The 41,980-nt window shown below is 53.5% G+C and carries 39 protein-coding genes (1 of these 39 running past the window's edge); 28 read left to right on the top strand and 11 right to left on the bottom strand.

The window, feature by feature from the left end:
• Nucleotides 1–452: 452 nt before the first annotated feature.
• The 3 genes from HQN87_RS28365 to HQN87_RS28355 are packed head-to-tail and all read right to left on the bottom strand — an operon-like array spanning nt 453 to nt 4,825.
• The gene (locus HQN87_RS28365; protein WP_367272832.1) at nt 453–1,415 is read right to left on the bottom strand and encodes a sugar ABC transporter substrate-binding protein; all 963 of its coding nucleotides are present in this window, start codon (nt 1,413–1,415) and stop codon (nt 453–455) included.
• Entirely contained in the window at nt 1,412–3,016 is a 1,605-nt protein-coding gene (locus HQN87_RS28360) for a response regulator (protein ID WP_173140139.1), read from the bottom strand. Before HQN87_RS28360 ends, HQN87_RS28365 begins: the two co-directional genes overlap by 4 nt.
• A gap of 3 nt (nt 3,017–3,019) precedes the next feature.
• Complete coding sequence (locus HQN87_RS28355; protein ID WP_254075707.1) at nt 3,020–4,825, bottom strand: cache domain-containing sensor histidine kinase; 1,806 nt, start codon at nt 4,823–4,825, stop codon at nt 3,020–3,022.
• 268 nt (nt 4,826–5,093) lie between these two features.
• On the opposite strand from HQN87_RS28355, the gene HQN87_RS28350 reads away from it, so the two are divergent.
• The 8 genes from HQN87_RS28350 (at nt 5,094) to HQN87_RS28315 (ending at nt 16,294) form a co-directional block, all read left to right on the top strand.
• The gene (locus tag HQN87_RS28350) at nt 5,094–6,113 is read left to right on the top strand and encodes an ABC transporter substrate-binding protein (RefSeq protein ID WP_173140137.1); all 1,020 of its coding nucleotides are present in this window, start codon (nt 5,094–5,096) and stop codon (nt 6,111–6,113) included.
• Between the two features lie 83 nt (nt 6,114–6,196).
• The gene (locus HQN87_RS28345; protein WP_173140135.1) at nt 6,197–7,708 is read left to right on the top strand and encodes a sugar ABC transporter ATP-binding protein; all 1,512 of its coding nucleotides are present in this window, start codon (nt 6,197–6,199) and stop codon (nt 7,706–7,708) included.
• An 18-nt stretch (nt 7,709–7,726) separates the two neighbouring features.
• Entirely contained in the window at nt 7,727–8,755 is a 1,029-nt protein-coding gene (locus HQN87_RS28340) for an ABC transporter permease (RefSeq protein ID WP_173140155.1), read from the top strand.
• Complete coding sequence (yjfF, locus tag HQN87_RS28335; RefSeq protein WP_173140133.1) at nt 8,745–9,713, top strand: galactofuranose ABC transporter, permease protein YjfF; 969 nt, start codon at nt 8,745–8,747, stop codon at nt 9,711–9,713. The genes HQN87_RS28340 and yjfF overlap by 11 nt, the downstream gene beginning before the upstream one ends.
• 89 nt (nt 9,714–9,802) lie before the next feature.
• Entirely contained in the window at nt 9,803–10,852 is a 1,050-nt protein-coding gene (locus HQN87_RS28330) for an ABC transporter substrate-binding protein (protein ID WP_254075706.1), read from the top strand.
• Between the two features lie 325 nt (nt 10,853–11,177).
• Nucleotides 11,178–13,097, top strand: a complete 1,920-nt coding sequence (locus HQN87_RS28325) for a carbohydrate-binding protein (RefSeq protein ID WP_173140129.1) — start codon at nt 11,178–11,180, stop codon at nt 13,095–13,097.
• Nucleotides 13,098–13,126: 29 nt separating this feature from the next.
• Nucleotides 13,127–15,172, top strand: a complete 2,046-nt coding sequence (locus HQN87_RS28320; RefSeq protein ID WP_173140127.1) for a beta-xylosidase family glycoside hydrolase — start codon at nt 13,127–13,129, stop codon at nt 15,170–15,172.
• A 39-nt stretch (nt 15,173–15,211) separates the two neighbouring features.
• Nucleotides 15,212–16,294 carry an endo-1,4-beta-xylanase gene (locus HQN87_RS28315; RefSeq protein ID WP_254075705.1) on the top strand — a complete coding sequence of 361 codons (1,083 nt, stop codon included), beginning with the start codon at nt 15,212–15,214 and terminating at the stop codon, nt 16,292–16,294.
• Nucleotides 16,295–16,502: 208 nt separating this feature from the next.
• On the opposite strand, the gene HQN87_RS28310 is transcribed toward HQN87_RS28315, so the two are convergent.
• Nucleotides 16,503–17,345 carry a helix-turn-helix domain-containing protein gene (locus HQN87_RS28310; protein WP_173140125.1) on the bottom strand — a complete coding sequence of 281 codons (843 nt, stop codon included), beginning with the start codon at nt 17,343–17,345 and terminating at the stop codon, nt 16,503–16,505.
• Between the two features lie 212 nt (nt 17,346–17,557).
• Between HQN87_RS28310 and HQN87_RS28305 the strand changes: the two genes are divergently transcribed.
• From HQN87_RS28305 to HQN87_RS28255, 11 genes are all read left to right on the top strand, one after another.
• Nucleotides 17,558–18,541, top strand: a complete 984-nt coding sequence (locus HQN87_RS28305; RefSeq protein ID WP_173140123.1) for an ABC transporter permease — start codon at nt 17,558–17,560, stop codon at nt 18,539–18,541.
• 17 nt (nt 18,542–18,558) lie between these two features.
• Nucleotides 18,559–19,440 (top strand): carbohydrate ABC transporter permease, encoded by an 882-nt coding sequence (locus HQN87_RS28300; RefSeq protein WP_173140121.1) that lies wholly within the window; start codon nt 18,559–18,561, stop codon nt 19,438–19,440.
• Nucleotides 19,441–19,472: 32 nt separating this feature from the next.
• The gene (locus tag HQN87_RS28295; protein WP_254075704.1) at nt 19,473–21,044 is read left to right on the top strand and encodes an extracellular solute-binding protein; all 1,572 of its coding nucleotides are present in this window, start codon (nt 19,473–19,475) and stop codon (nt 21,042–21,044) included.
• A 97-nt stretch (nt 21,045–21,141) separates the two neighbouring features.
• Nucleotides 21,142–22,908 carry a sensor histidine kinase gene (locus HQN87_RS28290; RefSeq protein WP_173140119.1) on the top strand — a complete coding sequence of 589 codons (1,767 nt, stop codon included), beginning with the start codon at nt 21,142–21,144 and terminating at the stop codon, nt 22,906–22,908.
• On the top strand, nt 22,883–23,590 hold the full coding sequence (locus HQN87_RS28285; protein WP_173140117.1) for a response regulator transcription factor: 708 nt from the start codon (nt 22,883–22,885) through the stop codon (nt 23,588–23,590). Before HQN87_RS28290 ends, HQN87_RS28285 begins: the two co-directional genes overlap by 26 nt.
• Before the next feature lie 117 nt (nt 23,591–23,707).
• A complete protein-coding gene (locus HQN87_RS28280; protein WP_281425115.1) occupies nt 23,708–24,016 on the top strand; it encodes a PadR family transcriptional regulator in 309 nt (102 codons plus the stop codon).
• The gene (locus HQN87_RS28275; protein ID WP_173140113.1) at nt 24,013–24,360 is read left to right on the top strand and encodes a DUF1048 domain-containing protein; all 348 of its coding nucleotides are present in this window, start codon (nt 24,013–24,015) and stop codon (nt 24,358–24,360) included. The genes HQN87_RS28280 and HQN87_RS28275 overlap by 4 nt, the downstream gene beginning before the upstream one ends.
• Before the next feature lie 12 nt (nt 24,361–24,372).
• Complete coding sequence (locus HQN87_RS28270; protein ID WP_173140111.1) at nt 24,373–24,723, top strand: DUF1048 domain-containing protein; 351 nt, start codon at nt 24,373–24,375, stop codon at nt 24,721–24,723.
• 14 nt (nt 24,724–24,737) lie between these two features.
• On the top strand, nt 24,738–25,496 hold the full coding sequence (locus HQN87_RS28265) for an ABC transporter ATP-binding protein (protein ID WP_173140109.1): 759 nt from the start codon (nt 24,738–24,740) through the stop codon (nt 25,494–25,496).
• Nucleotides 25,497–26,267 (top strand): ABC transporter permease, encoded by a 771-nt coding sequence (locus tag HQN87_RS28260; RefSeq protein WP_173140107.1) that lies wholly within the window; start codon nt 25,497–25,499, stop codon nt 26,265–26,267.
• Between the two features lie 421 nt (nt 26,268–26,688).
• The gene (locus tag HQN87_RS28255; RefSeq protein ID WP_173140105.1) at nt 26,689–27,915 is read left to right on the top strand and encodes an MFS transporter; all 1,227 of its coding nucleotides are present in this window, start codon (nt 26,689–26,691) and stop codon (nt 27,913–27,915) included.
• 112 nt (nt 27,916–28,027) lie between these two features.
• Here HQN87_RS28255 and HQN87_RS28250 read toward each other — a convergent pair whose 3' ends face one another.
• Entirely contained in the window at nt 28,028–29,158 is a 1,131-nt protein-coding gene (locus tag HQN87_RS28250; protein ID WP_173140103.1) for an alpha/beta hydrolase, read from the bottom strand.
• 27 nt (nt 29,159–29,185) lie between these two features.
• Nucleotides 29,186–29,845, bottom strand: coding sequence for a TetR/AcrR family transcriptional regulator (locus HQN87_RS28245; RefSeq protein WP_173140101.1), 660 nt, complete (start codon nt 29,843–29,845; stop codon nt 29,186–29,188).
• 220 nt (nt 29,846–30,065) lie between these two features.
• Here HQN87_RS28245 and HQN87_RS28240 point away from each other — a divergent pair, with 220 nt between their 5' ends.
• From HQN87_RS28240 to HQN87_RS28230, 3 genes are read left to right on the top strand one after another with little or no spacing between them, the layout of a single operon-like run.
• Entirely contained in the window at nt 30,066–30,809 is a 744-nt protein-coding gene (locus HQN87_RS28240) for a metal ABC transporter ATP-binding protein (protein ID WP_211724021.1), read from the top strand.
• Nucleotides 30,802–31,644 carry a metal ABC transporter permease gene (locus tag HQN87_RS28235; protein ID WP_173140097.1) on the top strand — a complete coding sequence of 281 codons (843 nt, stop codon included), beginning with the start codon at nt 30,802–30,804 and terminating at the stop codon, nt 31,642–31,644. The genes HQN87_RS28240 and HQN87_RS28235 overlap by 8 nt, the downstream gene beginning before the upstream one ends.
• A complete protein-coding gene (locus HQN87_RS28230; protein WP_173140095.1) occupies nt 31,641–32,561 on the top strand; it encodes a metal ABC transporter substrate-binding protein in 921 nt (306 codons plus the stop codon). The genes HQN87_RS28235 and HQN87_RS28230 overlap by 4 nt, the downstream gene beginning before the upstream one ends.
• Before the next feature lie 84 nt (nt 32,562–32,645).
• On the opposite strand, the gene HQN87_RS28225 is transcribed toward HQN87_RS28230, so the two are convergent.
• Nucleotides 32,646–33,317 (bottom strand): O-methyltransferase, encoded by a 672-nt coding sequence (locus HQN87_RS28225; RefSeq protein ID WP_173140092.1) that lies wholly within the window; start codon nt 33,315–33,317, stop codon nt 32,646–32,648.
• A gap of 125 nt (nt 33,318–33,442) precedes the next feature.
• Between HQN87_RS28225 and HQN87_RS28220 the strand changes: the two genes are divergently transcribed.
• From HQN87_RS28220 to HQN87_RS28205, 4 genes are all read left to right on the top strand, one after another.
• On the top strand, nt 33,443–34,339 hold the full coding sequence (locus HQN87_RS28220) for a LysR family transcriptional regulator (RefSeq protein WP_173140090.1): 897 nt from the start codon (nt 33,443–33,445) through the stop codon (nt 34,337–34,339).
• An 87-nt stretch (nt 34,340–34,426) separates the two neighbouring features.
• Complete coding sequence (locus HQN87_RS28215) at nt 34,427–34,915, top strand: DUF2975 domain-containing protein (RefSeq protein ID WP_173140088.1); 489 nt, start codon at nt 34,427–34,429, stop codon at nt 34,913–34,915.
• A 10-nt stretch (nt 34,916–34,925) separates the two neighbouring features.
• Complete coding sequence (locus tag HQN87_RS28210) at nt 34,926–35,141, top strand: helix-turn-helix domain-containing protein (protein WP_173140086.1); 216 nt, start codon at nt 34,926–34,928, stop codon at nt 35,139–35,141.
• A gap of 29 nt (nt 35,142–35,170) precedes the next feature.
• Nucleotides 35,171–35,968, top strand: coding sequence for a DUF817 domain-containing protein (locus HQN87_RS28205; RefSeq protein WP_173140149.1), 798 nt, complete (start codon nt 35,171–35,173; stop codon nt 35,966–35,968).
• Here the strand turns inward: HQN87_RS28205 and HQN87_RS28200 are convergent.
• Nucleotides 35,916–37,043, bottom strand: coding sequence for a saccharopine dehydrogenase family protein (locus HQN87_RS28200; RefSeq protein WP_254075703.1), 1,128 nt, complete (start codon nt 37,041–37,043; stop codon nt 35,916–35,918). The genes HQN87_RS28205 and HQN87_RS28200 overlap by 53 nt on opposite strands.
• Before the next feature lie 125 nt (nt 37,044–37,168).
• Here HQN87_RS28200 and HQN87_RS28195 point away from each other — a divergent pair, with 125 nt between their 5' ends.
• A complete protein-coding gene (locus tag HQN87_RS28195; protein WP_173140084.1) occupies nt 37,169–38,230 on the top strand; it encodes a helix-turn-helix transcriptional regulator in 1,062 nt (353 codons plus the stop codon).
• 143 nt (nt 38,231–38,373) lie between these two features.
• Here HQN87_RS28195 and HQN87_RS28190 read toward each other — a convergent pair whose 3' ends face one another.
• A complete protein-coding gene (locus HQN87_RS28190) occupies nt 38,374–38,916 on the bottom strand; it encodes an NADPH-dependent FMN reductase (RefSeq protein WP_173140081.1) in 543 nt (180 codons plus the stop codon).
• Between the two features lie 366 nt (nt 38,917–39,282).
• On the opposite strand from HQN87_RS28190, the gene HQN87_RS28185 reads away from it, so the two are divergent.
• Nucleotides 39,283–40,329 carry a Rieske 2Fe-2S domain-containing protein gene (locus tag HQN87_RS28185; RefSeq protein WP_173140079.1) on the top strand — a complete coding sequence of 349 codons (1,047 nt, stop codon included), beginning with the start codon at nt 39,283–39,285 and terminating at the stop codon, nt 40,327–40,329.
• Between the two features lie 53 nt (nt 40,330–40,382).
• On the opposite strand, the gene HQN87_RS28180 is transcribed toward HQN87_RS28185, so the two are convergent.
• Both HQN87_RS28180 and HQN87_RS28175 read right to left on the bottom strand, forming a co-directional pair.
• Entirely contained in the window at nt 40,383–40,988 is a 606-nt protein-coding gene (locus HQN87_RS28180) for a histidine phosphatase family protein (protein WP_173140077.1), read from the bottom strand.
• Between the two features lie 166 nt (nt 40,989–41,154).
• Nucleotides 41,155–41,980 carry the 3' portion of a quinone oxidoreductase family protein gene (locus HQN87_RS28175; RefSeq protein WP_173140075.1) on the bottom strand. It continues 143 nt past the right edge of the window, so 826 of the gene's 969 nt are visible here — the last part of the coding sequence; its start codon lies beyond the right edge, outside the window; its stop codon occupies nt 41,155–41,157.

The raw sequence follows: 41,980 nt of genomic DNA, 5'->3' as shown, positions 1-41,980 counted from the left end.
TCGGGTAAAATAGGCATTGGTAGGGTTCCTCCTTAGTGGTTTCGCAATCCTGAGGATACCCTACTTTTTTGTTGCCTGACTAGGCTCCAAATACTGGTACACAACTTATTTTACGCCATCCGACAGGCAGGAAGGAGGAGCAAAAGTGCACCCCAATCCGCCAAAGCGGGCTGGCAGGCGGGAAGGAGGAGCAAAAGTGCACCTCAATACGCCCAAAGTGGGCGGCAGGCGGGAAGGAGGAGTAAAAGTGCACCTGAATTCGCCGAAAGCGGTTTCATGAGGGGGTACTTTAAAAGTACTCTAAGAGCAGGATTAGTAACCTAAAAGTTACGTAAGTTACCTAAGTTACGTAGTCTATCTAAGCTACGTAAGCTACACAATCAACGTAACCTAAATAACCTACACAGGCGTCACACACTGCATCAACTGTATGAACTCCTTAACAAACAGGCCTATTCCCCGATAATCGTAATTTCCGTGTTGATCCATTCCGCTGCATCCAGGCCCTGGGCTCTTAACAGCAGGGCGTTGATGATATCCTCGCCCCAGTTCTGCTCGTTCTGTGAAATGACCCGGGTAATCTGTCCGTTATCCACCGCCTGCTTCAAGGCCGGGGTGAGGCCCAGGGCGATGTTGTACCGCTTCAGCCCCTTGGCCTTCCAGACCAGGACAGAGCTTGAACTGGAGACGAAATCCAGGTTGACCAGCGCGCTGAAATGGGGATGGTCCGAGATCATCTGCTCCAGCTGCAAGGCAGCGAGCTCCTCGCTGCCGTCATTGTGGCGGATGTCCAGTACATCAATCTCCGTATGCTGAGTCAAATATGCCTGCAGACCAAGCAGGCGTTCCCGGGTACTCTGCATACGGGACATCCCGGACTCCACCAGAATCATTCCTTTGCCGTCCAGCAGACGTTCTACAGTCTGTCCAATCACTGCGCCGGTTGCTCTATTATCAGCCCCGATATAAGCTTCTCGCTTGCTGCCGGGTGAATCCGACTCGAAGCACACCACGGGAATCCCCTGGGACACTGCTTTGTTAATCACACCGGCGAGCGCCTGTGAATCCACCGGAGCAATAGCTATTCCGTCTACACCCCGCTTGATCATCATCTCCATAATCCGGATCTGCTGCTCCAGATTGGCCTCATCGGGCGCTTGAACCAGCAGTGATACGTTATGCTTGCTCGCGGCAGCTTCCGCTTTGGCGGTGATCATCTCGTAAGTGGCATTCACCATAGGGTAGATGATGCCGAAGGTCAGAGCGGGTTCCCCGCCCGGACTTGACGGGGAATCTCCGGCTGCCCGTTGAGCGGAGTCCGCAGCTCCGGAGGATTGGAAGCAGCCGCTAAGCATCAAGCCTGCCGCCAGCAGCAGGAGGAAGATCATCCGCTCCCGAACCCTGGATACCGTCACATCTTCTCCGCCCCTCTGCGGATGGCTTGCAGCTGATCCTCCGAATTCCCCTGCTTGCGGAATTCCATAGGCGTCATCCCCGTTACTTTTTTGAACAGATTAGAGAAGTAATGCTGATCGTTGTAGCCGACCAGATAGGCAATCTCAAACGTTTTGTGTCCCGTTGATTTCAGCAGCTCTTTGGCTCTGTCCATTCGTGTGGCGGTCAGGAATTCCGTGATCGTCTGTCCGGTAGCCTGGCTGAAGGTTTTGCTTAGATGGCTGGGACTGACCCGGACCACTTTGGAGATATCGTTCAGGGAGAGCTGCTCTTTGTCATATTGCTCACGGATATACTGCTTCACTTTGTCAATCAGCTCCCGGTGTTTGTCCGCCCCTTCGGACCGCCACTCCCATAACCGCTCGTATAACCGTTTCAAATATTGCAGGCCTTCGTCTGTACTGGAAATGGGCTTCAGCCGGGTCTGCAATTCTTTGAGGATCTCCGCGTGGTTGGCTGCTGCACGGAACCCATTCTTGGCCGTCTGCACCAGCTCCAGCGTGATGTCGTTCATCAGATAGCAGGCGTACCCCGAATCCCAGTTCATCCCTTCCAGCGCAGCGGAGAGCTCAAGCAGAAATTCGGGCATCTGCGTGTGATCCCCCAGCTTCAGGAACTGGATCATCCGGCTCCGGTCGAGCAGAATACCCTGGGCAGACGGGTCAAAATAAGCATCCAGCATAGCTGCGGAATGCACCCTTGCCATTCTTTTGAACATCCGGTCATTCTCAGCTTCCAGATAGGAGAGATGAATGCCCTGAAGACGCTCGCAGACCTTGCCCCGGCTGACCGACAGCTCCAGGCCGCAGGCGGCTCTCAGCCGCTGCTTTGCACTCGCGCATAGCTCATCCAGGATACTGTTCATTTGGGCCGGATCGCTGCCTTTGTAGATCAGAATTGTCTCAGTGCGGCTGCGCTTGTAGATGAAGCTATCGGCTACCTCCTTCAGCAAGCCCGCTAACAGCTCCTCTGAATTCTGCGGAGGATGGGGAGGTTCCGTGGATTCGGGTTCCTCATGCTCCTGAGGATTCAGAGTGAAGATAGCGGTTGCATAGTAAGGAGCCGTTAACAGCAGATCAAGCTGTGCCGCCGCCTCGATCGCCGCAGCAGTATGAATCAGGCCCCCGCACAGATCCGCGAACAGATTCTCGGGCGTATAGGCATACTTGTGTCTGATGCGCAGTTCTTCGTCAATTCTGGTGCTGACACTGCGTAGCAGCTGCAGCAGATCGGCAGAGCTGAACGGCTTCAGGCAATAATCCTCCACGCCAAGCCGCAGCGCCTTCTGGGCATACTGGAAGTCATCGTGGCCGCTCAGAATGATGATTTTGATCTGCGGGAATTTTTGGCGGACGACCGAGGTTAATTCCAGCCCGTTCATGAAAGGCATCTTGATATCTGTAATCAGAATATCGGGAAGCTGCTCTTCGATAATGGGGAGCGCCAGCTCCCCGTCGGGGGCGTCTCCGCAATAGAGGAAACCTTCCTTCTCCCAATCCACGCATTCCCGGATATTCTCCCGGATCAGGATCTCATCATCTACCAGCATAATCTTCTTCATCCCTTAGATCCCCCTGTTCTTGGGTATGCGAACCGTAATCTGAGTACCATAGCCTTCCGAGCTGTCCAGGCGGATGCCATATTGAGCGCCAAAATACAGCTGAAGCCGCTGATGCACATTTTGCAGGCCGAATCCGCCCTGGCTGGTGTCGTCTGTATCCTCTGACTGGATGGGACGCTCGATAGATTCCCTCAGGAACGCCAGCCGTTCCCCGGGAATGCCAATCCCGTTGTCCGATACCGTGAGCATAATGGCATTGGCATCCGTATAGCCGCCGATGCGGATAAGCCCTTTGCCTCTTTTGTTCTTGATTCCGTGATACAGGGCATTCTCTACGAGCGGCTGCAGCGTCATATTCAGAATCGGATACTCCTGCAGCTCCTCAGCCACCTCAACCTTGAACTCCAGAATGTCATGGTAGCGCATCTGCTGGATGATCAGGTAGCTCTGCACATGGGCAAGCTCGGAGCGGATCTGTATCCAGTCGCGCCCTTTGTTCAGACTAAGCCGGAAGAATCCGGATAACGCTTTCACCAGCCGGATCACGCCGTCGTGATTGCCCGCTTCCGCCATCCATACAATCGAATCGAGGGTGTTGTACAGAAAATGCGGGTTAATCTGCGCCTGCAGCGTCCGCAGCTCCGCCTTCTGCAGCTGCTGCTGCTTGCGGATACTCTGCTCCAGCAGCTCCTTGATCTGCTCGACCATGATATTGAAGCTGATTCCGAGATCGGCAATCTCATCGTTGCCGTCCGGCTTCACTTTGGCTTCCAGATAGCCACTTGCGGTCAGGCGCATCTTGTGCTGCAGCAGCTGGATCGGCCGGGTTAGCCGCCGGGTCAGCAGATAATGGAGCGTAATCGCAAAAATAATGCTTAACCCTACGCTGATGATAATCAGCTGCCTGATCCGGTTAGCCTCGGCAACGATCTCCTGCAGCGGGGCTATGCCGATAATCGTCCAGCCTGTCGACAGGGAGGAAGTGTGGACGATGAACCGGGGCGGGCCGGTGGTCTGAAGCACGAAGCTGCCGCTCCCCTTCCGTTCCTGCTCGGGTATTTCGGTATCCTGAACCAGAGCCAGATCGCTTGCCTGGACGGGCGGCACATAGATGGGATTGTGCTGCTCGTCCAGCAGGTAGAAGAATCCGGTGGTGCCTATGGTCACCTTGTCGCAGAACTCTTTAATGAAGGAATCGCTCAGATCCACAATGATAAATCCGATTACTTCATGGGTAATCCGCTGCTTGACCGCCGTCATGATTGAGATGACGCCCTGATTCCCGTAGGTGAACCCGTCCACCCGGTCAGTCCCGATAATGAGCGGCGGGGGAATCCGGAGAATCAGCCCGGGATTCTGCGACAGGGTCTGGAAATGCGGATTACGCAGCGGATTGCTGCCCGATTGGAAGATGCCCCGGCGCTCGCTGATGCCTTTGCCGTACAGGTTAATCAGGCTGATATTCAGTACATTCTCGTATTTATAAGTGTCCCGGTAGAGAGTGAAGGTCTGCAGGATCTCCTTGGCCTCCTGATAGGTTTCCGACTGTGAGAAAAGAAAGTGAATCACCTGCGGGTTATTGCTAAGCTCCAGCAGCCGTTCGGTATCCTTGAACAGGTTATCCATGTTCGTGCCCAGCATATCGGCCTGAAGCATGCTTGAAGCTTTGCTGTGAGTGGAGATGGACTGATAGGATTTCTGGTATGAAATGAGGCCGACAGCAATCAGCGGTATCGTGGACAGCACTATGAACAAAGCCAGCAGTTTGGCTCTAAGACTGGAGGAGATCCAGCGTGTGATCCGCATCATCGGGTGTTCCCTTTCATAGATAGAGTAGAGGTCGTTTCAATCTCTAGTTTATAACAAATACTGGAATGTCGAAACAAAAAAGAAAGCGCAAACAAAATCCGCACCTTTTGAATAAAAAATTACACCAAAACAATCCGCCCGGGGCGATAAACCCAAAATTAGAAAGCAAACGCGAAAGGCTGCCCGTATAATGCCATTTCCTTAGCGTTCTATAATGGGCACAACACCGGAACACAAGGTGATCACCAAGGGGGAGGAAAAACTACGTATGAAAACGTTCGGAAAAATGGGGGCTGTGCTTGCACTCACCCTGTCCATGGCCATGCTTGGAGCATGCGGCAACAGTAATGGCGGGAACACGGCGGCTACGAAAGCACCAGCGGCGAATGGCGGAACCAAGACGGAGGCCAAGGAGATTACGCTGGGATTCTCGCAGGTAGGTGCCGAGAGCGGCTGGCGCAGCGCGAATACGAAGTCCATTCAGGATTCAGCCAAGGAAGCAGGCTACACGCTGAAATTCTCGGATGCGCAGCAGAAGCAGGAGAATCAGATCAAGGCACTCCGTTCTTTTATCCAGCAAAAGGTTGATGTGATCTCCTTCTCTCCGGTGGTGGAATCGGGGTGGGATACGGTACTGAAAGAAGCGAAGGCTGCAGGCATCCCGGTCGTTCTGACGGACCGTGCCGTGGATTCGAAGGACACCTCGCTGTATGTCACCTTCCTGGGCTCCGATTTCGTGGAGGAAGGCCGCAAAGCGGGCGAGTGGCTGTCCGAGCAGTACAAAGACGCGTCGGAGGACGTTAACATTGTGGAGCTGCAGGGAACTACAGGCTCTGCTCCGGCCAATGACCGGATGTCAGGCTTCGCCGAAGTGATCAAGGGCAATCCGCATCTCAAGGTCATTGCTTCCCAGACCGGTGACTTCACCCGGGCCAAAGGCAAGGAAGTGATGCAGGCATTCCTGAAGGCGAATAAGGATATTGATGTGCTGTACGCCCATAACGACGATATGGCGCTGGGGGCGATTCAGGCGATTGAAGCAGCGGGTCTGAAGCCGGGCGAGGATATCAAGATTATCTCTGTCGATGCGGTGAAGGACGGAATGCAGGCGGCCAGTGAAGGCAAAATCAACTTCATCGTCGAGTGCAATCCGCTGCTTGGACCTCAGCTGATGCAGGTGGTACAGGATGTGGTAGACGGCAAGCCGGTAGAAGCGCGGATCGTGACTGAGGAATCAACGTTCACTTCCGAGCAGGCCAAGGAAGCTTTGCCTAGCCGCCAGTATTAATCAGCAAGCTTATAGCATAGCTGCTCTGGTGGTGTTACAGCCGCCGGAGTAGTTGTCTATGGAGATAAGGAGTGGATGCAACCATGAGCACACAGATGCCCATACTGCAAATGACCGGGATTCATAAACGGTTTCCGGGTGTGAAAGCGTTGACGGATGTGAAGCTCCGCCTGTATCCTGGCGAGGTTCATGCCCTGATGGGAGAGAATGGCGCCGGCAAGTCCACACTGATCAAAGTGTTGACCGGCGTCTATTCCATTGATGAAGGACTCGTGGAGATGGACGGTACGCCGGTCTCCATACACAGCCCGCAGGATTCGCAGGCTGCGGGGATCAGCACCGTGTATCAGGAGGTGAATCTGTGCCCCAATCTGAGCGTGGCGGAGAATATCTTCATTGGAAGAGAGCCGCGGCGGTTCGGATGTATACAGTGGAAGGAGATGAACCTGCGGGCCGCGGAGCTGCTTACGGAACGGATGAATCTGCATATTGACGTCACCCTTCCGCTGCATAGTTACTCTGTAGCGGTTCAGCAGCTGGTCGCCATTGCCAGGGCGCTGAATATATCGGCCAAGGTGCTGATTCTGGATGAACCGACCTCAAGTCTGGATCAGAATGAGGTGGATCAGCTGTTCCGCATTATGAGGAAGCTCCAGCAGGAGGGGCTGTCGATCCTGTTCGTCACGCATTTTCTGGACCAGATGTATGAAATCTCCGACCGGGTAACGATACTGCGGGGCGGTGAGCTGGTCGGTGAATACATGGCGAAGGAGTTAAGCCGTCTGGATCTGGTACTCAAAATGATCGGCAAAGAGCTTCATCTGCTGGAGGAGCTGCCGGTTCTGGCGGCAGAGGATCAGCACAGCTTGGGTGATGAACTGATCAGAGCCGAAGGGCTGGGCCGCAAAGGCGGAATCGAGCCGTTCGATCTGTCGATCCGCAAGGGAGAGGTCGTCGGGCTGGCGGGGCTGCTGGGTTCAGGGCGGACGGAGGCGGCCCGGCTGTTCTTCGGTGCCGACAAGCCGGACTTCGGACAAGTGACGCTGCCGGCATCCGGCGGCGGGGTCCATTCGCCCCGGGAAGCCATTGGACGGCGGATTGCCTTCTGCTCGGAGAACCGCAAGACAGAGGGGATTATTGGCGATCTGACAGTCAGAGAGAACATTATTCTGGCGCTCCAGGCCAAAGACGGGATGTTCAGGACGATCTCGCGCAAGCGGCAGGAGGAGCTGGCCGGGGAATATATCCGTATGCTGAATATCAACCCGCCAAGCCCGGACCAGCTCATCAAGAATTTGAGCGGCGGCAATCAGCAGAAGGTGCTGCTGGCACGCTGGCTGCTGACGGAGCCTCAGCTATTCATCCTGGATGAGCCGACACGGGGGATCGACATTGGGGCGAAGGCAGAGATTCAGAAGCTGGTGCTGACGCTCTCCCGGCAGGGCATGTCGTTCCTGTTCATCTCCTCGGAGCTGGAGGAAGTGCTGCGGGTCAGCGACCGGATCGCCATCCTGCGCGACCGCCGCAAGGTGAAGGAAATTTCGGAGAAGGATATGAGCCAGCAGCAGATTATGCAGGCCATTGCGGGAGGCTGAACAATCATGAGCCCATTCATGAAACATCATTTATTCTGGCCGCTGTGTGTGCTGGCTGCACTGCTGCTGTTCAACCTGTGTTATTCGCCGGATTTCTTCTCCATTACCATCCATGACGGACACTTGTACGGAAGTCTGATTGATATTCTTAACTTCGGGGCACCGCTTATCCTGGTGGCTATCGGGATGACGCTGGTAGTGGCTACCAAGGGGATTGACCTGTCTGTGGGTTCCATTGTAGCGATCTCAGGAGCGATTGCCTGTCTGAGAATCAGCAGTGGAGCCGATCAGAACAGCATGGGTCTGATTCTTGGCTCCGTGCTGCTGGCTGTATTGCTGTCGCTTGTGCTGGGAGCCTGGAACGGGCTGCTGGTCTCCGGGGCCGGGATTCAGCCGATTATCGCCACGCTGATTCTGATGGTTGCGGGACGGGGGATTGCCCAGCTGATTACCGGCGGACAGATTATTACGGTAACCAGCAGCAACTATGCCTATATCGGGTCCGGTTCACTTGCCGCGCTGCCTTTTTCAATCTTCGTCGTAGCGCTGGTTCTGATGATCGCCTTGCTGCTTACCCGGCGAACCGCGCTCGGCCTGTTCATTGAATCGGTGGGCTGCAATCCGGCAGCCAGCTCCATGTCCGGTATCCGCGCCCACTGGGTCATCCTGTCGGTCTATGTATTCTGCGGCGTGTGCGCCGGCATCGCCGGGCTGCTGCTCAGCTCGAATGTCTCCAGCGCCGATGGCAATAATGCCGGTCTCTGGTATGAGCTGGATGCTATTCTGGCTGTAGTCATCGGAGGAACGTCGCTGAACGGCGGCCGCTTCTATCTGACCGGTACCGTGATCGGGGCGCTGATCATCCAGACGCTGACCACTACCATCTACATGATCGGTGTACCGCCGGAAATTACACTGGTCGTCAAAGCCTTTGTCGTGCTGGCCGTCTGCCTGATCCAGTCGGATGCCTTCCGGGCCGCTATTGCCGCCCGCTGGAAGTCGCGGCATTATCCCGCAGAGAAGGAGATGGGCCGTCATGTCTCTTAACCGTAAGTATATTCCGATTGTGGTCACGATTCTGTTGTTCATAGTCATGTTCACCGCCGGCTCCTTCCGGTATACCGGATTCTTCTCGCTTCAGGTGCTGATGAATCTGCTGATCGACAATGCTTTTCTGCTGATTACGGCGGTAGGCATGTCCTTTGTCATCCTGTCAGGCGGGATTGATCTGTCGGTCGGCTCGGTCATTGCCTTATCAACCATGGTCTCCGCGGGTCTGGTGCAGCAGCAGGGCTGGCCGCCCGCCGTGGTCATTCCGCTGGTGCTCCTGATGGGTGCCGTGTTCGGCACGCTCATGGGCGCGATGATTCATTATTTCGCCATCCAGCCGTTCATTGTCACCCTGGCCGGAATGTTCCTGGCCCGGGGCTTATGCTATGTCATCAGCATTGATACCATTACCATCGACCATTCCTTCTATACGGCGATGGCCCAGACGAGAATCCCGCTGCCGGGAGGCAGCTTTCTCTCCATCAGTGCCGTTATCGCTTTGCTGGCCGTAGCCGCCGCCATCTTCACCGCCCACTATACCCGGTTCGGGCGCAATGTATACGCACTGGGAGGCAATGAACAATCGTCGCTGCTGATGGGGCTGCCGGTGGCAAGAACCAAGGTGCTGGTCTATACGCTTAGCGGATTTTGCTCGGCGCTTGCGGGTGTGGTCTTCACCTTTTATATGCTGTCTGGGTATGGGCTTCATGCTGTCGGCTTCGAGCTGGATACCATCGCGGCTGTCGTCATAGGCGGCACACTGCTGACCGGAGGGGTCGGTTATGTACTGGGCACCTTCTTCGGCGTCCTTATCCAAGGTGTGATTCAGACCATTATCAGCTTCGAGGGCACGCTCAGCTCCTGGTGGACCAAAATTGTCATCGGCCTGCTGCTGTTCATCTTCATCCTGCTGCAGCGGGTGTTAAGCTCCAGGCGACTGACAGTGAAAGAATAAATCATAGGAACGGGGAGACAGATTATACTTGTCTCTCCATTTTTTTGCTATATAATTGTAATCGCTATCATATGAAGGAGGGATTCCGCTTGCGAACGGTAAAATGGTGCCTGATCCTGCTACTCTTCTTCCTGCCGCTGCTGGGCGGCTGCTCCGGCAGCGGAGACCCCGGCGGGCAGCAGGCGTTGCCGAAGCCGCACACTTCTCCTGCGGCCAAGCCCGGCTTGCTGCCTTCCGCAGACATTGCCGCAGTCCAGCAGGTGGTGCTGGGGTTCTCCCAGCTTGGGTCGGAGAGCACCTGGCGGGAGGCCAATACCGCTTCGATCCGGGAAGCCGCCGGGGAGGCGGGGATTACGCTGCTGCTGAAGAATGCCGAGCAGGATCAGCAGCAGCAGTTCGATGCTATCCGCTCTTTTATCCGCAGCAATGTCGATGTTATAGCGATTGCCCCGGTGGTGCAGACCGGCTGGGAGCCGATTCTCCTGGAGATCAAGCAGGCCGGGATTCCTGTGATTATTCTGGACCGCTCCGTTAATGTACAGGACAGTTCACTCTACGTTACCTTTATCGGTTCCGACTTCTATGAAGAAGGGGTGAAGGCGGCTAAGTATGTGGTGGATAAGATGCGCCATCACAGTGAAGTGATCCGCATTGCTGAATTGCAGGGAACCGTTGGCTCCACGCCCTCCATCGACCGTGGACGCGGGTTCCGCAAGCTGATCGGGGACAAGCCGAACCTGCGGATTACTATGACCGCCCCGGCGGATTTCACCCGAAGCGGCGGTCATGCGGTGATGAAGACTTTTTTGCAGCAGCCGAAGGAGCAGTGGCCCCGGGTCCTCTATTCCCACAATGACGATATGGCCATCGGTGCGGTGGAGGCCATTAAGGAGGCGGGTCTGGTGCCGGGCGAAGATATTATTATAGTGTCGGTGGACGGTACGCGGCGGGCGTTCGAACAGATGGTTGCGGGCAGCATCAATGCGGTGGTGGAATGTAATCCGCTGCTCGGGCCGCTGCTGATGCAGGCTGTGAAGGAGATCCTGGCAGGCCGGACCCTGCCCAAGCGGATGGTGACGCCGGAGGATATCTATACCCAAGAGCTGGCCGCTATGGAGATTGATAACCGCAAATATTAGATTAAGGGATCTTGTCCGGCGCTTTAGCACCGGACTTTTTTTGTACCATCCCCTGGAATGAAGAGCACTTCTGCACCTCCTCCCATCATCCTCCCCCATCCGTCTCCGCCCAGTGCTGATTTCGAGCAAAAAACAAAAAAATTTCAACTTTTCAAACAAAAATCTACATTGTTCATGGGTGCTAAGTATATTAAGATGAACTCGAATAACAAATATTAGTAGATTCATTCAAAGAATACAATAGGAGGGGAGGTTTGAGAGTTAACGGCATAAGTAACGCATCCGATTGAAAGGGTTTACAAATTTGGAATAGAGGAGAATGTCGATGTTCAAAAAGATCTCTGTGCTTGCCATGACCTTTGTTCTGCTGCTGGGCTGTCTGCCTATGCTGTCTGCACATGCGGCTAATAATGCCACGGCCAAACAGCCGGGGAATTCCAATCCGCTGATGGATCACAAGCTGGGTGCCGATCCCTTCGCACTGACGTACAACGGAAGAGTCTATATCTATATGTCGAGCGATGCCTACGTCTACAACAGCAACGGAACCGTGAAGGACAATGATTTCAGCGCGCTTAACAAAATCAACGTGATCTCCTCGGCGGATATGGTGAACTGGACGGATCACGGCGCAATCCCGGTGGCTGGAGCCAATAATGTGAACGGCAGCGCCGGTATTGCTAAGTGGGCCTCTCTCTCCTGGGCGCCTTCGGCCGCAGTCAAAAAAATCAACGGACAGGATAAATTCTTCCTGTACTTTGCCAATGGGGCTTCCGGGATCGGGGTATTAACGGCTAACTCACCGATTGGTCCCTGGTCGGACCCGCTGGGCAAAGCGCTGGTGACAGGCGGCACACCGGGAATGTCCGGCGTAACCTGGTTGTTCGACCCGGCTGTGCTGGTGGACGATGACGGCAGCGGATACCTGTATGCCGGAGGGGGAATCCCCAATACTTCCGACCCGGCGTCTATTGCTAATCCCCGGACAGCCCGTGTGCTGAGGCTGGGTGCGGATATGACGAGTATTGTTGGAAGCGCATCCACAATTGACGCTCCGTATATGTTCGAGGATTCGGGGATTCACAAATACGGCGGCAAATATTATTACTCGTATTGCTTCAATTTCTCCGGCACACACCCGGCTGCCTATCCGGCAGGTGAAATCGGGTATATGGTCAGCAATAGTCCGATGGGACCGTTTACGTATACCGGACATTTTCTGAAGAATCCTTATACCTTCTTCGGTGTAGGCGGCAACAACCACCATGCGGTATTTAACTTCAATAATCAGTGGTATGTAGTGTATCACGCCCAGACCGTGGCGAAGGCTGTACTCGGGGACGGCAAAGGCTACCGCTCTCCGCATATCAACAAGCTGGTCCATAATGCGAACGGAACGATTCAAGAGGTTCAGGGAAATTTGGCGGGCATTGCCCAGACGGCCAATCTGAATCCGTTCACCAGAGTCGAAGCCGAGACTATCGGCTGGAATGCGGGCATTGCCACGGAACGTACTCAGGCTGCGGGCGGTCCTGTAAGCAACATGAATGTTACCAACATTAACAATGGAGACTGGGTTGCCGTCGGGAATGCCGATTTCGGTTCCGGTGCTGCCAGCTTCAAGGCTAACGTAGCTTCTACCACCACAGGCGGCAAAATCGAACTCCGGCTCGACAGCGCAACCGGACCGCTAGTGGGTACGCTTAATGTCCCTTCTACAGGAGGAGCGCAAGCCTGGCAGGAGGTAACGACCACTGTCACCAATGCGACAGGCGTTCACAGACTCTATCTGGTATTCACCGGATCAGGCTCCGGCAACCTGTTCAATCTGGATTACTGGCAGTTCTCAACGGGTGGCGATGGCGGCACGACCCCTCCTCCGGTGAGCAAGGTGGAAGCGGAGGACATGACGCTCAGCGGGACCTATGCGGGCAAGATCACTTCCCCTTTTAACGGAGTGGTGCTTTACGGAAATGATGACGCGGCTGCGTTCAATCAGTATTATGCCTACGGCACGCATAACTTCTCCGTCCGGGGGGCTTCCAGCAATTCAGCTACGGCCAAAGTGGATCTGCTAATCGGCGGTGTGAACGTTGGCTCCTTCAATTTCAGCGGGACCACACCTTCCGTACAGACGTTGTCCAATGTGGCGCATGGCACCGGCAATCAGGAGGTCAAGCTGGTCGTAACCACGGACAATGGAACCTGGGATGTCCTTGTGGACTATATTGAATGGAGCCAATGACCGTACAAGCAGGCAGGAGGCCAGGTACTATGCTGACAAAAGCCGGGCTGTATTTATTGGCAATTCCGTTGCTCATCGGCCTGCTATTCAATCCTTCAGCGGTAGCCGCTTCGACTTTTACTAATCCGTTCATCTATGCCGATGCTCCGGACAATGATGTAATCAGGGTAGGCAATGTGTATTACATGACCAGCACCACCATGCACATGACCCCCGGCGTTCCCATCATGAAGTCCTATGATCTGGTGAACTGGGAGATTGTGAACTACGTCTACGACACATATGCTAACGGGGATGCTCAGAATCTGAATAACGGCCAGAGTGAGTACGGCAAGGGCTCCTGGGCCAGCAGCCTCAGATACCATAACGGTATCTACTATGTGTCCTTCGGGTCCAATTCTACCGGCAGAACCTATATCTATCAGACGGCGGATATTGAAAATGGTCCATGGACCTCATCTGTCCTCGGCAGCTATTATCATGACGCTTCGCTGCTGTTCGATAACGGCCGGGTCTTCCTGGTATACGGTGTCGATAACATCAGCCTGATTGAGCTGACGGCGGACGCCAAAGCCATCAAGTCAGGAGGGATTAATCAGGTTATTATCCCCGGCTCCAGCAATATTGCCGGTTCAAGCTTCATTGTGAAGGCGGAAGGTGCGCATATCCAGAAGATCAACGGCTATTATTATGTCTTTCTGATCTGCTGGCCTTCGGGAAGCGGACGCACACAATTGACCTACCGCTCCACCAGCTTAACCGGTGGCTATACCGGCCAGGTGTCCCTTAACGATTCAGGCATTGCCCAGGGCGGGATCGTGGACACGCCATCCGGCTCCTGGTATGCCATGCTCTTCAGGGACAGCGGAGCGGTTGGACGGATGCCATATCTGGTTCCGGTATCCTGGTCCGGCAACTGGCCGGTGTTCGGAAGCGGAGGCAAAGCGCCGCGGACACTGAATATGCCCGCTGAAGGCCATCCCGTGATGAAGGTGTACGCATCCGATGAGTTCTCAGCGGCTTCCGCTTCTGCGGAGCTTATTGTGAACGGCGGCTTCGAAGAGGCAGGCATCAGCCCGTGGATGAATAATAATACGGCAGCGGTGGCCGTTACTTCTGCGGAACGTTATAGCGGTTCGAGCAGCATGCTGGTCAGCGGAAGACAGCAGACGGGCGCAGGACTGAAGCAGGATCTCACCGGGAAGGTGAGCGCAGGCACAGTCTATACGTTCTCGGCCAAGGTTAAATACACCACAGGCCCGGCTACCAAGTCCTTTAACCTGGATATCCAGAACGGGCCAAGCTATACCGGTATTACGATTCTGGGGTCTGCCACCCTGACCCGGGGAGAGTGGGGCACCATTCAGGGAACCTATACACTTCCTGCCGGTGCCGATCTGTCCCAGAGCTTCATTTTTGTTGAAACCCCTTACAATGCTGCGCCGGATGCCGCCAACGACCTGATGAACTTTTATGTGGACGATGTGTCGTTCGCAGGCACAGCTTCGTCAGGAGGGGGGCTGGCCAAGGTATGGCAGTGGAACCACAATCCCGACAACACCAAGTGGTCCCTGACACAGCGTCCCGGCTTCATGAGGCTGACCACTGGTAAGGTAAGCACAAGTATTCTGGATGCCCGGAACACGCTGACCCAGCGGACGTTCGGACCGAAGAGCACAGGCGTGACAGCCCTGGAGACGGGCGGGATGAAGGACGGGGATTACGCCGGTCTCGCTGCATTCCAGGCCAAATACAGCTTCGTCGGCGTCAAAAAATTCGGCAATTCCAAGTCCATTGTGATGGTCAATGCCGGGTCCGGGTCCATGACTGAAGTGGCAAATGTGCCGCTCAGCCAGAACAGAGTCTATCTGAAGGTAGTCTGTGATTTCACCAACCAGACCGATAAAGCGTACTTCTCCTATAGTCTGGACGGAAACAACTGGACGTCGGTAGGTAATACGCTGCAGATGTCTTATACGCTGCCTCACTTCATGGGTTACCGGTTTGCACTGTTCAATTATGCAACGAAGGCTGCGGGCGGTTATGTGGATTTTGATTATTTACGTGTGGAATAGCTGCATTTGAATCTAATAATCCAAAGGAGATGTATTCAATTGAAGAACAGCATCAAAAAGCTTGTAGGCGGGCTGGCTTTAGCCAGTGTCCTGCTCACCTCTGTCATGGCAGGCAATGCCAGCGCAGCAATTACCAATGGATCGAAGTTCCTGGGGAATATCATTGCCGGCAGTGCTCCCGGCAACTTCACCACCTATTGGAATCAGGTCACCCCTGAGAACGGCACCAAATGGGGATCGATTGAAGGCAACCGCAACCAGATGAACTGGGGCAATGCGGATATGATCTATAACTATGCGATTAGCAAGAACATCCCGTTCAAGTTCCATACCCTAGTGTGGGGAAGCCAGGAGCCTAACTGGGTTGCCGGCTTATCGGCAGCGGAGCAGAAGGCGGAGATCAGCTCATTCATTACTCAGGCAGGCCAGCGTTATTCCGCAAAGTCGGCCTTCGTGGATGTCGTCAATGAACCGCTGCATGCCAAGCCTTCGTACCGCAATGCCATCGGCGGTGACGGAAGCACCGGCTGGGATTGGGTCATCTGGTCCTTCCAGCAAGCACGAGCGGCGTTCCCGAATTCCAAGCTGCTCATCAATGAATATGGCATTATCGGTGACCCCAGCTTGACGGATAAGTATGTGACCATTATCAATCACCTGAAGTCCAGAGGACTGATCGACGGCATCGGCATTCAGTGCCATCACTTCAATATGGATAATGTCAGTGTGAATACTATGAATACGGTGCTGAACAAGCTGGCGGCGACTGGTCTGCCAATCTATGTCTCTGAGCTGGACATCACCGGCGACGACAACACACAGCTTGCCAGATACCAAGCGAAATTCCCTGTTCTCTGGAACCATCCTTCGGTCAAAGGCGTAACCCTCTGGGGTTACATCCAGAATCAGACCTGGGCAGCGAACACCCATCTGGTGAATTCCAACGGCACAGAGCGCCCTGCGATGAAATGGCTGAAGCAATACCTGGGCGGATCATCCGCTCTTATGGAATCGACCGACGCTCAGGATATCACGGATAGTGTGATCCAGCCGGACAGTGTGGCCGAGCCACAGCTTCAACTGGATCTCCAACCAGTGCTGGAATCCGTTCCGGCTGAGTAAGCTGAAGCAGGCCTTCAGCATAAGGACTTTTGCCAAAGTGTGAACAAGGCTGCTCCCCATGCGTGGTAAGGCGCGCCGGGAGCAGCCTTTTTTTGTGAGGTGGGCAGTGCGGAGGCGCGCGAGCCAAATGTAAGCGAAAAACCTAGCACCCGCACCAACATCGCTCACCCGCACAGGTAAGTTATTCCCGCGCCCACCAAGGCATCCGTCAATCTCGCCCCCCACCCCTATCCGCCGGAGGAAGGGGTACATTCCCCTCCCTATACACCTTTCTGTACTGTGACGGCGTGTAAGAAGTAACCTTCTTGAAGATCTTGGAGAAATACAGCGGGTCGTGGTAGCCGACCGAATAAGCCAAGGATTTCACCGATAACCGGGACTCGCCCAGCAGCTCGCAGGCCCGCCGAATCCGAAAGGCGGTGAGATAGCCTGAGATGGAGGTGCCCGTCTCTTTCTTGAACAGCCGGAACAAGTAGCTGCGCTCGATTTTGACATCATCTACAACATCCAGAACCGACAAGCCAGATTTCCAGTAGTTCCTCTCCACATATGCCTTGGCTGAACCTACATAGTCCTTCTTGAGGGAAGCCTGTCCGCTCGGATAATACTCCATATAATAGCTTAGCAGCAGACGAAGTCCGGCATCCGACCGTTCCCGTTCATACGGCTCCAGTGCATTCGCCTCGACTCTGTCGAACAGGGGCTTAAGGTCCTGCGGAGCAGCCGCTGCAACGGGGTGACCCGGTGAAATATGAATCATGTCCAGTAACCGCAAGGCCTCCGCACCGCCACATTCAATCCAGCAATACGCCCACGGGTCCTGCGGATCAGGATAATAATACACCTCCGTCTGCGGAAAAATAATGAAGCTGTCTCCGGCCCCCAGAGGATAAACCGCCTGGTTTGTCTCCAGATACCCCCTGCCGCTTACGATATAATGCAGAGCATAGACATCACGTACACCCGGTCCCCATCTGTGCAGATTGGGCGGTTTATACCCGTTCCCCTTCACCAGCGGTCCCTCGCTGAGCCCGTATTCCTTAGCGTTCATAGTCAGCACCCGTATCCTTTAACAGTATGATACTACTAGGGTATAGCAATCTGAGGAATAAAGATAGATCGCTTGAATAGGTACCGCAATTCAAATCGACAACCGTATCTTTTCCGTAACCGCATGTAAAAATGACAACGCTTTCTTAAGAATGTTGGCTTACGCCGTCCCCGGGCTTGAAGGTAAACTGAAGGTACGAGGGAGGAGCGAATATGGAATTGCAAACACAGGTTAGGAGTCCCGGAACCGGCGGAAGCCGGCAGTCATCTTTATGGAAGCGTTTCAAAAAACAGAAGATCCTGCATTTGTTCGTCGGGCTGGGCATGATCTATCTGCTGATCTTCGCGTATACGCCAATGTTTGGTATTCTGATGGCCTTCAAGGATTACAGCATCTCCGGCGGGATCAAAGGGATCTTCACCAGCGATTGGGTCGGGCTGAGGTATTTCGATGAATTCGTGCATGACTATCAATTCGGCAAGCTGGTCCGCAACACGCTGGTCCTTAGTCTGCTGAAGGTCATCTTCGCCTTCCCGGCGCCGATTCTGCTGGCGATTATGCTGAATGAAGTGAAGCACATGGCCTTCAAGCGGTTGGTGCAGACGATCAGCTATCTGCCGCATTTTATCTCCTGGGTAGTCGTGGTTGGTGTATCCTATGCCTTCCTGTCCGCCGATGTCGGTGTGGTCAATAAGGCGCTGATGGCGATGGGCTTCACGGATGAGCCGCTGGCCTTCCTGACCAGTCCGAATTACTTTTGGGGGCTGGCGGTAGGGAGTGCGGTGTGGAAGGAGATGGGCTGGTGGACGATTATTTTTCTGGCGGCGATATCGGGAATCAGTCCTTCCCTCTATGAGGCTGCGGAGATTGACGGTGCCGGAAGGCTGGCGCGTATCCGTTATATCACCCTGCCGGGGATGAAGGGAACCATCGTTGTTGTACTGGTACTGACCATCGGAAGTATTCTCGGCGGCGGACTGGTGGGCTCCAACTTCGAGCAGGCCTACCTGCTCGGCAACAGTATCAATAATCCAACCTCTGAGATTGTCCAGACCTACGCATTCAGGGTGGGGTTAAGCGACGGGCGGTTCTCCTATGCAGCGGCGATAGATTTAATACAATCGGTGATTTCGGTAGCGCTGATATTCTCCAGTAACTATATTGCCAAACGGGTGTCAGGCTCGAGTCTATTTTAGAGAGAGGAGGAAAGGCTGTGCTGAAGAGTCAGCGGCAGAAGGATTTTGTTTTTGACAGCGTGATCTATGTGGTATTGTTCATTATTATGCTCACGATGCTGTATCCGTTCTATTATGTGTTAATTGCTTCCTTCAATAAAGGCTCGGACTCGCTGCTGGGCGGTGTGTATCTGTGGCCGCGGAACTTTACCCTGGAGAATTACCGGGTGTTCATGGATGATCCCAAGTGGGTGAAGGCGTTCCTGGTCTCCGTACTGCGGACGGTTTCCGGCACCTTGCTCGGATTGCTGCTCACCAGCATCGTTGCTTACGGCCTGTCCCATCGTGATCTGTTATTCAGCAAGGTCTATTTCACAGTGATCGTATTCGCCATGTACTTCTCCGGCGGACTGATCCCTTATTATGTAGTCCTGCGTTCACTAGGCTTGCTGAATTCCTTTGCGGTGTACATTGTCCCGTCCATGCTCAGTACGTTCTTCCTGCTCATTGCGATCTCGTTCTTCCGCGAGATTCCTGCTGAGCTAAAAGAGTCTGCGCATATAGACGGTGCCGGTGAGCTTACGATATTCTTCCGCATCATCCTGCCGGTCTCAACGCCGGTGCTGGCGACCATGGCCTTGTTCATGGGGGTCGGGCAATGGAATTCCTGGCTGGATTCGGCTTATTTCGTCCAGTCCGAGGAGCTGCGTACGCTGGCCTTCCGCATGATGGAGGTCATCAACAAGAGCAACTCTCCGATGGATTCGCTGGCGGTAGCCAATAGTGTCTCGGCGGGTGTCACCAGCTTCTCCTTACAGGTCACTTCAATGGTGGTGTCCATTGTTCCCATTATCTGTGTGTACCCGTTCCTGCAGAAGTATTTCGTACATGGCATCATGCTGGGGTCGGTAAAAGGTTAGACCATTATTAATACAATCATGGAGGGATTAGCTTGAACAAAAGCAGAAGCTTCAAAATGGTTGCAGCCGCACTCTCAATTGCCGTATTATCCGCCTGCGGCAGCGGAGGAAATGCCGCCCAGGTCACTCCGTCCGCCAGTCCGGACGCCGCAGCAGGCGGGAATTCTCCGGCCAAACCTGCGGAAGTAAAGGAATTAAGCCTGTTCATTGATGCGTCGTGGTACCCGGTTACGGAATGGAAGGGCCCGGTCGCCCACATGATTACCGAGAAGACGGGAGTGAAGCTCAAGGTTACGGTCGCTACCGATGATAAGCAGCTTCCGCTGATGATTGCCTCCGGTGACCTGCCGGACCTGGTGTTCACCTCTTCCAATATAGACCGGTTATCCGACTCGAAGCTGTCCTATTCCTGGAATGAGCTGATTGAGAAATATGCGCCGGATTTCAAGATTGACAAGACCCGGATTGCCATCCATACCATGGATGACGGCAAGTTCTATACCGTGCGGAATTCCTTTGCGACCCAGGAGGAGATGAAGAATAGTAAATATTCGTTAGGCAGCGACGGCAACCCGGGCATCGCGGTACGGGAGGATATTCTGAAGGAGCTGGGGAATCCGCCGATCAAGACCCTGGATGATTTCGTCAAGGTGCTGGGCATGGTCAAGGAGAAATATCCTGAGATGGTCCCGCTGATCATGGACAAGGACTGGATCGAACAGTATTTCCTGGCCCAGTTCGGTACGGAGACCCTGCTCGACGGCTGGTATGAAAAGGACGGCAAGGTGGAATATGCGATCAGACAGCCCAAGATGCTGGACTTCTTCAAGTTCATGAATAGCCTGTACCGTAATGGCTATATCCTGGCTGAGAATTTCGCACTGGCCAACGACCAGATTGATGATCAATATGCTACGGGCGGCAAAGCCTTCGCCCATAGCCATACCGTATCTACCGCAGATACCGATAACATCAAGATCAAGAGCAATCAGGGGAACTTCTCCTTCAAGATGCTCCCAAGCGTATTGTCGAAGGATGCCAAGGTAGTCAGCTCCGGACTCGGCTTCTCCGGAACCTTCATCACCAAGAAGAATAAGGACCCGGAGGCCTCCATCAAATTCATCCAGTATCTGGCCAGCGACGAGGGCAAGAAGCTGACGATGTTCGGAGTCGAAGGGGTACACTGGACCTGGAATGAAGAGGGTCACCCCGACTTCAAATATAATCCGTCCGATGCCGATTTCATTAACAGTAACGGAATTAAATGGTGGTACCTCTACAATGACGGGGTGACCGAAGGCATGTTGTCATACGTTCCTGAGCTGCAGAAGACGCAGGCTTTGATGGATCTGAAGTCCGTCAGAGTCTATAAGCCGGAGATCGGCCTGATCCAGACCCAGCCGGATTCACAGGAGAAGACCATCAAGACGAAGATTGACGAGATGGTCAAGAATGAGAAGGTCAAGATCTATCTGGCAGAATCGGAGGAGGCGGCAGTGGCAGCCTATGAGAATATGCTGAAGAATGCAGAGAATATAGGCCTGCAAAAGCTGACGGATTGGGCAAATGCTACGTATCAGAAGAAAAAGGACTTATTCAAGTAAGCGGCTTCCTACCGGTAGAGACCTGTCTCTACCGGGTTTTACACATTCATGGTAGGATAAGAAAAAAAGAAATCGGGCACCGGGGGGACAGGCTGCCGTGAGCATTGTACGCAAAATGATATTAGGATATATCCTGCTGATTTTTATACCGGTCGTTACCTTCGGCTATTATTATTACAGCAAGCTCTATGATAGTGTAAGCAGACAGTTTGTGGAGAGCCGTCAGAAGATACTGGAGCAGGCCTATTCCAATATGAAGGCGGATCTGGCCCGGATCGATTCCACCCAGCGGATGCTCCAGTACAACCCGTATGTCACTGACTATCTGGACGGCAGCTATGAGACAGACTCAGAGAGCATATATGCCTATAACCGTTATATCAATCCGGTGATTCTGCAATCGCTTAATATCAGTCCGGAGATCGACACGTTCAGAATCTATATCACCAAGCAGGGCGTGCTGCCCATTACTGACCGGCTGCTCGAACTATCGGCGCTGGATGAACAGGGTGCGGAGGCTACCCGTATGCTGCGGCCGGGACAGGGCAAATGGATACTCCCCGACTCCAAGCTGGAAGCTCCTCCGCTGGTGTTCTATCAAAATATATATAATCATGACTTCACCGAGATCGTCGGACTGCTGGAGCTGCGGGTCGGCAGTGAGCTGATCCGCAAATTCTACCGGGCGACGGGCGGAGGGGATTGGACCGCGCTGCTTCTGCCGCCGGAGGGGGAGCTGCCGGAGAGGGAAGGCATCCTCTCGGCGGTGGCTCCTTCAACCTGGGCAAGAATGGTATCGGGAGAGTCGCAGACGTATTTCATCAACCGTGAGGTTATCGTCAACCAGCTGTTCATTCAGGAGCTGGGTGTCCGGGTTGCCGTGATCGGCAAGGTATCTGAGGTATTCCGTTCGATCCGAAGCCAGGAGATCGTGATGATTACCACCTTCGCCGTTCTGCTGGCGTTATTGTCTTTTGCGTATTACACCCTGGCCTCGACGATTACCAAGCGCGTACTCCGGCTGGCCCGGCATATGCGTAACTTGAATGATGATAACCTGAAGCAGTCCATCAGCAAGGAAGATAAGCCGGGCCGTAAGGATGAGATCAGTTTCCTGACTGAAACGTATAATTCCATGCTCCTGCGTATGGATGAGCTGATCAACAATGTCCACCGGGCGGAGCTGCGCAATAAGGAAGCCGCCTACAAAGTCCTTCAGGCCCAGATCAAACCGCATTTCCTCTATAATACGCTGGAGACCATCCGGATGCTGGCGGAATCCAACAATGACAAGGAAGTGGCTGAAATCTCGTACTGGTTCGGCAAGCTGATGCGGTACAGCCTGTCCGCCCAAGAGGATCATACGGTCCTCTCCCAAGAGATCGAGACGGTGGTCTTCTACCTCAATATTCATAAAATGCGGCTGCAAAAGAGACTGACCTATGAGGTCGATATCGCTGTGGCTGCCGAGCAGATGAGCTGTCCAAGGTTCATCCTTCAGCCGCTGGTCGAGAATAGCATCATCCACGGAGCCTCCGTGACACTCCGGCCTGTGCATATCCGGATTCAGGCTGCCGAGACGGAGGACGAGATCAGGATCAGTGTATCGGACAGCGGCATAGGGATTCCTGAAGACCGGCTGCAGCAGATCCATGACCGGTTATCCCGGGGAGATGAGGTCAAGCCTCAGGAAGAGGAGGAAGGAGGCGTGGGGCTGTATAATGTCAGCGAGCGGATTAAATCGTTCTATGGCGGGGCTTCAAGGCTGGTTCTGGAGAGTGAGGAAGGCAAGGGGACCTGCTTGACCATTATCATAGAGAAAGGGGTGGCAAGCGATCATGCGAATCTTAATAGTAGACGATGAGCCGATCATCCTTGGAGGGCTGGTCAAGGTGATTGGCGCAGCCGCGCCGGTCGGAAGCGAAATCCGGGAGGCCGGCGATGCCTTCGAGGCTCTTGGGATCATGAAGGAATATATGCCGGATGTAACGGTCACCGATCTGCATATGCCGGAGAAAAACGGGTTTGAAATGATGGAGGAGGCCAAGGAGAACGGTTTATGTGAGCGCTTCATTATTCTTACGGGATATGATGATTTCGAATACGCCCGCCGGGCGCTCCGTTACGGTGTGGTAGACTACCTGCTGAAGCCGGTGGACAAGGAGGAGGTGTCCCGTCTGCTGAGTCAAGTGAACCGGGATCTTCCTTCCATGGACAGCACGGACTGTCCTCCCCATGCCAAGCGGATTCTTGCCTATACCCGGATGAATTATATGAACGATCTTTCCCTCGATCATCTGGCCGACCTGATGAAGCTTCATCCCAACTACATCAGCAACCTCTTCAAGAAGGTGACCGGCGATACCTTTGTGAATTATCTGAATGCCACCCGGATCAAAGAGGCGCAAAAGCTGCTTAGTGCCCACCGTGATCTGCCAGTGGGCGAGATCGGGCGCCGGGTCGGGTATGAGAATAAGCATTACTTCAATAAAGTATTCAAGAAATATACAGGCAGCACACCAGGGGCGTACCGGGAAGAACATTAATCCGGCGCCCCCCTTGACAATACACTACTACGTGTTACAATGTAGTGGTAGTAAGTAATACTGAATACCAGTCATACAGAGTAGTGAGGAGGAATTGTGCTGGATAATCTGACGGAAATGCTGAAGGGCGTGCTTGAAGGCTGTGTCCTTGAAATAATAAGCCGCCGGGAAACCTACGGTTACGAAATTACAAGGCAGCTGAATGCCCTCGGCTTCAGTGATGTGGTAGAGGGAACGGTGTACACCATTCTGATCCGGCTTGAGAAGAGCAAGCTGGTAGATACCTCTAAGAAACCCTCCGATATGGGCCCGCCGCGCAAGTTCTTTGCGCTTAATGATGCGGGGCGTGAGGAGCTGCAGAAGTTCTGGGGCAAGTGGGAGTTCGTATCCTCCAAAATGAACGAGTTAAAGGAGAGAAAACAATGAACTTTTGGGAAAAAATCACCGGCAGCGACATAACCAAAGAATTCAAAAGCTTCGAGCTGCGGGTCTCCAAGCTCCCGGCTGATTATCAGGCCGCCTGGAAACAAATTAAAGACGCGCTCTGGCCGCACTCCGATCTCACCGGCCGTAACCTGATGCCCATTCTTGACGGGGTGCTTGGCCTGCTGGAAGAAACGGCGGCAGACGGCCAGAGTGCAAGGGAAGTGCTGGGTGATGATATCAAAGGCTTCTGCTCCGCACTGGCCGGCGAAGAAGGGGCCAAGACTTACCGCGACAAGTGGCGCCGGGAGCTGAACGATACCATCGCCAGAAAATTAGGGAAATAGGAGGAGGAGACCATGAGAATACAGGACATTATTGAGGGCAGAAAAGAGTGGCGGGCGCATGTTGCGCGGGTCAAAGCACTCCCGCAGGATTACCAGATTGTCTACAAAGAGCTACAAAAGTATCTTTTCAAGGTTGGTCCGGTGGAGCTCACAGAGGGGACGGAGCTGCTCTCCGGAATTGTGGAGCTGTTTGAAGAGGGCGCTGCCCTGGGAAAAGGAGTGCTTGAAGTCACAGGCCGTGACGTAGCCGCTTTCTGCGACGATCTCATCAAAGATTCCAAAACCTACGCTGATCTCTATCAGGAGCCTGTGGACAAAGAAGTGGCTAAGGCAATGAAAAAGGCTATGGATAAAACCAAGTGAAAGGGGGTAGCACGATGGGAAATGCCATTGAAGTGAAGGGTCTGCGAAAGTCCTACAAGAATACAGCCGTGCTAAAGGGCGTTGATTTTGAAGTCAAGCAGGGTGATATCTTCGCTCTGCTCGGCGCAAACGGCGCGGGCAAGACGACGATTGTAAGAACACTCGCCACGCTGCTTAAGCTGGAGGAAGGTACCGCTATTGTAAACGGAGTGGATGTCGCGTCCCAGCCCGGCCATGTACGCCAGTCGATCAGCCTGACCGGACAGTTCGCTGCTGTGGATGAGATATTGACCGGGCGGGAGAACCTGATCATGATCGCCAGACTCCGTCACCTGGACCAGCCGGTTCAGGCCGCAGATGAATTATTAAGGCGATTCGGCCTGACCGAGGCCGGAAGCCGCAAGGTAGCAACTTATTCAGGCGGGATGCGCCGGAGGCTCGATATTGCTATGAGCCTTGTAGGGAACCCTAAGCTTATCTTCCTCGACGAACCGACGACCGGCCTTGACCCTGAAGGGCGGGGCGAGGTGTGGAAGACCGTCAAGGCGCTTGCTGCCCATGGCACCACGGTATTCCTGACCACGCAGTATCTGGAGGAAGCTGAACAGCTTGCCAACCAAATCGCTATCCTGCATGAAGGCCGGATTATCGCGCACGGCACCCTCTCCGAGCTGAAGAAGCTGTTTCCGCCTGACAAGGTGGAGTATGTGGAGAAGCAGCCCTCATTAGAAGAGATATTCCTGGCCATCACCGCTAAAAGGGAGGGAAAGTAAATGGAAATGACAGCGAGACACTTCTTCAGCGATATGGGCGTCATGCTAGGACGATCCATGCGCCATATTATCCGCAGCCTGGATACCATCATCACAGTCACCATCACTCCGATCGCCATGCTGCTCCTGTTCGTGTATGTGCTCGGCGGAGCCATTCAGACCGGTACCGATAACTATGTGAATTACCTGCTGCCCGGCATCCTGCTGATCGCCATTGCGAGCGGGATCTCCTATACAGCTTACCGGCTGTTTGTGGATATGCAGAGCGGCATCTTCGAACGGTTCCACTCGATGCCGATTGCCCGTTCGGCGGCGCTATGGGGGCATGTGCTGACCTCACTTCTGTCCAATGCGATTTCGGTTGCCGTCATCATCCTTGTTGGACTCCTTATGGGCTTCCGCTCTCCGGCTGGAGTATTGGCATGGCTTGCCGTGGCCGGTATCCTGGCGCTGTTCACCCTGGCCCTGACCTGGATCGCGGTGATTGCCGGCCTGTCTGCCAAATCGGTAGACGGCGCAGGGGCCTTCTCCTACCCGCTGATCTTTCTTCCCTTCATCAGCTCTGCGTTTGTGCCGACTGAAACGATGCCGCGTGCTGTCCGCATGTTTGCCGAGAACCAGCCGGTAACTTCAATAGTGGAAGCCGTCCGCTCCCTGCTGGCGGGCCAGCCCGCCGGGAGTGATATCTGGACTGCCCTGGCCTGGTGCCTGGGGATCATGATAGTGGCCTATCTGTTTGCGATGCGCATCTATAAACGGAAGGCGGCGTGAGAGCAGCCCGGTTTCTGATATCAAAAGCATGGCGCCTTCCCGGACTTTCCGGGACAGGCGCCATTTCTGCGTGCGGCCCAGGCATTGTACCGGCATAGAATCCTGCACATAATACAACAATCCCCTTCTCCTATCGCAGCAAATCCGGAATTGTTGTATGATTTGCAGGATTGTACCTTTTTCAAGCGGCTTAGCCGAATTATTCCTGCATTTTATGCAATATTCCATCTGAACGCCTGCTATCAATGATTTCTTAGCTGCAAAAGGTGCAACTTTTTTTCACCCTATCCTTTGGCAATTCAGGTTATAATGACCATGTACATCCCTATGAACGGAATTCTGCGATTTTACGCCCCCTTAACATGCTTCATATGTTCGCGTGATATAACTGAACCAATCGGTTATTGGAGGAGAAGATTAGATGAAGCTGAGTAAAGAGGAGAAATCATGGATTCTGTATGACTGCGGTAATTCTGCCTACTCAATGGCGGTGACTACGGCGCTTTTGCCCATTATCTTCGGCATGTTTACGACTGTGGGCAGCAGTATGGATTTGGGCTATTTCAATTCCATCGCCAGTATTCTGGTCGCCGTCCTCAGTCCAATCTTGGGGACGATTGCCGATTACAAGGACCGGAAGAAGCGCTTCTTCATCTTCTTCGCTGCGGTTGGCATACTCGCTACCGCCTCGCTGGCCTTCGTATCCCCGGACAGCGGGCAATGGCAGCTGCTGATTGCTTTTTACATTCTGTCAGCGATTGGGTTCGCCGGGGCCAATATCTTCTATGATTCCTTCCTCGTCGATATTACAGAGGATGAGCGGATGGATAAGGTATCCACCAGAGGGTTCGCCTTCGGTTATATCTTCAGTTGTATTCCGTTCGGCATCAGCCTGCTGCTGATCTTCATGCTGGGGATGGACAAGGCTATCGGCTACCAGATCGGATTCATCCTTACGGCGCTCTGGTGGGGGCTGCTCACGGTACCGATGATCCGGGATGTGAAGCAGAGATATTATATCGAGCCGGAACCTAAGCCTGTAGTCCAGAGCTTCAAGCGGCTGGCCGCCACCTTCAGGAATATCCGCCAGCACAGGATCGTCTTCATTTTCCTGGCTGCTTATTTCTTCTATATTGACGGGGTAGATACCATTATCAAAATGGTGGTGCCGTACGCGACCTCGGTGCTGGGCGGGGATTCCCTGGACACCTTCACCCTGCTGGGCATTCTGCTTATCATCCAGATCATTGCCTTTCCGTGTGCGATTCTCTACGGTAATCTGGCCAAAACCCACTCTGCCCGCAAGCTGATTATCGTCGGGATATTTACTTATATCATTTCCTGTATTGCCGCCTTCTTCATCACCTCGGTGTGGCATATCTTCATTCTCGGTGCGCTGATCGGCTCGGCACAGGGCGGCATCCAGGCGCTCAGCCGGTCCTATTTCGCCAAAATCATTCCGAAGGAGAATTCTAATGAATTCTTCGGCTTCTACAATATCTGCGGCAAGTTCGCGGCCATTCTCGGTCCGGCGCTGATGTCATTGACTACGACGCTAACGGGCGATGCCCGCTTTAGTATTTTAGCGATTATCCCGCTGTTTCTGATCGGCTTCTTCATCTTCATCACATTGCCTAAGGGGAACTGATCGTCATATCCAACGATGCGAAGAGCCGGGTACCCGCGTAATAGGGTTACCCGGCTCTATGTCTATACGGCCTGCTCTTTGAAACTGCTTATCAGCAATCTCTGAGATTATGTCACTTGCTCTGCGTCTTCCTGATTAGGTCCACGCCATCGTAAGCCAGACCTTCCACACTTGCCGCCTTCTGCAGGATATAATGATCACAAAAGTTCGCCGTATAGTCTGTAATAAGATTTCGCATCTCCATAGCATCCCGTTCGCCTCGGAGCTTCTCGTTCACGCTGGTAAACACGATGTCGCAGTAATCTAAATGCCCTACACGGTCAACGGAGAAATAATAGGTCTCCCTGCTATTGTTAGCGCCAATGATCGCATTCATATTATAGTTAGGTTCATTATACAGCAGCAGGAAGGGGGTCTTAAGGTCGCTGTCCTGAAGGCCGAACGCCCCGCTATCCAAGCCAACCCCGCAGGCGAACCGCTTGTCGTCCCGGCAGACCATCGCCGTCGTAAGCCCTCCATAAGAATGTCCGGCGATGCCCATGCCGGTATCAAGCAGCAATCTGTCCTTGAAGATGGAATTCAGTTCTCCAGAGTCCAGCTGGTAGAGATAATCGGCTACATGTCTCACATCTTCTGCCTGTAATTCACTATACTCTGTTAACTTGGCAAGTACCGGCAGTGCCAGCACCTTACGGCACATGGCAATGGCCGTCTCGTCGTCAGGACGCATCTCCATCTTACCAGCCAACGCCAGCATCTCCGGATCTTGAGAGAACTCCATAAGGACATCCGAAAACTCCTTGGATACATTATACAGGCGCCCGTCTGTACGCTTATACATCGTGCTATTCGGATGGCCGATGCTTACCACGACATATCCCTTGCTTGCCAAATCTGTACACAGCACTGTACCCCATTCCGGAGAACCGCCCCCGCCGCACACATAGAATAACACCGGATAGCGCTTGTCCTTCGCGGAGAGAGCAAGGTCGTCGTAACACCGGGTCTTGAAGTCTATAGTGAAAATATCCTCAGTGACAAGCGGCTGATCCTTAAGCAGCCCGTAGACTTCTGGAAACATGTACGCTGATGTAGTCTTACCTTCGCTGCTGTCAGCAGGATAGTATACAAACGCCGTCAGTTCTCTTGTGGAGTGATCGGATGCCGTGTACTCCAAATCCATCTGAGTCCGGCCGACAGTATATTCGCCTACAGGTTCTGGAAATACGTCATAAGTTCTCATGTGCTTGTTCCCTCCAGTGAATGATTTCTACTCCTTGGCTGGCTTGAGCTTGCTGAGCATTTCAGCATATTGTTGATCTTCAAGCAGCCCATGACCCATGAAGTCAGCAAAGTACTTGTTAATCTTATGTTGCAGCGCAGCGTCCTTAATGGCGAATTCCCTATGAAACATAACTAAATTAAACTGCATCGACTCGAACATAAAAGCAATCAGGTCGTCGTCAATATCAGGCCGGAGGTATCCGTCAACCCTCATCCGGCGTAACATGTCCTTGATTAAGGGGAACGACTCGCCCTTCAGCACCTCCAGATATACTTTAAGCAAAATGTTCTCGGGAATGGTTAAAAAAGTTTCAGTGAGTCTGATTTCCAGCTCATTCAGCGGCTCGGTCAGGGTGCTATTCACGTTACCAAATAAGCCCGAAAGGAAAAACGGAAAAAGAGAATCTTCCGTATGGTTCTTAAAATACGCAGCTCTTTTCCGGGTCAAATTACGTATTAACTGACAATACAGGTCATCTTTGTCTTCAAAATACCGGTAAAAGGTTCCGGGGTGCATGGACAAACGATCCAGAACCATCTTCATCGTGATATCCTCGTAAAGATGATCAACAAAAAGCTGCATAGCACTATTAGATATCTCCTCGCGCCTGGCTTCATCTAAACGAAAGAAAGTATTTTTGGGCATAGCTTCCTCCTTTAATTGAAGTGTGAACTGATTCACACTATAACGGAAATTCATTCACATTTCAAGTTATGCTCCATTAAAATTTGAAATACCGTTGACAATTTGCCTATGCTCAAATATATTAGTAACAAGAATAAAAGTTTCCCAAGGGAAACATATATGTAGAAGAGAAACATTAGGCGCATAAATAAGCCTGACGAGAAACGGGTGGTTAAATATGATTCAGATTAAAGGATTAAACGTTGATTATTTCGGCAATTCAGCGCTGGAGGGAGTAACCCTGGATATTCCCTTCGGGCACTCTGTAGGCATTATCGGACCCAATGGAGCCGGGAAATCCACCTTCATTAAGGCGCTGCTGGATGTGATTAAGAAGAGAAGCGGAACGGTTAAGGCCGACGGGAAGGACATCTCCCACTACAGACGCAAGATCGCCTACGTGCCGCAGAAGAACGACATCGACCTGACTTTCCCCATTACGGTCAAGGATACGGTGCTGACGGGAACCTATCCTAACCTGAAGCTGTTCCGGCGGCCGGGCAAGAAGGAGAGAGCGGTTGCGGAGCGCTGCATGGCGATGGTCGAGATCAGTGATCTTGCCGGTAAGCAGATCAGTAATTTGTCCGGCGGGCAGCTTCAGCGCGTATTTATTGCCCGGGCGCTTGCGCAGGAGGCCAGCGTATTTTTCCTGGATGAGCCGTTCGTCGGCATTGATATGGTCAGTGAGAGAATCATCGTTAACCTGTTCAAGCAGCTCCGCGGGGAAGGGAAGACCATCCTGGTGGTGCACCATGATCTGCATGAGGTCGAAGAGTATTTCGACAAAATCATTCTGCTCAACAAACAGCTGATCGCCTTCGGAGATGTGCAGGATACGTTCACTACGGAGAATATCCGCAAAGCGTATGGTAATTCCTTGGGCAATGTAATGATTCAGGGCGCAGGAGGTGCCGGTCATGATTGATGCGATTTCAGATCTGCTGAACATCCCGGTCTATGCGATTAACGCCGGATTATCTGCCATCATCCTCGGAATCGTCTCGGGGGCGCTTGGAAGCTTCATTGTGCTGCGCAAGATGTCGCTGATGGGAGATGCTTTATCTCACGCTGTACTTCCGGGTGTGGCCTTGTCTTATATCCTCGGGATCAACATTCTGCTGGGAGCTTCATTGTTCGGCCTGTTAGCAGCCATTCTTATTCAATTTATTACCAGCCGCAGCAATATTAAGAGCGATACCTCCATCGGCATCATTCTCAGCTCCTTCTTTGCCCTCGGTATTGTCCTGATTACCTTTGCCCGGAGCGGGCTGGATCTCACTCATATTCTGTTCGGCAATATCCTGGCCGTTCCGCAATCCGAGCTGCTGCAATCCTTCATCATTATGCTGGTTGTTATTGCAATCATAGCGCTGCTATACAAAGAGCTGCTAATTAGCTCGTTCGATCCGGTGGTGGCGAAGGCCTACGGGCTTAAGACGGGTTTCTATCATTATCTGCTCATGATGCTGCTGTCTGTGGTGACCGTCTCGTCCTTGTCCCAGGTCGGGATTGTGCTGGTCATCGCCATGCTCGTTATTCCGGCAGCCACCTCGTATCTGTGGTCCAATTCCTTGCTGCACATGATCCTGTTAGCCTCTGCGGTCGGAGCGGTCTCGGGCATCATCGGCGTGTATGTGAGCTTCCGCTTCAATCTGCCGACAAGTGCCACAATTGTGCTGGTAGGAGTCACCATGTTCAGCATTTCATTCATCGTATCGCCCAAGAATAATTTTCTGCGGAAAGGATTGAAGCAAGCATGAAACTAGTCAAAATGCTGTCTGTATCCCTGGTAATTCTGCTACTCGCTGCCTGTTCCAATACCAGTAAAGGGGAGGCGGATGACGGCAAGCTGCAGATCGTGGCCACCTATTCCATCATCGCGGACATGACCCGGAATATCACCGGAGACAAGGCGGAGGTCTACAGCATGGTTCCTATCGGCACGGACCCGCATATGTATGACCCGCTGCCCGCAGATACAGGCAAGGTCTCGGGTGCAGATCTTATTCTCTATAACGGCTTGAATCTGGAGACGGGGAAGGGCTGGTTCCAGGATCTGCTCCAGGTGACGAAGAAGACAGAGGCCGCTTTTGCCGTCTCGGAAGAGGTAACACCGATGTACCTAACCGAGAAGGGGAAGGAATCCCAGGTTGACCCTCATGCCTGGCTGCACCTGCAGAACGCGATCAAGTATGTGGATGTGATCACTGCCCGTGTAGTCGAACAGGACCCGGAGAATAAGCAGTATTATCTCGATAACCAGACCGCCTACGTGAAAGAACTGACGGAGCTGGATCAATATGCCAAGGAAGCCGTGAACAAGATACCGCAGGAGAAGCGGGTCCTTGTGACCAGTGAGGGAGCATTTAAATATTTCTCCAAGGCCTACGGCTTCGAGTCTGCCTTCATCTGGGAGATCAATACCGACAGCCAGGGGACGCCGGAGCAGATGAACCGGATTATCGGCATCATCAAGGATAAGCAGATTCCTGCGTTATTCCTGGAGACGAGTGTGAATCCCAAGACGATGGAGACCATATCGCGCGAGACCGGAGTGCCGGTCCACTCCAAGATTTTCACCGATTCATTGGCCAAAGAAGGGGAAGACGGAGATACGTACCTTAAGATGATGAAGTGGAATATTGATAAGGTGATTGAGGGCCTGTCGAAGGGATAGGCGGATGCCTGTGCAAAAAAACCTGAAACCACAAATAACCCGCAGAGCAGGATAAGCATTGCTATCCTTGCCTGCGGGTTATTGTCATGCGGTGACAATGCCAAGGACGAATCCGTCATATCCCTTGCTGCCTACCGTCTGAATTGCAGTGGCTTCTATCCGCGGCTCCGCAGCGAGCAGATCCATGAACTGACGGACGCCTTGGACACGGTCATCTGTACTGTCCGCCTGAATGACCTCGCCATCCCGTACGACGTTATCGGCTACAATCACCGCTCCCGGGCGGGCCAGCTTGAGCGCCCACTTCAGGTAATGGGGATTGTTCGGCTTGTCGGCATCAATGAAGATGAAGTCAAAAGGCTCGCAGCTCCGGGCTTCCAGGGCCGCCAGCGAATCCAGTGCCGGGCCTTCAATCACTTCGGTCTTGTCTGCCAGTCCCGCCATTCTCAGGTTGTCCTCAGCCACGACAACATGGTCGTGCTCGAATTCGAGGGAAACCAGGCGTCCAGTCTCCGGCAATGCCCGGGCCAGCCAGATTGTACTATAGCCCCCAAGCGTGCCGATCTCCAGGATACGGGCGGCTCTGCTCATCCTGGCCAGCAGATACAGCAGCTTCCCCTGATTCGGAGCGACATCAATCGCCGGCAGTCCGGCACCCGCATTCGCATCCAGCACGGCGTCCAGCACCGGATCTGCTGCCAGCAGCCTGTCATTGAAATACCCATCAACCTTGCTCCATTTGTTCTGTTCTTCCATGTGAATCACTCCGTTTGTATATGAGTTGTATTGGAACTGCTTTAAATATAAAATATAATGATCCATAACACTAATATATGTTTTTATGATTTACATACATTTATATTATGAATTGAGGGATGTTTATGAATATACATGCGCTGAGGCTGTTCTATTATGTGGCAGAGACAGGAAGCGTCACGAAGGCGGCCGCCCGGCTCAACATCAGCCAGCCGGCGGTTACCAGCCAGATCAAGAGGCTGGAGAAGGACCTCGGCCTGCCGTTGTTCCATCCCAGCGGACGGGGCATTTCGCTTACTCTCTTCGGAATGGAGCTGGCGAAGCAGGCGGGGAATCTGTTCACTTATGAAGCACAGATTGAAGAATATGTAGAGGATTACCGCCAGGGGCGCAAGGGCAGGCTGCGGATCGCTGCTACGTATCTGCCGGCCAATTTCCTGATTCCCGGCTGGGCTGCCAGGTTCAAGGCCGGGCATCCCGGGATCGAGATTGAGATAACAACCACCAATTCCCAGCAGGCATTCGAGCAATTGCAACGGCATGAAGCTGACGTTGCCTTCTATGGGGGCGGAGCCAAGGAGAAGCCGGAGGATGTGGACTGGCTGGAGCTTTTGGAGGATGAGCTGTGGTTCGTGGTTGCTCCTTCCCATCCTTATGCGGGCCGTACGGTGTCCCTGACGGAGATGATGCGGGAGCCGTTCATCATGCGCGAGGAAGGAAGCTCCACACGGGAGCGTCTGGTCGCGTTATGTACGACCTATGGCCTGAAGCCGCCGCAGGTCACCCTGCAGTTCAGCGGGCTGGGCGAAGCCATCCGTTCGGTCATGGCAGGGTATGGGGCGAATTTTATCTCCTCGCTCGCCGTGCGGGAATATGTGGAGTGGAAGCAGCTGTCCCGCGTATATGTGGAAGGGATTCAGCTAAGCAACAAGATTGCAGTCTGCACGCGTAGGAACGAGACCCTTCCGGCGGCGCTGCAGCAGTTCATTGAGCTATGCCGCCAGTCCCTAAACAACAATTAAATATTATTATTCAATCTAAATATATTGATTAACGATAAATATTATGTTAAATTGAACTCACCATTAATGAGTGAGGTGCTTTTCTTGATGACACGTAAACCAGCTTCAACGACTTTTTTGAAGGCCGTGATCCTTCTGCTGGCCCTGGGTGCGCTGGCCTTGTGCATCTTTGTGGTCCCGGCAATCGCCGGCTTTGCCGCTGAGCTGTATCCCGGGCAGGCTTATCTGAAGGTGCTGGTCATGATTGATTTATTTGGGGCGGCTGTACCTTTTTACATTGCGCTCTATCAGACCTTCAAGCTGTTAGGGTACATTGACCAGAATATGGCCTTCTCGGATGCTTCTGTGCGGGTGCTGAAGAATATCAAGCACTGTGCAGTCGCCATCAGCGGAATGTTCGCCTTGGGTATGCCGCTGTTCTATCTCATGGCAGAGAAGGATGATGCCCCGGGGATTATCGTCATTGGAATGATTTTTATTTTTGCCTCGATGGTAATCGCCGTATTCGCGGCTGTACTCCAGAAGCTTTTGAAGGATGCTATTGATTTGAAATCTGAGAATGATCTGACAGTCTGAGGTGATGACCATGGCGATAATAATTAATATTGATGTGATGCTGGCGAAACGGAAAATGAGCGTGACCGAGCTTACGGAGCGGGTGGGAATCACGATGGCGAACCTGTCCATCCTCAAGAACGGCAAGGCGAAGGCGATCCGCTTCTCAACGCTGGAGGCGATTTGCCGGGCGCTGGATTGCCAGCCGGGAGATATCTTGGAATACACACCGGATTCTGTTGAATAATGGGGGCCGGGAGCAGGAGGAGAAGCATGTTGACATCCCTTACACGGCTGCTGCACTTCGGGTATCATCAGGCGATGAGCTGCATTTTTCCTGTAGCGATCTTTGGAACGTTAACGCTGACCCGCACCATCGAACTGCCGTTCATCCACCGCTATGACCTGATTCTGCTGATCCTGCTTACTGTGCAGTACCTGATGTACCGGAGCGGGCTTGAGACCCTCGATGAGATTAAGGTCATCTGTGTGTTTCATGTGATCGGCCTGGTGCTTGAGATTTATAAAATAAGAATGGGCTCATGGGCCTACCCTGAACCCGGGTATACGAAGCTGCTTGGCGTTCCGCTGTACAGCGGATTCATGTACGCAAGCGTGGCAAGCTATATGTGCCAGATCTGGCGCAGACTGAAGATGGACATGACCGGCTGGCCGGGGCTTGCCGCTGCGGGACTGCTGGGCGGAGCGATCTACCTGAACTTCTTCACCCACCACTTCATTCCCGACTTCCGCTGGTGGCTGACGGCACTGGTAGTGGTTGTGTTCTGGCGGACCTGGATCATCTACCGGGTGCAGGGCAAGACGTACCGGATGCCGCTGATCCTGGCCTTTGCCATTGTAGGATTCTTCATCTGGCTGGCCGAGAATATCGCCACCTTCCTGGGTGCCTGGAAATACCCCAACCAGCATGAGACCTGGCGGCTGGTCGGCTTCGGCAAGATCAGCTCCTGGTTCCTGCTGGTAATTATCAGCGTCATCATTGTAGCCCAGCTTAAGCATGTTAAGGCCGGGTTGACCGGGTCCAGTAAGTCGCCCCGTCCAGTGCGTAAGTGAACGGGGGCCCGCTGCCGTCAGCGTCTGCCGGAAGCAGCGATAAGGCTTCCCCTCCGGTGTGGAGAGTGAATAGCTGTTCAATATGATAGACCCCGGGCTCGGGAGCGGCCTCGTAGAGTCTTAGAACAACTCCGGCTGCTGTTGCAGCGGTAATAGCTGCTTCATGTACACCTGTAATCCCGTATTCAATGGCCGCAGGTTTGCCGTCTTTCGTTCCATGAACATCCACTTTGACAGCGAAGCGGTCCGAGCCGAACCGGAAGCGGCCGAAGGCCCGGACCGCGAGACTACGGAGTGTTCGGTTGCGCAGCAGAGTGGACAGACCGGAGCGGCGCAGCAGGGCTGCGGCTGTGGTGATGCTGCGGGAATCGAAGCAGAGACGGGTGGAGACCGAGGGGACGCCCAGTGTCAGAGGCAACGTCATCTGATCCGGGAATGGAAAGCGGTAGGCGGTATGCGTCCACAGATCAAAGCCGAAATCAGCGACTTTGCCGTCTGTGAAGCTCGAGACTCTGCGCGGTTTGCCTTGTTCAGTAACCTCAAAGGCTGCACCCAGATGGTCCACCGTCCATTCCAGCGCGGCTTGGCCGTGGCTGTCGCCGAGGCCCAGCATGATTGAGATGTCGATCTTCTCGGTGTGGTCCAGCTCCTGTGCAGCCTTGGCGGCAAGCAGATTGGTCAAGCCTGGAGCCAGGCCGACACTCAGCAGGGCTGCGGCCTTGAAGCCATGCTTCACAGGGTCCAGCTTCTGCAGGCTGGTCAGGAACCCGCCGCTAGCCGAGACATCTACATAGTGAGTCCCGCTCTGCAGGCAGGCTTCCGCCAGCCGGGTGTCCTGCTGGTCCAGACACATTACGACCAGCTTCATATGCTCCAGCAGCTCCGGGTCCAGCGGCCCGTCTGCCGACAGCCGCAGCGGCTTCACCTGCCCGCCGGTACTGCGGGAGAATTCCCCGGCCCGGCTCAGATTCCGGCCAGCCGCATAGACCTTTCCAGGATACTTCGCTCCAAGAATCCGGCAAATTTGTGATCCGACATGCCCGTAACCGCCGATAACTACAATATCTGTTTTCATGATAGAATCCCGTCCTAACTGGTTGATTGCAGAATCTGCGATTTCCTTAGAATTACGTATCATTATCCGGGTTATGCCTGCGATAGACTATCCCACATTTGTGGGATTATCGGAGAGGACAGAAGATGAACAAAATGATGAGAAGCATTCAGCAGCTTGATCCTGCACGGGGCGGACCGTTCCTGAATTCACAGCAGTACCGGGAAGCGGTGATTGCAGCGCTCCGTTTCAGTATTCCGTTTGCTGCGGCTTGTTGTACTACAGTAGACCCGCATACGCTTCTAACTACGGGGGCGGTAACGGAGCAGGGGCTTGAAGCGGTTCATTCAGTGCTGTTCGAATATGAGTATCTGCATGAGGATTATATGAAATATGAGACATTGGCTGCGGCGGCTATTCCGGTAGCCTCCTTAAGCCTGATTACCGGCGGACAGCCGCAGAAGAGTGAGCGTTACCGCAAGGTGCTGCAGCCTGCCGGATTCGGAGATGAACTGCGTGCCGCGCTGCGGGCAGGCGGGGTCTGCTGGGGATTCCTGACCTTATTTCGCCCGCTGGACCACCCTCCATTCCAGGAGCAGGAATGCGCCGTGATCGCTTCTGTCGTTCCGCTGATCGCTGAACGTCTGCGCGGATATGCGTCTGTCTTTCCGGCGTCTGGAGCGGACAGGGGAGAGCCGGAGGATAACGGGATTCTCGTGCTGAGTGACCGCCTGGTTCCCCAGAGTGCCAATGCAGCAGCTCATTATTGGCTGAAGCAAATCTGGGGCCTGGAGCATCTGGAAGATCGCACACTTCCAGGACCGGTGCGTGCCGTCTGCCTGCGGGTGCTCGCGGAGAGCCATCCTTCCGGGACTGCTCCCTCCGCGGCGCGGATATGCCTTCAGACCGGAGACGGGGCTTATCTGACCCTTACCGCCAGCCTGCTTGGCGGCCCGCAGAGGCTGCTGGCCGTTTCACTGGTGAGTGCCCGGTCTGCCGATGTATTCCGGCTGCTGGCAGACGCCTTCGCCTTAACCGAGCGGGAGAAGCAGCTTGCCGGGATGCTGGCGCTGGGGTTATCGACCAAGGAGCTGGCGGAATCGCTGCATATCTCTGCTTATACGGTACAGGATCACCTGAAATCTATCTTTGTCAAAACCGGTGTCTCCAGCCGCAGAGAACTGATCAGCAGGCTGTTGTCGCGATAGAGGAGAGGGGGGCCGTTCGCGCAGTGTCCACCCAAGTGTAAGTTGATCCTGCTACAAAACAAAGGGCTGACCCCCATGGGTCAGCCCTTATTTCTTACGTCAGCTTAAGATGAATGGCAGCCGGTAGTACTCTGCCGGGTTAATTACGAGCGCAACGTTTTCAGAGCGCCGCTCCAGGCCAGAAGCTGATCGAGCATGGCGTTGACGTTGGCAGTATGCAGGTCAGCCGGCTTGAAGACGGAGCCGTTCTCGAAATCAGTGAACAGCGAGAGCAGCGGATGAACACGGACATCGGCGACCGACAGCTCGCCGAGAATGCCGCGCAGGTGTTCAGCGGCACGGACACCGCCGCCTGAACCATAACTTACGATGCCGGCTGCTTTGTTATGCCATTCATCGCGCGCTGAATCCAGAGCGTTCTTAAGGACTCCGGTAAGACTGTGATTATATTCTTGTACGATGAAGACGAATCCGTCCAGGGTCGCCAGCTTGGCAGCCCAAGCCTGGGCTTCAGCATAGCTGTCACTTTCTCCGAAGAACGGCAGCTTGTAGTCGGCAATATCCACGATTTCATAATTAGCATCTCCGCGCGCTTCTGCAATACCCTTCACCCATTCGCCTACCTGCGGACTAACGCGGCCTTGGCGTGTACTTCCCAGAATAATTCCGATATTAAGAGTTGACATTATAATTCCTCCTCGTATTTGGTGTTCAGTGTTTTGCAATCAGTTATTATGTTTTTATTATAGCTTATAACTTTAATAAAGCAAGTGAATTTTATATACTATTTATTTTACGTGCTTCATAGCCTTTTGATCAGCATAGATCAGTATAGATTGATCTCGGATGCTTCATCATGAGGTTTTAACTTTTATGTCACTATGCATAACATTAATCAGCTGATTTCAGGCTGAATTACAAAATAATCAGTTTTTGAATTGATTTTATATGGAGTATAAGCTTAAAATACATTCAACAAGTCAGTTTATCTAACATATAATTAGATTATCTACATCTTATGTACTTATAGCTAACAGAGAGGTGGGGCAGCCATGATTGAGGAAAAGAAACGGCAGGCAGAATTGGAGCTCCCGCGTGATTGCACCTTCTCGCCTGAAGACTGGCGGATTCTGGCCGGATATTGGTATCCGGTGGCGGCTGCGGATGAAATAAAGGATCAGCCGGTAGCGGTGAAGCTGCTGGATATGAAGCTTGTGTGCTACCGTAGCGGAGATAAGGTGGTTATTGCCCGTGATCTGTGCTTTCACCGGGGAGCCCCGTTAAGCAAAGGCTGGGTGGAGAACGGGGAGATTGTCTGCCCGTATCACGGCTTCCGTTATAGCTGCGAGGGGAAATGTACCGCTGTCCCGGCGCATCCAAGCGCCAAAATCTCACCCAAATTGAAATTGATTGTCTATCCGGCGGTTGAACGTTATGGCCTGATCTGGACCTGTCTGGGAGGTTCGCCGGAGCAGATTCCATCCTTCCCCGCCTGGGAGGACCCGGACTATATCAACATTCTGATTCCGAGCTTTGATATTGCCGGTTCCTCCGGGCGGCAGATGGAGGGCTTCCTGGATGTGTCCCATTTCGCGTACGTGCATACTGCAACCTTCGGAGACCGTAATAATACAGAGGTTCCCCAGTACAAGGTATGGCGTGAAGGGGAGACGGAGCTGGTGGCTGAATATTGGAGTACGGTCAGTAATTACGGCAAGGGGCAGGACAATCCGGCACCGGAAGGCTTCCAGTGGCTGCGTGAGTTCCGGGTATTTGCGCCGTTTGCCGCATCGCTGACCGTCTATTTTCCGGATGAGGGCAGGCTGAAGATTCTGAACTGTGCTTCTCCGGTATCCGCCCGCTATACAAGGCTGTTCTGCCCGATCTCGCGTAACTTTGACAAAAGCGCTCCTGTAGAGGATACGATCAAGTTCAATCTTCAGGTGTTCCAGGAGGACGCGGAGATGGTGGAGTCGCAGACGCCGGAGGATCTGCCGCTGGACCTCCAGGCGGAAGCCCATATTCCGGCAGACCGGACGTCGATTGCTTATAGACAGCTGCTGAGCAGCCTGGGGCTGGGCCAGAATTATACCTCTTAATTCACATCACTTACGCAACTTATGATTCCGGGCGGCAAAATATGTTACTACAGCTACACTGTATAGTTCTCCAGCGTGAGCCTCCACTTCCCGTTCTGAAGCTCGACTCTGTGCAGGCTGGTATAGGAAGCCGGAAATTTACTTCCGCGGTTGTTCCATTCTAATTCTCTGATCATGTGATAAATGATATTAATGACTCCGCCATGCGTAACAATGACCAGGTTATCTTCGGGAGAGCTGCCCGCTTCTTCTGCACAGAGCCGGGTGAATGCTTTCTGAATCCGGTTGAAGAATTCCAGCGGGCTCTCGCCGCCGGGGTAACGCTCGTCCATCCGCAAGCCGGAGAAATATAAGCCGGGGTACCGTTCATTTACAATTTCGTTCGGCATACCGGCGATCACGCCGTTGTTCATTTCTCTCCAGTCCATACTGCGCTGCAGGGGTAACTCCAGTTCTCTTGCCAGCTCACCGGCTGTGTCCAGAGCCCGCTGCAGATCGCTGGTGATTATACGTTTTATATTGAATAAGGTCTGGTTCTCTTTCAGATAACGGCCCAACTTCTCGGCTTGTCTGTAACCCTGGGTCATTAGCCCCCGCTGACTCCATCCGCCGCGGTATCCTTCGTCATCTTTGCCGTGTCTTACCAAATAGATCGCCAATTGCTCTTCGGCCTCCTGTCCTGTGAAGCGTTAGTATGATTCCTTAAGCGGGATGCCCTGCTAAGTTTATCATTCGCTTTCCAGATTTAACAAGAAGAGAAGTTACAATCATGATGGCAAAGCTTGACAATAGCCGGATATAGCTTGCTTGGAGGGGCCCCGGGGTTTACTTATTATGCGGCACGAAGACGATACGCTGCTGACTGTCGGCCGGAGTCTTCCATACTTCTTCAATCCGGGATAGCGGATAAACAACAGGGTTCGCAGTTAGCTTGCCGTCTGCAACCGCCTGGATCAACGCCGGGAATTCTGCCAGATAACCGGCCGGAGTGACAGACCCCTGACCGCTGCCGATAATCTGGAAGTTGGCAGAGCGGAGGGCGGCGGAAGGAATTGGGGCGTCCGCACCGGCAACGGAACCGATCTGAATCCAGGTCAACAGCCGGCTGCGGTCGGACCGGCGGGTCAATATCGGGAGCATGGCTTGCGCGGCAGGTTCTCCCCACAGATAATCGAGCACAATATCAGCGTCGGCTGCGGCTTCGCCAAGGTTCCGGGCAACGGCTGCGGGATCTCCTGCAAGCGATAAGGTTACATCAGCACCAAGCTGGGTAAGTGAACGAAGGCGTTCCGGGTTCCGTCCGGCGGCGATAATCTGACTGGCTCCCATCAGCTTGGCAATCTGGACAGCCATCTGTCCGGAATTGCCGGTCGCTCCCAGAATAAGAACCTTGAACCCGGGCTTAGCCTGAACCCTGCGGCGCAGAGTCACCCAGGCGGACATGGCCGGATTCATCGCGGCGGCGATAAGCACAGGGTCGGCATATGCAGGCAGAGGTACAGCGCGGCGAAGATCAACGATAGTCTGGTCTGCAAACGTCCCTAGAGCCGTATCTGTTGCGACAAAATAGACCAGCTTGCCGTCCGGGAGCCGTCCCACTCCGTCAATACCGGGGATGAGCGGCAGCTCATCGGTACTGGTGTAGTGGGAG

It is taken from the genome of Paenibacillus tritici (assembly GCF_013204885.1).
Taxonomy (GTDB): domain Bacteria; phylum Bacillota; class Bacilli; order Paenibacillales; family Paenibacillaceae; genus Paenibacillus_AQ; species Paenibacillus_AQ tritici.
Note: the sequence above shows the minus strand (reverse complement) of the source record. Positions and strands in the feature narration are given on the sequence as shown.

Bases quoted from the DNA above. Each gene is read 5' to 3' on its own strand.
- HQN87_RS28360 (WP_173140139.1), bottom strand. From the start codon at position 3,016: ATGAAGAAGATTATGCTGGTAGATGATGAGATCCTGATCCGGGAGAAT.
- HQN87_RS28355 (WP_254075707.1), bottom strand. From the start codon at position 4,825: ATGATGCGGATCACACGCTGGATCTCCTCCAGTCTTAGAGCCAAACTG.
- HQN87_RS28350 (WP_173140137.1), top strand. From the start codon at position 5,094: ATGAAAACGTTCGGAAAAATGGGGGCTGTGCTTGCACTCACCCTGTCC.
- HQN87_RS28345 (WP_173140135.1), top strand. From the start codon at position 6,197: ATGAGCACACAGATGCCCATACTGCAAATGACCGGGATTCATAAACGG.
- HQN87_RS28340 (WP_173140155.1), top strand. From the start codon at position 7,727: ATGAAACATCATTTATTCTGGCCGCTGTGTGTGCTGGCTGCACTGCTG.
- yjfF (WP_173140133.1), top strand. From the start codon at position 8,745: ATGTCTCTTAACCGTAAGTATATTCCGATTGTGGTCACGATTCTGTTG.
- HQN87_RS28325 (WP_173140129.1), top strand. From the start codon at position 11,178: ATGTTCAAAAAGATCTCTGTGCTTGCCATGACCTTTGTTCTGCTGCTG.
- HQN87_RS28320 (WP_173140127.1), top strand. From the start codon at position 13,127: ATGCTGACAAAAGCCGGGCTGTATTTATTGGCAATTCCGTTGCTCATC.
- HQN87_RS28310 (WP_173140125.1), bottom strand. From the start codon at position 17,345: ATGAACGCTAAGGAATACGGGCTCAGCGAGGGACCGCTGGTGAAGGGG.
- HQN87_RS28305 (WP_173140123.1), top strand. From the start codon at position 17,558: ATGGAATTGCAAACACAGGTTAGGAGTCCCGGAACCGGCGGAAGCCGG.
- HQN87_RS28285 (WP_173140117.1), top strand. From the start codon at position 22,883: ATGCGAATCTTAATAGTAGACGATGAGCCGATCATCCTTGGAGGGCTG.
- HQN87_RS28280 (WP_281425115.1), top strand. From the start codon at position 23,708: ATGCTGAAGGGCGTGCTTGAAGGCTGTGTCCTTGAAATAATAAGCCGC.
- HQN87_RS28275 (WP_173140113.1), top strand. From the start codon at position 24,013: ATGAACTTTTGGGAAAAAATCACCGGCAGCGACATAACCAAAGAATTC.
- HQN87_RS28270 (WP_173140111.1), top strand. From the start codon at position 24,373: ATGAGAATACAGGACATTATTGAGGGCAGAAAAGAGTGGCGGGCGCAT.
- HQN87_RS28265 (WP_173140109.1), top strand. From the start codon at position 24,738: ATGGGAAATGCCATTGAAGTGAAGGGTCTGCGAAAGTCCTACAAGAAT.
- HQN87_RS28260 (WP_173140107.1), top strand. From the start codon at position 25,497: ATGGAAATGACAGCGAGACACTTCTTCAGCGATATGGGCGTCATGCTA.
- HQN87_RS28255 (WP_173140105.1), top strand. From the start codon at position 26,689: ATGAAGCTGAGTAAAGAGGAGAAATCATGGATTCTGTATGACTGCGGT.
- HQN87_RS28250 (WP_173140103.1), bottom strand. From the start codon at position 29,158: ATGAGAACTTATGACGTATTTCCAGAACCTGTAGGCGAATATACTGTC.
- HQN87_RS28245 (WP_173140101.1), bottom strand. From the start codon at position 29,845: ATGCCCAAAAATACTTTCTTTCGTTTAGATGAAGCCAGGCGCGAGGAG.
- HQN87_RS28235 (WP_173140097.1), top strand. From the start codon at position 30,802: ATGATTGATGCGATTTCAGATCTGCTGAACATCCCGGTCTATGCGATT.
- HQN87_RS28230 (WP_173140095.1), top strand. From the start codon at position 31,641: ATGAAACTAGTCAAAATGCTGTCTGTATCCCTGGTAATTCTGCTACTC.
- HQN87_RS28225 (WP_173140092.1), bottom strand. From the start codon at position 33,317: ATGGAAGAACAGAACAAATGGAGCAAGGTTGATGGGTATTTCAATGAC.
- HQN87_RS28220 (WP_173140090.1), top strand. From the start codon at position 33,443: ATGAATATACATGCGCTGAGGCTGTTCTATTATGTGGCAGAGACAGGA.
- HQN87_RS28215 (WP_173140088.1), top strand. From the start codon at position 34,427: ATGACACGTAAACCAGCTTCAACGACTTTTTTGAAGGCCGTGATCCTT.
- HQN87_RS28210 (WP_173140086.1), top strand. From the start codon at position 34,926: ATGGCGATAATAATTAATATTGATGTGATGCTGGCGAAACGGAAAATG.
- HQN87_RS28200 (WP_254075703.1), bottom strand. From the start codon at position 37,043: ATGAAAACAGATATTGTAGTTATCGGCGGTTACGGGCATGTCGGATCA.
- HQN87_RS28195 (WP_173140084.1), top strand. From the start codon at position 37,169: ATGAACAAAATGATGAGAAGCATTCAGCAGCTTGATCCTGCACGGGGC.
- HQN87_RS28190 (WP_173140081.1), bottom strand. From the start codon at position 38,916: ATGTCAACTCTTAATATCGGAATTATTCTGGGAAGTACACGCCAAGGC.
- HQN87_RS28185 (WP_173140079.1), top strand. From the start codon at position 39,283: ATGATTGAGGAAAAGAAACGGCAGGCAGAATTGGAGCTCCCGCGTGAT.